Source organism: Pseudomonas lalkuanensis (assembly GCF_008807375.1).
In the GTDB taxonomy this organism is placed as follows: domain Bacteria; phylum Pseudomonadota; class Gammaproteobacteria; order Pseudomonadales; family Pseudomonadaceae; genus Metapseudomonas; species Metapseudomonas lalkuanensis.
In genome coordinates this window covers 2,181,339-2,237,087 of the sequence record NZ_CP043311.1, presented here as the reverse complement: position 1 = coordinate 2,237,087, position 55,749 = coordinate 2,181,339, and the positions used below count along the sequence as shown (strand labels likewise).

Genomic DNA, 55,749 nt, shown 5'->3' with positions numbered 1-55,749 from the left:
CGCCCACTGGATCGCCATGCAGCAGCCCTACCCCATGGGCGACGATGAGCTGCGCGAGCTGATCACCCGTTCGCACCAGCTGGTGGTGGCGCGCTTGCCGAAGATCCGGCAGGTTGGCCTGCTGCTGGACTGACCCGGGGGAACCGCCGCCCGACCAGTTGCTACCTTTTATCCATCGACCTGCGCCAACCAAACGCCAAGAGACCTGAATCGATGAGAACCACCGCCCTCTGGACCCATCTCTGGAACAACCGGGCGCCCGCCCAGGGCCTGGAAGACTTCCGCCTTGAGGGGCGCCGGGCAGACGGCGGGATACTGGCCTTCGACGACGACGGCAAGTCCTATCGCCTGAATTACACCCTGGAGTACGAGAAAGGCTGGGAGCCCCGGGCGTTCAATGCCACGGTGCGCGACGGACGTGGCAGCCGCAGCCTGACCCTGCGCCGCGACGGCCTGCACTGGCTCGATGGCAACGGCCAGAAGCTGCCGGAACTGTCCGGCAGCCTCGACCTGGACCTCTGGCCTACGCCCTTCACCAACAGCCCGAGCATCTGGCGGCTGTTCCTCAACCCCGGCGAGCGGCGGGAGATCGAGACGGTCTTCGTCGCAGCCCCGCAACTGACCGTGCGGCGCATGCGCCAGGCCTATACCCGCCTCGACCAGTCCCGTTACCTCTACCAGAACCTCGACGGCAGCGGCTTCGAGGCGGTGCTGACGCTGGATGAGGACGGGCTGGTGAATCGCTATCCGATGTTCTTTCAGCGGTTGTAGTTGATCTGCAGAGGGCTAGGTTTGTGTAGGAGCGAATTCATTCGCGAATGGCTGCTCGGCAGCCCCACCCACCGAATCGCGAATGAATTCGCTCCCGCAGGCCTCAAGCAGGCGCGGTTTCCAGCCTGTGGATCGGCTTCCAGCGGCGCAGCTGCTGGTAGAGGGTCGGCACCACGAAGAGGGTGAAGAAGGTACCCACCAGCAGGCCGCCGACGATCACCATGCCGATCTGCTGCCGGCTTTCCGCGCCGGCGCCAGTGGCGATGGCCAGGGGCACGGAACCCAGCACCATCGCGCCAGTGGTCATCAGGATAGGCCGCAGTCGCTTCACCGAGGCTTCCATCACCGCTTCGTGCAGATCCATGCCCTGGCGCAGGAGCTGGTTGGCGAACTCGACGATGAGGATGCCGTGCTTGGTGATCAGGCCGATGAGGGTGACCATCCCCACCTGGGAGTAGATGTTCAGGGTGCCGCCGAAAATGGTCAGCGCGAGCAGCGCACCGGCCATGGAGAGCGGCACGCTGAAGAGGATGATCAGCGGGTCGATGAAGCTCTCGAACTGCGCGGCCAACACCAGGTAGATGAACACCAGGGCCAGGGCGAAGATCAGCGCCACGCCGCTGCTGGAGTCCTTGAAGTCCCGTGAGGTGCCGGTGTAGTCGAACTGGGTCTCTGGCGGGAACACCGCGCGCGCCGCGTCCTCCAGGTGATCCAGGGCCTCACCCAGGGTGTAGCTGGAGCCGACGTTGGCGGTGACGGTCACCGCACGCAACTGGTTGAAGTGGTTGAGCTCGCGAGGCGCGACGGTTTCCCGCACGTCGATCAGGTTGGCCAGCTGCACCATGCTGTCGTTGCGGCCACGCACATAGACGCGGTTGAGGTCGTCGGGGTTGCTACGGTCGACGTTGGCCAGTTGCACCAACACGTCGTACTGCTCACCGTTCTGCTTGAAGCGGGTGACCTGGCGGCTGCCGAACAGGCTTTCCAGGCTGCGTCCGATGGCGGCCACGTCGGTGCCCACGGCCACGGCCTGCTCGCGGTTGACCGTGACCTTGAGTTGCGGCGAGTTGAGCTTGAGGTCGCTGTCCAGGCTCTCCAGCCCCGGATAGTCGCGCACCCGCTCCATCAGTTGGTCGACGTAGGTCTGCAGCTCGCTGTACTCCAGCGAGGAGCGGATCACGAAGTTCACCGGCTGGTTGCGGGCGCTCTGCCCCAGGGGCGGCCGGTTGATGGGGAAGGCACGCACGCCGGGGATATCACGCAGTTTGGGCAACAGCTCGTCGCGAATCTCGAACTGACTGCGCCCGCGGGCGTCCCAGTCCTCCAGCTTGAGGAATGACAACCCCTGGGCCACTGTCGGGAACCCCACCACCACCATGTAGCGGTTGGCTTCGGGGATCGACTGGTAGGCCTCCTCCAGCATCTTCGCGTAACGGCTGGTGTATTCGATGGTGGCGCCGTCGGGGCCGTTGATGGAGCCGACGATGGTGCCGGTGTCTTCGGTGGGCGCCAGCTCGCTGCGCAGGCCGCTGAACAGCACCAGGCAGAGAACGAGGATGCCTGCCAGCAGCAGGACGATCAGCATCCAGGCCCGCAGCACCCGCTCCAGCAGGTGGCGGTAGCTGTAGGTCAGCGCGTGGAGGAAGGCTTCCACCAGGTTGTAGAAGCGCCCGTGCTGCTGCGCCGCGTGGGGCTTGAGCAGGCGGCCACACATCATCGGCGACAGGGTCAGGGCGACGAAGCCGGACACCAGCACCGCGCCGGCGAGCGTCCAGGAGAACTCCGTGAAGAGCTTGCCCGAGGTCCCCTGCATGAAGCCGATGGGGGCATAGACCGCCGCCAGGGTGAGGGTCATGGCGATCACCGCGAAGGCGATCTCGCGGCTGCCCTTGTAGGCCGCCTGGATCGGCGACATGCCCTCTTCGATGTGCCGGTGGATGTTCTCCAGCACCACGATGGCGTCGTCCACCACCAGGCCGATGGCGAGCACCATGGCCAGCAGCGTCAGGGTGTTGATGGAGAAGCCCAGCAGCACCATGAGGCTGAAGGCACCGATCAGCGAGACCGGGATGGTGACCAGGGGAATCAGGGTGGCGCGCAGGGAGCGCAGGAACAGGAAGATGATCAGGATGACCAGCACCACCGCTTCCCAGATGGTGGTGTAGACGTTGTCGATGGACTCGCGGATGAACAGCGAGCTGTCGTTGGCGATGGTCATCTTCATGCCGTCGGGCAGCAGGGCGCGGACTTCCGGCAGCGCGGCATCGAGCCCGTCGGAAATCTCCAGCGGGTTGGCCGTGGCCTGCTTGACCAGCCCCAGGGACACCGCCGCGCGCCCGTTGAAGCGCACGATGCTGCGCTCGTCCGCCGCGCCCACCTCGGCGTGGCCGACATCGGCCAGGCGCAGCAGGTAGCCGCGCTGGTCGTTGAGGATCAGGTCGTTGAATTCCTCCGGGGTACGCAGGTCGGTTTCCGAGAGCACGCTGAACTCGCGCTGCACCGACTCGATGCGGCCGGCGGGAATCTCCACGTTCTGCCGGCGCAGGGCATCTTCCACGTCCTGCACGGTGAGGTCGTGGGCGGCGAGCTTTTCCGGGTCCAGCCAGATGCGCATGGCGAAACGCCGGGCACCCCGGATCTGCACCTCCGAGACACCCGGAATGGTCTGCAGGCGGTCCCGTATCACCCGCTCCAGCACATCGGTAATCTCCATCGCCGAGTGCTGCTCGCTGTAGAAGGCGATCCAGATCACCGGCTGGGCGTCGGCCTCGACCTTCTGCACGATGGGTTCGTTGATCTCGTCCGGCAACAGGCCACGCACGCGGCCCAGGCGGTCGCGCACATCGTTGGCCGCTTCGTCGGCGTTGGTGCCGAGGCGGAACTGGGCGGTGATCTGGGTGTTTTCCGAACGGCTGATGGAGGCGACGAAGTCCAGGCCCTCGATGCCGGACAGCACGTCCTCGATGGGCTGGGCCACCTGGGACTCCATGATCTCCGGGCTGGCGCCGGGGTAGATCACGTTGACGGTGACGATGGGCACGTCGATGTTGGGGTATTCCCGTACTGCCAGCCGCTGGTAGGCCAGCAGCCCGAGCAGGACCAGGATCAGCGACAGGACGGTGGCGAATACCGGCCTGCGGATACACACGTCCGAGAGGGTCATACACCACCCCGCGCTACGGTGCGGACCTCCAGCCCTGGGCTGACTTTCTGCCAGCCCGCGGTAATGACCTGCTCGTTGCCCTGCAGGCCCTCCCGGACCTCGGCCTTGCCGCGCAGGCGCTGGCCGATCTTGATGGGACGCCGCTCCACCTTGCCGTCCACCACCAGGTTGACGAACAGCTGTTGCCCCAGGGGCATCACCGCTTCCTCGGGGATCAGCAGGGCCTCCGGGCGCTCGGCGAGGATCACCGACACCTTCACGAACTGGCCGGGCTTGAGGCGGTGGTCCTGGTTGGGAATCTGAGCGCGGATCGCCTGGCTGCGGCCGACTTCGTCCAGGCGCGGGTTGAGGGCGATGATCGCACCCCGGAAGCGTTCGCCCGGATAGGCGTCCAGGCTCAGCTCCACCGTCTGGCCGATGCTCACCTGGCTGACGGCTTTTTGCGGCACGCGGAAATCCACCTTCAGCGGGTCCAGCACTTCGAGGTTGACCATGTCCTGGCCGGCACTGAGGTAGTCGCCCACGCTTACCAGACGCAGGCCGAGGGTGCCGTCGTAGGGGGCGCGGATCTGGGTCTTGTCGAGGCGCGCCTGGGCCAGCGCCAGGCTGGCGCGGGCGGCCTGTTCCTGGGACAGGGATTCATCCTGGGCCTGGGCATTGCTGGCACCGCGGGAGAACAGCATCTTCGCCCGCTGGTAGCTCTTTTCCGCCAGGTCCAGGTTGGCCTGGGCCTGGGCCAGCTCGGCGCGGGCGATGGCGTCATCCAGGCTGATGAGCAGGTCGCCGCCCTTGACCGCCTGGCCTTCCTGGAAATGCAGGTTGGCCACCCTGCCCTCCACTTCCGGGCGGATCATCACCGACTCGTCCGAACGCAGGGAGCCGAAGGTCACCAGTTCGTCCCGCACCAGCGCCCGTTGCGGTTCGGCCACTTCCACCAGCGGCGCCTCCTGGGCCATGGCGGACAACGAGGCAAGCGCCCCGATCAACAGCCAAACACTGCGACGGACCTTCATCTGGAGCCTCTGGGACGATTCGGAAGGAAAGGAGCCTGCCGAGTGTATCGGCAGGCTCGCCGGTGGCATTACAGAAATAATGCCACTCTGTGTCGCCTTGTTTCGCCTTACTGACGCATGCCCCGTCCGCTCACCAATAGACGGATGCAAGCGGTGTAGAGGATGACCATGGTCAGCAGCATCAGGGCGATGGCGACACCGATGTTGATGTCGGAAACGCCGAGGATGCCGTAACGGAAGGCGTTGACCATGTGCAGGATCGGGTTGCCCAGGGACACCGTCTGCCAGAACGGCGGCAGCAGGTTGATCGAGTAGAACACGCCGCCCAGGTAGGTCAGCGGGGTCAGCACGAAGGTCGGGATGATCGAGATATCGTCGAAATTGCGCGCATAGACGGCGTTGATGAAGCCACCCAGGGAGAAGATGGTGGCGGTCAGCAGCACCACCAGCGCGGTCACCCCGATGTGGTGCACCTGGAGCTTGGTGAAGAACAGCGACAGGAAGGTCACGATCACCCCCACCGCCAACCCGCGCAGCACCCCGCCGATGGTGTAGCCGAGGAGGATGGTGTGCGCCGACACCGGCGACACCAGGAGTTCCTCCACCGAGCGCTGGAACTTGCTGCCGAAGAAACTCGACACCACGTTGCTGTACGAGTTGGTGATCACCGACATCATGATCAGGCCGGGGACGATGTAGTCCATGTAGCTGAAGCCGCCCATGTCGCCGATCTGCCGGCCGATCAGGTTGCCGAAGATGACGAAGTACAGGGCCATGGTGATGGCCGGGGGCAGCAGGGTCTGCGGCCAGATCCGCATGAAACGGCGGACTTCGCGATAAACGATGGTATTGAGGGCGACCAGGTTGGCGGAGACTTCCGAACTCATACGGCCACCTTCGCCAGGTTTTTCTCCACCAGGGACACGAACAGCTCCTCGAGGCGATTGGACTTGTTGCGCATGCTCAGCACGTCGATGTTCAGGGCGGCGAGCTGGCGGAACAGCTCGGTCAGGCCCTGGCTCTTCTCCACTTGCACTTCCAGCGTGTGGCCATCCACCAGCTCGGCCGGGTAGCCGTTGAGCTGCGGCACCACTTCCAGGGGCTCCTTGAGGTCGAGCAGGAAGGTTTCCTTGTGCAGCTTCTTCAGCAGCTCCTTCATGCTGGTGTTCTCGACGATCCGGCCGTGGTCGATGATGCCGATGTTGCGGCAGAGCTGCTCGGCCTCTTCCAGGTAGTGGGTGGTCAGGATGATGGTGATGCCCTGCTCGTTGAGCTCGGTGAGGAAGCTCCACATGGAACGGCGCAGCTCGATGTCCACGCCAGCAGTGGGTTCGTCGAGGATCAGCAGGCGCGGCTGGTGGATCAGTGCACGGGCGATCATCAGGCGGCGCTTCATGCCACCGGACAGCTCGCGGGAAGCCGAATTGCGCTTCTCCCACAGGCCGAGCTGGTTCAGGTACTGCTCGGCGCGCTCCTTGGCGACCTTCGCCGGAATGCCGTAGTAGCCCGCCTGGGTCACGACAATGTCGAAGACCTTCTCGAACTGGTTGAAGTTGAACTCCTGGGGCACCACGCCCAGGCAGCGCTTGAGCGCGTAGGGCGATGTATCCAGGTCGTTGCCGAAGACACTGACGCTGCCGCTGGTCTTGTTCACCAGGGTAGACAGGATGCCGATGGTGGTGGACTTGCCCGCGCCGTTGGGGCCGAGCAAGGCGAAGAAATCACCTTCGGCCACTTCCAGATCGATGCCCTTGAGGGCCTGGAAGCCATTGCTGTAGGTCTTGGTCAACTGCCGGATGGACAGGGCGGAACTCATGATGGATTCGTCTGCTTCAAGGGGAAATGGCTAGATAAGGCTAAATGCCAGCAAATTCAACCGCGCATCGCTGCACATCAGCCTAGGTTCCAATGGCCGGGTCGGCGAGCCGGCGACTCAGGTGAGCGCCGTCATCACCGCCTTGCGATACGCAGGCCGCGCCGTCAGGCGCTCGTACCAGGCCTGGAGGTGGGGCAGCTCCGGACGCAGGATGGGCATCTCGAACCAGGCATAGGCAAAGCAGCCCAGGGGGATGTCGCCCATGGCGAAGGCGTCGCCGGACAGGTACGGACGCTGGGCCAGCACCTGGTCGGGAATGCTCAGAAGCTCGCCGCAACGGGTCAGCGCGGCGTCGATCAGCGCCTGGTTGCGCTCTGCCGGCGGCGTGCGCAGAGTGCCCCAGAACAGGTCACGGAAAGGTGTGGCGAAGCTGGAAGTGGCCCAGTCCATCCACTTGTCACCCTCGGCTCGCGCCACCGGGGATTCCGGGTACAAGGTGCCTGCGGCATAGCGCGCGGCCAGGTAGCGGACGATGGCGTTGGACTCCCAGAGCACCAGGTCGCCATCCTCGATCATCGGCACCAGGCCGTTGGGATTGCGCGCACGGTAGGCCGGCTCGTTGACCAACCCGAAAGCGCCACCGGCATCCCGCTGTTCGTAGGCGACACCCACTTCCTCCGCCGCCCAGAGCGCCTTGCGCACGTTGGTGGAATTGATTCGCCCCCAGATCTTCAGCATTGCGACACTCCAGGCCGATTGGACAGGGGCACCATTCTAGGGCGACGTGCCAGGCGACGGAATGCCGAATCCTCCAGATCTTTTCGTTCGCAGCGGACTTCCGGGACAGCGGCCGGGTCTGTTCGAAAAATCGTCGAGCGAAGGTCAGGCAACAATCGGTGAGGAAGTGCAGTTAACGAGCTGTTAGTGAGCATTCCGAACCGGTTTTTAACGATGCATCACCGAGCGCAGGCACTTTTCGTGCAAGACCTAGAGTCTGAAATTCCCCGCCATGCCTTGCAACTCCTGGCCCAGGCGGGCCAGCTGCACGCTGGATGTCGCGGTTTCATCCATGGCTTCGGCGGACTGGTCGGCAATGTCGCGGATGCTGGTGACGCTGCGATTGATCTCCTCGGCCACCGCGCTCTGCTGCTCCGCCGCTGCGGCGATCTGCTGGTTCATCTGATGGATCAGGGTCACGGCTTCGGCGATGCCGGCCAGGGCTTCCTCGGTCAGGTTGGCGTCGCGCACGGTCAGGCCCACCAGACTTTCGCTCTGCTGCATGTGCTCCACCGAGTTGCGTACGCCTTCCCGCAGGGTGGCGATCAGCCGTTCGATCTCGGCGGTGGACTGCTGGGTACGCCGCGCCAGCGCCCGCACCTCGTCCGCCACCACGGCAAAACCACGGCCCTGCTCGCCGGCGCGGGCTGCCTCGATGGCGGCGTTGAGCGCCAGCAGGTTGGTCTGCTCGGCGACGCTCTTGATCACGTCCAGCACGGTGCCGATGCTCTGGGTGTCCTGGCTCAGGCGCTGGATGCTGGAAGTGGCTTCCTCCATCGCATGGGCCAGCTGGTTGACCCGTTCCAGGGTCTGGCGCACCACCTGGCTGCCCGTGCTGACGCGGTTGTCAGCCGCCTCGGTGGAACTGGCGGCGGCCTCTGCGTTGCGCGCCACCTCCTGCACGGTGGCGGCCATCTCGCTCATGGCGGTGGCCACCTGGTCGGTTTCTTCCTTCTGGCCGTTAACGCCGACGCGGGTCTGCTCGGTGACGCTGGACAGCGCCTGGGCCGAGGCGGAAATCTGCGCCACCCCGCCCTGCAGGCGGCCGACCATGTCCCGCAGGTTGGCGGACATACCCCGCATGGCTTCCATCAATTGGCCGATCTCGTCGCGGCGCTGCACCTCGATGCTGGCACTGAGATCGCCCTCGGCGATCTGCCGTGCCAGGCCGATGACTCGCCGCAGCGGCCGGACGATCAGCAGGCTGATCAGCACCGTGGCGGCCAGCCCGATCACCAGCGCCAGCGCCGCCGCCAAGAGAATCAGCAGCGAGCTGGAGTCCTGTTGGGCGCGCATTTCGGCCTTCTGCAGTTCATAGGCACGGTCCACCGCCTGCACCACGCGATCAGCCCCGGCGGCCAGGTTCGCATACTCCTGGCGCTGCTGGGCCAGGGTGGCGGTGTAATCCTTGAGGCGCTCGTTGAAGGAGTCGACGTTGCCGATCACTTCGGTGAGCACGGCGGCGTAGCCGGGGTCCTGCATGGCGTCGCGCAGTTCGGCGGCGAGCTTCTGGGCGTCCAGGGCTTCCTGGATCTGCGGTGTACCGGCGTCCTCGCTGCCGCGGCTCTGCTCCAGCCGCAGACGGGCCTGGTTGAGCGCCTGCAGGAGCAACTGATAGACGCGACCGATCTGCCCACCCTGGGTCACCAGGTCGGCACCTTCGGCACCCTGCGAGCTTTTCAGCAGGTCGACACCATCCTCGTTAAGGCCGCTCTGCAGCACATCGAGGCTGTTGGAGGCGCTGACCACCAACCAGTTGGCCGCTTCCAGGGCCAGACGCTGGCTATCGGTGAGCTCCACGTAGCGTTCGAAGGCGCCACGGTATTCGGCCATGGCCTGGGTGACTTCGCCCAGGGCGTCGCGCCCCGGTCGGCTCAGTTGCGCGGCCAGCGCCTCGCTGTGGGCGACGATTGCCTCGGCCTGCTGGCGCAGCGCGTCGGCGTGCTTGGCGTCGGAGGTGAGGGCGTAGTCCTTTTCCGTGCGGCGGATCACCAGCACATCGCCGCTGATGGCACGCATCTCTTCCAACAGACGGGCCCTGTCGTCCACGGCACGCAGGGCAGTGAAGCCGGTGGCGGCCACCACCAGGGTCAGCACCAGCACGATGCCGAATCCCAGCATCAGCTTGCTGGCAGTACTCAGGCTGGCCAGCCGGTGTTGCAAGACAGTCCACATGCTCCTACCTCCCCACAAGGCGACAACTGCATGGACGCGATCTGCCATCCGCTTCCCCGAAAGGACGAACATAGGAGCAGCCGGATGCTGGCGACAAGCCACAATCCCGCCAGCTGGATTGACCTGCTGTTTTTGGCTAAATGGAGGTCGTTTCTGGATCAGTTTCTATGCTTCCTACGGAAAACCGAGAACTGACCCAGGCCAATAAAGGAACTCGGCTTGAGAACTAGGCTTGACTCAGGACTCGCCAAGGAGGACGTCATGACCGCGCCATCACCCACCCATTGGCATGCCCAGACAGTCGAAGACAGCCTGCAGCGACTGGATAGCGGGCCAACCGGGCTGGACACGGCGGAAGCCGAGCGCCGCCTGGCCAGCTTCGGGCCCAACCGCCTGCCCGAACGTGCCGGGGCCGGGCCGCTCAAGCGTTTCCTGCTGCAGTTCCACAACCTGCTCATCTATGTATTGCTGGCCTCGACCCTGGTCACCCTGGCCCTGGGCGAATGGCTCGATAGCGCCGTGATCTTCGGCGTGGTGCTGATCAACGCCGTGGTCGGTTTCATCCAGGAAGGCAAGGCGGAGTCAGCCATGCGCGCCATCCAGAAGCTGCTGACCCTGGACAGCCGGGTCAAACGCAGCGGCGAAGTGCGCCAGGTGCCTGCCGAGGACCTGGTACCGGGCGATCTGGTACTGCTGGAAGCCGGCGACCGCGTACCAGCGGACCTGCGCCTGGTGGAAACCCGCGACCTGCGCATCGAGGAAGCCGCGCTTACCGGCGAGTCCCTTCCCGCCGACAAGACCAGCCGTCCCGTCACCGCCGACGCCAGCCTGGGCGACCGTCACAGCATGGCCTACTCCGGCACCCTGGTCAGCGCCGGGAGCGGCGTGGGCCTGGTGGTGGCGACCGCCGGCGAGACCGAGCTGGGGCGCATCAGCCACCTCTTGGGCTCCGTGGAGCAGCTGCAGACCCCGCTTCTGGCGGACATGGCCCGCTTCGCCCGCCAACTCACCCTGATCATCCTGGTGCTGGCGGCGGCCACCTTCGTTTTCGGCATCCTGCTGCGTGGCTACAGCGCCGACGACATGCTGATGGCCGCCGTGGGCCTGGCCGTGGCCGCCATTCCCGAGGGCCTGCCGGCGGTGCTGACCATCATCCTCGCCCTGGGCGTGCAACGCATGGCGCGCCGCAGCTCGATCATCCGTCGCCTGCCAGCCGTGGAGAGCCTGGGCGCGGTGACGGTGGTGTGTTCCGACAAGACCGGCACCCTGACCCGCAATGAGATGACGGTGCAGCGTGTCTACACCGCCGCCCGCCGCTACGAGATATCCGGCGTGGGCTATGCGCCCGAAGGCGATGTCAGCCCCGGCGGCGATCTGGCCCACGACCTTCACGAACTGGCCCGCGCCGGGTTACTGGCCAACAGTGCCAGCCTCTGCGAGGTGGACAACCAGTGGTGCATCACCGGCGACCCCACCGAAGCCGCCCTGCTTACCCTGGCCGGCAAACTGCAGCTCGACTCCAGCGACGAAGCCTTGCGCCAGCCCCGGGTGGACGCCATTCCCTTCAGCTCCGAACGCCGCTACCTGGCGAGCCTGCACCGCGATGAAAAGGGCCAGGGCGTGATTTACCTGGTGGGTGCGCCGGAACGCTTGCTGGAAGTCTGCGACCAGCAATGGCGCGATGCCGCCGCCGAGCCGCTGGACCCGCGCATCTGGGACGACGTACTGGAAGAAGGCGCGGCCGCCGGCCTGCGCATGATCGGCCTGGCCCGTCGCGCCGTCGGCGGCGGCCAGCACGAGCTGGACCATGCCGACCTGGACAATGGCTTCGTGCTGCTGGGCCTGGTGGGGATGATGGATCCGCCGCGAGAAGAGGCCATCCTCGCCATCGAGGACTGCCACAGCGCCGGTATCCACGTGAAGATGATCACCGGCGACCACGCCGCCACTGCCGCCGCCATCGCCGAACGTCTGGGCCTGCCGTCCGGCACCCCGCTGACCGGCGCCGACCTGGACGACCTGACCGACGCCGAACTGGATGCCCTGCTCCGCGAGACCAGCGTGTTCGCCCGCACCAGCCCGAGCCACAAGCTACGCCTGGTGGAGCGCCTGCAGGCGATCGGCGAGCGGGTGGCCATGACCGGCGACGGCGTCAATGACTCCCCCGCCCTCAAGCGCGCCGACATCGGCATCGCCATGGGCATCAAGGGCACCGAGGCTGCCAAGGAAGCGGCGCAGATGGTGCTGGCGGACGACAACTTCGCCACCATCGCCCACGCAGTGGAGGAAGGCCGCACCGTCTACGACAACCTGAAGAAGTCCATCCTCTTCATCCTGCCCACCAACGGCGCCCAGGCCTTCGTCCTGCTGACCGCCATCCTGCTCGGCCTGACGCTGCCGATCACGCCGCTGCAGATCCTCTGGGTGAACATGATCACCGCGGTCACCCTGGCCCTGGCGCTGGCCTTCGAACCCGCCGAAGACGACCTCATGGCGCGGCCACCGAGGGACCCGAAGGCTCCGCTGCTCTCAGGCGAATTGCTCTGGCTGATCCTGCTGGTGTCGGTGCTGCTGACCCTGGCCAGCCTGGGGCTGTTCATTCACGCCCAGCAGCTCGGCTGGAGCATGGAAGCCAGCCGCACCCTGGCGGTGAACGCGCTGGTGTTCGGCGAAATCGGCTACCTGTTCAGCAGCCGGCGCCTGAATGGCCCGGCGCGCTTCGGCATCCGGGACAACCCGATGGTCTGGGCCATGGTGGGTCTGATGGTGCTGCTGCAACTGGGCTTCACCTACGTGCCCGCGCTGCAATCGCTGTTCGGCACCCGTGGGCTGAGCCTGGAAGGCTGGGGCTGGTGCCTCGCCACGGCGGTCGCCACCTGTGCGGTGGCCGAGGCCGACAAGTGGCTGCGCCACTACATCGCCCGCAAAGGGCGCCCGTCCCTGACCTGATGCCGATCGACCAACGTGACGATGCGAACGACGGCCGCGCCCCTTGGTGACGATCTACAGATAAGTCAGGTGGTGCGGCTCAGGTCGGCCGCACCATGTTGAAGGTGTCACGGGTGCGGGTGTAAGCGCTGCCGCCCAGACGCCCTACCAGGTCCAGGCGCTGCGGGTCCACCCTGCCCGCCTCGGTCAGCACTGCATCATCGATGTGCGCCAGCAGCACCTCGGCGAACACCAGGTGGCAATTGGGATTGGCGCGCGGATAGGGCTGGATTTCCGCCAGCTTGCACTCGAAGGCCACCGACGCGCCCTGCACGCGCGGTGGCCGCACGCGCAGCGAAGGTTCCGTGGCGATGCCGCAGGCCTCGAACTCGCTCTCGCCATGGGGCAGCAGGGCCGCGCTGGCATTCATGTCCTCCGCCTGCTCGAAGGAAACCAGATGGATCACCAGCTCGCCGGTGTCCTGCACGTTGCGCAGGGTGTCCTTGAGCTGCCCGTCGCCACGGGTATTGATGTTCACCAGCAGCGTCGCCGGATTGTCGCTGATGATCTGGAAGAAACTGAACGGCGCCAGGTTGCTGACCCCATCCGTCGACAAGGTGGAAACCCAGGCAATCGGACGCGGAGTGATGGTGGAAGCCAGCCAGCGATAGGCATCCAGCGGCGCCAGCCGGGAGAAGTCGAGCTGCATGGAAAAGCTCCAGCGGGGAGAAAACGGCGATTATGCCTTGCCACCGACGGCACGACATAGACACCTCAAGTCCGCGCGCCCCACGGAAGGGTCAATAGGACTCAACCCCACCAGCGGAGACGCCCGCCGCATGACGAGCCGGCACGTACTGGTCCAGACCGACTCGGACCTCGGCCTGCTCATCCACCTCCACTTCCGCCTCCGAGCCGCCCGCCACCCCTGGCCCCATGGCCTGCCGGGCCGACTGGATCAGCTGAAGATTGCGACTGCGCAGATCGGCGTCGTTGCGTGTTCGCGCATTGGACCGCATCGCCAGTGCCACGGCCTGCGCATACTGCCCTTGCTGGAATCGCACCTGACCCAGCTGATGCAGGATGGCGGGATTGTTCGGCTCGATGCGCAGGGCGCGTTCCAGGGTGTCTCCCGCCAGCTCCACCTCGCCGTACTCCAGCTGCAGCGCCGCTGCTTCCAGAAAAGCGCCTGACGCACCATTGTTCGGCGAACCTGAAGCGTAAGCGGGTAACGCGGCGGCCGCGCAGAAGGCGAGAAACAGAGTCGGGAAGAAATTCCTGTGGCGCATCGGCGGTGTTCTCAGCTGACTTCAAAGCATGGCGGAATGGGAAAATCTCGGCGATCTCCGACTCTCGCCAATGCCTGAAGTTCCCGCTGGCCCCGGTGTTTGGCTGGTCAGGGCGCGAGGGACCGGCAAACGGTCGAAGGCCCGGCTTTCCTGATAAACTTCCCGGCCATCACGCATGATCCGAATCTGCCAAACGTCCCGTCCTTGCGTTCTCACCTTCCGATTGTCGCCCGTTCGAATTGCTACAACAGCTCGAAAGCCACCGGAAGTACCAGGAAAACGCAGCAATCCAGAAGCCCCCGAATGACCGCCGTACAAATCTCCACATCAGCATCCACGCGCCCTGCCCTGTCCCGCCGCTTCTCCGTGGCGCCGATGATGGATTGGACTGATAGGCATTGTCGTTTTTTCCTGCGCCAGCTGTCGAAGCACGCCCTGCTCTACACAGAGATGGTGACCACCGGGGCGTTGCTGCATGGCGACCATGAGCGTTTCCTGCGTCACGACGAGGCGGAACACCCGCTTGCATTGCAACTGGGCGGCAGCGTGCCGGCGGACCTGGCGACCTGCGCGAAGATGGCGCAGGAGGCGGGTTATGACGAGGTGAACCTGAACGTCGGCTGCCCCAGCGACCGGGTGCAGAACAACATGATCGGCGCCTGCCTGATGGGTCATCCCGCGCTGGTGGCCGATTGCGTCAAAGCGATGCTGGATGCGGTGGAGATTCCAGTCACGGTCAAGCACCGGATCGGCATCAATGGGCGCGACAGCTACGAGGAACTCTGCGACTTCGTCGGTCAGGTGCGCGAGGCCGGGTGCCGCAGCTTCACCGTCCATGCGCGCATCGCCATTCTCGAAGGTCTTTCGCCCAAGGAAAACCGCGAGATCCCGCCGCTGCGCTATGAGGTGGCGGCCCAGCTGAAGCAGGACTTCCCGGATCTGGAGATCATCCTCAACGGCGGTATCAAGACCCTTGACGAGTGCCGCGAGCACCTCGAGACCTTCGACGGTGTAATGCTGGGCCGCGAGGCGTACCACAACCCCTACCTGCTGGCCGAAGTGGATGCAGGGCTGTTTGGCGGCAATGGTCCGCAGATCAGCCGTGCCGAGGCCCTGGAGGCCATGCGGCCCTATATCGAGCGCCACATCCAGGAAGGCGGCGTGATGCATCACATCACCCGCCACGTCCTCGGCCTGGCACAGGGGTTCCCCGGCGCCCGGCGCTTCCGTCAGTTGCTGTCGGTCGACGTGCACAAGACTGAAGACCCGCTGGCGCTCCTGGATCAGGCTGCCGAGCTGCTGCGCGGCCGCTGAGCGGAGATCGTCGCTTCCCAGGCCGGCGCCAGGCCGTAACGGCTACCGCCCAGGGCGCCCACCAGTCCGCTGCCCACCATCCGGCCTAGCACCTGGCGCACGCTGACCAGCGACAGTGGCTCGCCCGCTTCCACCAGACGCTCGTGGAGTACGCGGCTGGGAATGTTGCCACCTTCCAGCGAGGCCAGGCAGAGGATCTCCAGCACCTTGAGGCGCGGCATGCTGGTCTTCAGCCCCGATTGCTGCAGCATCTGCCGCAGTAAGCGCTGGTCCAGGTGCGGGAGGCTCCGTTCGACCTTCAGATCGAGGGACTCCATGACGACCCGCCTTACCCGGGGCAATGCATGTACTCGCATCAATATCTCCTTTTTGATCAATGGCTTGCTGACGCAATGCCTCGGGCCGGCGCTCCTGCCAGCCTGTTTCCCGAAAAATACGGGCTCTCATGGAAGTAGACGGACGAGCGCGAAAAAACCGCAATGAAAATGCGAAATCTATTTCCGTGCGGAACCCGGATGCCCCTTTTCCGGGTCTGTTGAGATGGGCAGGCCGATGGCCTGTAAAAAAGCCCTTACGCCCCCGTTGAGCAGCCCATGCGGCTCGGGTAAGGTCAGATCATCCGCCACGACAAGGTTTTGCCATGACCTCCAAGCTGGACCAACTCAAGCAATACACCACCGTCGTTGCCGACACCGGCGACCTGGACGCTATCGCCCGCCTGAAGCCGGTCGACGCCACCACCAACCCCTCCCTGCTGCTGAAAGCCGCTGCCATGCCCCGCTATTCCGAGTTGCTCGACAGCGCGGTAGCAGGCGCCAGCAGCGACCTTGGCCTGGCTTGCGACCGTTTCGGCGTGGCCGTGGGCCAGGAGATTCTCAAGGTGATTCCGGGGCGCATCTCCACCGAGGTGGATGCCCGCCTGTCCTTCGACACCGACGCTACCCTGCGCCGCGCCGAGCGCCTGATCGGTCTCTACGAGGAAGCCGGCATCGGCCGCGAGCGCGTGCTGATCAAGATCGCCTCCACCTGGGAAGGCATCCGTGCGGCCGAACAGTTGGAGCGGATGGGCGTCCAGACCAACCTGACCCTGCTGTTCAACTTCGCCCAGGCCGCTGCCTGCGCCGATGCCGGGGTGTTCCTGATCTCCCCCTTCGTCGGCCGCATCTACGACTGGTACAAGAAAGCCGAAGGCCGCGATTTCGTCGGCACAGAAGACCCGGGTGTACAGTCCGTCGCGCGCATCTACCGCTACTACAAGGCCAATGGCTATCGGACGGTGGTGATGGGTGCGAGCTTCCGCAACCTGGGCCAGATCGAAGCGCTTGCCGGCTGCGACCGGCTGACCATCAGCCCCGAACTGCTGCAGAAGCTGGCGGACGACCAGGGCGCGCTGGAACGCAACCTGGCCCCTGGCAGCGATGCCGAAGCCCGCGTCGTGCTGGACGAAGCCGCGTTCCGCTGGCAGCTGAACGAAGACGCCATGGGCACAGAGAAGCTGGCCGAAGGCATCCGTCTCTTCGCTCGCGACCAGGAAAAACTGGAAGCCCTGCTCGCCTCGCGCCGCTGAAACACGAACGCGCGCAGCCCTTGCGGGCTGCGCTCGTTTTCATGCATCGGGGAAAATCGACGAATCAGCTGCGCTCGAGGGCGCTGACCAGGTCGTGGAAGGCTTCGCGGTTGGACTCGTTGAGCCCCATGAGGATGCGGTGGGCCTCCAGCACCTTGGTGCGGACGACATCCTCTGTCTGGTCCTGCGGCGGCAGGTCCTCCAGGCTTTCAGGGCACGGAACCGGCCTCCCGACGATATTGAACACCTGATCGAACCCCATCGACTGCAGCAGCCGGGTGATATCGGGGTGGGTGGTCACTACCGTGGGCAACAGGCCTACCTTCTGCCGCGAAAGGATCGACAGCTTGGCCAGCAGGCCAAGGGTGGTGCTGTCGATACTCTGGGTTTCGGTGAGGTCGATAACGATTGCCGAAAAATTCAGCGCCGAGAAGATCTTTTCAATGGTCGCATCCAGGGCCGAACACAGGGTCAGGCGGATTTCTCCGACGAACTTCAGGACAAAGGTCCCATCCTGCTCGGCAAACTGGATTTTACCGGTACTCATGCAAGGTTCCTGCTCAACACCAGCAAGGCGATATCATCCGGCATCTCGCCCAGGCTGGCCAGTCCAAATACTTGTCGCAGGCCATCCAGACTGCCACCTGCCTCACAAACCATCTCTGGCAGTGCGGCCTCCTTATCTTTGAGGGTCTCGCCGGGCAAAAGGTCCAGGATCCCATCAGAGAGCAAGGTCAGGCTGAAGGACGACGGCAGATCGATGATCTGGTCATCATAGCTCGCCTCCTCGAACAGCCCCACCGGCAGCCCTTTACCGGTCAGGTAGGAGGCCTTGCCCTCGCTATAGAGCACCGGCAGGGGCAGATGCCCGCCGATGCTGTACGTCAGCTTGCCGCTTTCCTCGTCAATCACGCCGCCGAGCATGGTCACGTGCTTGCCCAGCTTGGTGTTGATCAGGCCACGGTTGATATGCCCCAACACCTCGGAAGGCTTGAACTCGGGCAGCATGCCGTTGCGCCGGGACTCGTAGAGCAGGCGCGTGGTCATGAACTTGAGCAGCACGGTCACGAAGGCCGACGACGCACCATGGCCGGAAACATCCGCCAGGTAGAACGCCACCCGGCGCTCATCCACACGGAAGTAGTCGACGAAGTCGCCGGACAGGTACAGGGACGGGATGATCTGGTGGGCGAAACGCAGGCCGGCCACTTCCCACGGGGTCACCGGCAGCATGTTCATCTGTACCTGGCGCCCGGCGTTCTGGTCCTCCTGCAGCAGGTGCAGGCTGGCTTGCAGTTCGCGGTTGGCGGCTTCGAGCTTTTCCCGGTAGCGGCGGTTCTCAAGGCGCAGGGCTGAGCGGTCGAGCGCGCGACGCACCGAGTGTTCGAGAACAGCGAGGTCTTCCAGGGGCTTGATCAGGTAGTCGGCTGCACCCAGACGCAGGGCTTCGACGGCGTCGCTCATGACACCAGCGCCGGAGACCACGATCACCGGGGTTTCTGCTTCCAGTTCGGAAATGCGACGGATCAGTTCCAGGCCATCGACCTGAGGCATGCGCAGGTCGCAGATCACCAGATCCGGGCGCTCCTGCTCGAAAACCTGCAGCCCTTGCAGGCCGTTGCTGGCCTGCCGAACGCTGAATCCACTGTCTTCCAGGTAGGCCGCGAGGCTTGCGCGCACTACCTCGTCGTCATCAATAATCAGCAGCTTGGCACTGGGATTGTGCATGGATTATCCAGGCAAACGGCGCCAGGGATGGGTTGTTGTAGCACCCGACCTAAGGCCCGAGCACGAGTACGGGGGTTCGCTTTACGGCGCAGACGGTACTCCCATCCGCAGGGCGATTCAAGCTTGCGCCGCGCGCCGAACTCTGCCTTTACACCCTAAATCGCCGGAAGTTATAAGAAGTTCGACTACCCCCATGACGACAAGAGGATCAGCGCGTGAGTCTGGACGACCGCAACTACAGCGAGAAGCGCGATTTCATCAGGATGCAGGTGCAGACCAAGGCCATCCTGGAACACGCTGGCCAGCAGTACCCCGCCCTTTGTCTGGACCTCTCCAGCAGCGGCATGCAGCTCGAAGTGGATATCGCGCTGGCAGTGGGTGACCGGATTCGCGTGTTCATTCCTTCCGAGCACAGCGCTCTCAAGGGGCTGGAAGCCGATGCCGAAGTGGTGCGGATCAGCGCGGGCAGAAACGGCCGCCATACGCTCGGGCTGGCCATCCTAGACATGCGCTAGCGGTAATGACCGGAAACGAAAAAGGCGGCCCTGGGGTCGCCTTTTTCATGTCGCAGCAAAGAGTGCCGGACTTAGAAGTCGTCTTCCACTTCGCCATCCTTCACCTTGAACTCGCGGTTCTGCAGGTAGGCGTTGCGAATGAAGATGTACTTGTCGCCAGTGATCAGCTTCTCCGCCGACAGCAGGCTGGCGCGGGTGTCCACCACGTCGACGGCGCGGGTCACGTTGCGGGTCGGCACATGGTCGATGTAGGGATAAGGCTCGAGGAAGGAATCCGGGATCTTGCCGCCGGCGTCACGCACGGTGCTCGGGCCGAGGAACGGAATCACCAGGTAGGGACCGCTGCCCATGCCCCAGTAGCCCAGGGTCTGGCCGAAATCTTCGTCGTTGCGCTGCAGCCCCATGCGGGTGGCCACGTCGAAAAAGCCCAGCAGGCCGAAGGTGGTGTTGAACACCAGGCGGCTGGTGTCCACGCCGGCATTATGGAACTTGGCCTGGAACAGGTCGTTGGCCAGGTTACCCACATCGCCGATGTTGCTGAAGACATTGTGGACGCCGTCTTCGAGGAACTGCGGGGTTACCGCCTGGTAGCCCTGGGCGACGGGTTTCAGCGCATAGGTGTCGAGGGTGTCGTTGAAGCGGAACATCGCACGGTTGAAGCCCTCCCAGGGGTCCTCCTCCGCGGCGTTCGCTGCGACGGGCAGAACCGCCAGGGTGACGCAGGCCAGGACTCGGCCCAGACGCTCGAGCCACCGAGCACCGATCAATTGCATTGCAGACTCTCCTTGAGAAAAGTAGTGTGGCGGCCCGCCGCCCCATCAAAGGCGCGCAGTATAAGGCCATCGCACACTCTGGGTAGCATAGCGGACTGCCAGCATGCCGGAAAAAACCTTACTTCATGTTGCCCACATCCCCGTTCGCTGGGGTGATATGGACAGCTACGGTCACGTCAACAACACCCTCTACATCCAGTATCTGGAAGAAGCCCGGGTCGCCTGGTTCGAGAGCCTCGGCATCGCCATGAACAATGTGCCCCAGGGCCCCGTGGTACTGCAGACCCTGCACACTTACCTCAAACCCGTGGTACACCCCGCCACCGTGGTCATCGAGCTCCGTGCGGGCCCGGTGGGCAATAGCAGCCTTGTGGTGGAACACCGTCTGAGCACCCTGGAAGACCCCGCGACACTTTATGGCGAAGGCCACTGCAAGCTGGTTTGGATCGACCACGCCACCGACAGATCCGTACCGGTACCGGAAGATCTGCGCCTGGTCATGGGCGCCGGCATGCGCCAGTAACTTCTCTGTCATCCAGGCCGGTTAGCCTGCGCCAGACCTCGTCAGGACGACGCAGATGCCCCGCAGCCAACCGCCCGCCTTCACCGCCATCCTCTTCGGCCTCTCCGGCTGCCTGGTGGACTTCGGTGCCCGAACCCTGCCGCTGGCCCTGAGCCGATTGCTGCCGGACCTCTCGGCGACCCGACTGGCCGAAGCCGCCGCCCTGCCCCCTCGCGCCGCCCTCGACTACGCCCTTGGCAGCCCCGCCGGCGAAGAAATGCTCCAGGCCTTTCAGCAGCAACTGCTGGACGCCGCCGGAGAACACGCCGAAGCCGTCACTGACCTCGAAGAGCTGGGCAACCTGATGGGCGGCGCCCAGGTGCCCTGCGCCTGGCTCGACGAACTCCCCGCATCGGCCAGCTGGCGCCTCGCCACTCCCCTGCCCGCCTGGCTTGGCGGTAGCGAGATCAACGGCGCACGCCCCTGGCCGGCGCCGGACAGCTGCTGGCAGGCCCTGGCCGGCCTGGGTGTTTCGCGCCTGGAAGGCTGCGTGCTGATCAGCGCCAACCCGCGACTGCTGCAGGCTGGTCTGAACGCGGGCCTCTGGACCATTGGCCTGGCCGCCAGCGGCCCCCTGTGCGGCCTGGCACCGGCGGACTGGCGCGCCCTGGAAGGCAGCGAACGCGATCGCCTGCGCGCCGCCGCTACCCTGAAGCTCTACCGCCTGGGCGCCCATTCGGTAATCGACCATCTGGGCGAGCTGGCGCCCTGCCTGGCGGACCTCGCCTACCGCTGCGAAAAGGGCGAAAGACCCTGAGCGGTACATTTGTTTCAGGCTTGATCCGAATCAGGCAGGCCCGGCAAGGCTGGATTAATCTCTAAGGCATGAGGGACCTTTGAATGCTTCAATGGGTCCACTCCTGAGACATTCGCAAAGGGAGAAAGACATGCCTGAACGCCTGCAGCAGCAACTGCAACAACTGCGCGACCAGCTGGCCCAGGAACCGCCGCTGGATGCGGAGGAACGCGCATCGCTGATCGAGTTGATGCAGGAAATCGAACTGCGCCTGGCCCAGGATGCCGCCATGGCGCCGGACGCCACCCTGGTGGATGGGGTCAACCTGGCCGTCGAGCGCTTCGAAACCCGTCACCCGACCCTGGCCGGGACCTTGCGGAACATCATGCAGAGCCTTGCCAATATGGGCATCTGAGGCCGAGTGCAAGAAAAAACCCCGACTTCGAGTCGGGGTTTTCGTTACTGCCGTACCAGACGGCAATTGTCCGGCTGGACGTGGTGGGTGCTGCGGTAGGGATTGATGTCCAGACCGCCGCGGCGTACGTAGCGGGCGTGAACCGTGAGCAGCTCCGGCTCCAGCAGGCGCTTGAGGTCTAGGAAAATGCGCTCCACGCACTGCTCATGGAAGTCGGCATGCTGACGGAAGCTGATCAGGTAGGCCAGGAAGCTGGCGTGATCCAGGCGCTTCGCACCGCGGTACTCCACCGCCACCGTGCCCCAGTCCGGCTGACCGGTAACCGGGCAGTTGGACTTCAGCAGATGGCTATGCAGCGCTTCTTCCGCCTGGCCGTTTTCGGCGCGCAGCAACTCGGGCTGCGGATGCTCATAACGGTCGATAGCCACGTCAAGCTCATCGATGCAGATGCCCGGGGACGTGGCGACGCCTTCGGCCTCCACCTCCGCCAGGCTGCGCACCCGCACCGCGACCGGCGCGCCAGCCGCCCCACTCAGGTCCCGCGCCAGCACCTGCTCCAGCTCGGCGGCACTGGTGTAGACGGACTGGTTCAGCGAGTTGAGGTAGAGCTTGAACGACTTGGACTCGATGATGTTCGGCGAATCGGCCGGAATGGCGAACTCGCCAATCGCCACCACCGGCTTACCGGACGGCGTCAGCCAGGACAGCTCGTAGCAGTTCCAGAAGTCCACGCCCTGATACGGCAAGGTCGCAGCGGTCAGCCCCAGTTCGTTCCACTTGGTCACGCGGGAAATGGGGAACAGCAGCTCCGGGCTGTAGGTGCTGACGTACTCGCTGGACTTGCCCAGCGGCGAATGTTCGGCGGGATGGTGCATGGGGGGGTGGACCTGAAAATGCGGAAATCGGGCAATTGTATACAGCCGGGCGGTTGCTGAAAAATCCACGGCACCAACGGTGCTGCTGCATTACAACTTTGTCAGCTTGCCCAGCCCATCCTTTCGGCGCGATATAAAGCAGCAATTCGAGCGATGAGCACTCCATGAAGCTACTGATAGTCGAAGACGAACCCAAGACCGGCCAGTTCCTGCGCCAGGGCATGACCGAAGCCGGCCTGGCCGCGGACCTCGCCACCAACGGCCTCGACGGCCGGGACCTGGCCCTTGCCGGCGGATACGACCTGATCATCCTCGACGTGATGCTCCCCGGCCTCGACGGCTGGCAGGTACTGCGCAGCCTGCGCCAGGCCGGTCTGCAGGTTCCGGTGCTGTTCCTGACCGCGCGGGACGCCGTGGAAGAACGCGTCCACGGCCTGGAACTGGGCGCCGACGACTACCTGATCAAGCCCTTCGCCTTCGCCGAACTCCTCGCCCGCGTACGCACCCTGCTCCGCCGTGGCGCCAGCGCCCCACAGGAGACCAGCCTGGACCTGGGCGACCTGCACCTCGACCTGCTGAGTCGTCGGGTCGAACGCGGCGGCCGGCGCATCGACCTCACAACCAAGGAGTTCGCCCTGCTGGAATTCCTCCTGCGGCGCCAGGGCGAAGTGCTGCCCAAGACACTGATCGCCGCCGAGGTCTGGGACATGCACTTCGACAGCGAAACCAATGTCATCGAAGTGGCCGTCCGCCGGCTGCGGGCGAAGCTGGACGACGATTTCCCCACCAAGCTGATCCATACCGTGCGCGGCATGGGCTACGTGCTGGAGGCGCGCGAAGGCTGATGCACGGACTCTCCCTCACCGCCCGCCTGGGCCTGCTGTTCGCCGCCTGCACCGCCGCCGTCTCGCTGATCGCCGGGGTGCTGTTCAGCCGCGCCAGCGAAGCGCACTTCATCGAACTCGACCAGCAACTGCTGGAAACCCGCCTGGATGCCTTCCGCGCCCTGGTCAGCGGCGTCGACAGCCCCGCCACCCTGGCGCCTCGGCTGGAAGCCCTGCAAGCCGAACTGCGCCTGCACCCGGATCTCACCCTGCGACTGGAAGGCCGCAATGGCAGTTACTGGTTCAACAGTGCTGACGGCCTTCGCGCACCGGCTCGCGAAGGGCTCCATGACTGGCAGCAAGATGGCATCGACTACCGGGTGCTGAGCGCGCCACTGCGACCCGAAGACCCGGATTCGCCACGACTGGCACTGGCCCTGGACATCACCCATCACCAGCACTTTCTCGAACGCATGCAGCGGCTGATCTGGCTTACCGTGGGGCTCTCCGCCCTGGCCACCGCCCTGCTCGGCGCCTGGGCCGCACGTAGCGGCCTGCGCCCCCTGCACCGCATGGCCGAGGTGGCCGCCGGGGTTTCCGCCAGCTCCCTGACCACCCGCCTGGCCGACGATCAGGTCCCTCAGGAGCTGGTGGAACTGGTACGCGCCTTCAACGCGATGCTGGGCAGGCTGGACGATGCCTTCCAGCGGCTTTCCGCCTTCTCCGCCGACATCGCCCACGAGTTGCGCACGCCGCTGTCGAACCTGCTGACCCAGACCCAGGTGATCCTCAGCCAGGATCGCGGCAAGGACGAATATCGCGAAGCCCTCCACTCCAACCTGGAAGAGCTCCAGCGACTGGCCCAGATGGTCGGCGACATGCTGTTCCTGGCCAAGGCAGAGCACGGCCTGCTGGCGACCCGTCGCGAGCCCCTGGCGCTGGGAGCCGAACTGGACACCCTGCTGGACTACTTCAGCCCCCTGGCCGAGGACCGCCAGGTGACCATGAGCCGCAGTGGCGATGCCCGGCTCAGGGCCGACCGGAACATGCTGCGCCGTGCGCTTTCCAATCTGCTGGACAATGCCCTGCGCTTCACCCCGGAAGGCGGGCGCATCGAACTGAACCTGGCCAGCGATGCCCACGGCCTCAGCCTCACCGTGGCCAACAGCGGTCCGGAAGTACCCGCGGAACTGCTGCCGCGACTCTTCGACCGCTTCTACCGTGCCGACCCCGCGCGCCGCGAGGGTCGCGAGCATGCCGGCCTGGGCCTGGCCATCACCCGCTCCATCGTGCGCGCCCATGGCGGAGAAATCCGCTGCGAATCCGCCAACGGCTGGACGCGCTTCATCCTCGAATTCCCCACCCCCTGAAACGCAGAAGGCGCACCACCTGGTGCGCCTTCTCGACTCTACGAACGACTCAACCCTGTGCGGTGGACCAGTCGATCATGCCGAACTGCCAGGTGGCCAGGATCAGCAGGCCGAAGCCGATGCGATACCAGGCGAAGGCCGCGTAGCTGTGGCTGCCGATGAACTTCAGCAGGCTGCGGACAGCGATCATGGCGAACAGGAACGACACTACGGAGCCCAGGGCGAACACCGGCAGGTCGCTCGGCTGGAACAGGTCGCGGTACTTGTAGCCCGAGTAGACCGCGGCACCGACCATGGTGGGCATGGCGAGGAAGAAGGAAAACTCGGTGGCGGCCTTGCGCGAGAGGCCGAACAGCAGGCCGCCGATGATGGTGGCGCCGGAGCGCGAAGTACCCGGCACCAGCGCCAGGCATTGGGCACAGCCAACTTTCAGAGCGTGCTTCCAGGTCATTTCGTCGACGGTTTCGGCCTGCACCTGGTGCTGGCGCTGTTCCGCCCAGAGGATGACCACACCGCCAACCACCAGGGCGGACGCCACGGTGATGGGGTTGAACAGGTAGTGGTGGATCAGGTCGGAGAAGGCCACACCGAGGATCACCGCCGGGAAGAACGCCACCATCAGGTTGACAGTGAAACGCCGGGCACTGCGCTGGGTCGGCAGGCCGATGACGACATCGAGGATCTTGCGCCGGTATTCCCAGACCACCGCGAGGATGGCCGCCAGCTGGATGATGATGTTGAAGGCAATCGCCCGCTCACCGGTGAAGCCCAGCAGGTCCGCGACCACGATCTGGTGGCCGGTGCTGGAGATCGGCAGGAACTCCGTCAGGCCCTCGACAACCCCCAGAATGATGGCCTGCAAGGCCGTCCACAAATCCATCGAAACTCTCCCCCGAGGCGCACTCTTCTGGCGGCCTTTTCGTTACGAATATGCAGGTAACTGGCGCCGTGAGCGTGCCGTTCGGCGATGAGACCGGGCACCGGCGGCCAGGTTCCGGGGACGAACGAGCCTTCAGCTTTGCCCCGAAGCGCCGAAATGCTAACAGAGAGCCATCTGGAAATCGCGGCTAAAGGCTGATTGAAAACGTCCGGCCGGCCTGCTCTGCTTCCGGCACGTGGTCAATAACAAGAAACCAGGAGTTCCCGCCCCATGCACAGCTTGCGCAACCTGCCGATCAGCCGCCGTCTCTGGCTGATCCTGATAGTCGCGGTATTCATGCTGGTCACCCTCGGCGTACTGATGCTGCAGCAGATCTACAACGACCTCTACACGGGCAAGGAGCAAAAGACGCGCCACGTGGTCGAGACCGCTGCCGGCGTGCTGCAGTACTACCAGGCCCAGGAATCCGCAGGCACCCTGACCCGCGAAGAGGCGCAGAAGCAGGCCATGCAGGCCGTGCGTGCGCTGCGCTACGACAAGGGCGACTACTTCTGGATCAACGACCTGACCCCACGCATGGTCATGCATCCGACCAACGCCAAGCTGGAGGGACAGGACCTCTCCGGCTACAAGGACCCTGACGGCAAAGCGCTGTTCAACGAGATGGTGCGCGTGGCCAAGACCAACGGCGCGGGCCTGGTCGCCTACCGCTGGCCCAAGCCGGGCGCCAGCGACCCGGTACCCAAGGTGTCCTACGTCCAGCTGTTCGCCCCCTGGGGCTGGGTGATCGGCTCGGGCATCTACATCGACGACATGCAGGCCGAGTTCCGCGCCCAGGCCATTCGCGCGTCAGCAGTCGGATTGGCCATCGCCATCGTCATGGCCTTGCTGGTCATCCTCATCGCCCGCAGCATCACCCGGCCGCTGGACGAGGTGGTGTCCGCGATGGCCAGCATCGCCAGCGGCGAAGGCGACCTCACCAGCAACCTGGACACCCAAGGTCGCGATGAGATCACTGCCCTGGGCAGCCATTTCAATGCCTTCACCGGCAAGCTGCGCGGCGTGATCCGCCAGTCCCTGGATGCCGCCAATGCCCTCGACCAGGCCGCCAGCAACCTGGACGGCATCGCCAGCCAGGGTCTGCGCCAGAGCGAGCAGCAATCCCTGCAGATGGAGCAGGTGGCCACCGCCATCAACGAGGTCACCTACGGCGTGCAGGATGTGGCGAAGAACGCCGAGCATGCCGCCAGCGAAGTGCGCCACGCCGAAGAGCAGGCACGCCAGGGCCACGACAACATCGACAGCAGCCTGCGGCAGATCGACCAGCTCTCCGCCACCATCACCAAGGCGGTGGAAGTGATCCAGACGCTGGCCCAGGAAAGTGCCCAGATCGGCAGCGTGCTGGAGGTGATCCGCTCCATCGCTGAGCAGACCAATCTGCTGGCACTCAACGCTGCCATCGAAGCCGCCCGGGCCGGCGAACAGGGGCGCGGCTTTGCGGTGGTGGCCGATGAAGTCCGCCTGCTGGCCCAGCGCACGCAGAAGTCCACGGCGGAAATCCAGACGATGATCGAGCGCCTGCAGCAGAACTCCGAGGCGGCGGTCCAGGTCATCGACGAAAGCAGCCGGGCGTCCCGCGCCACGGTGGACCAGGCCAGCCAGGCCGGTGAGAGCCTGGCGCAGATCGCCCAGGCGCTGCGTAACCTCACCAGCCTCAACGCTTCCATCGCCAGCGCCACCCTGCAGCAATCCCACGTGGTGGAAGACATCAACCAGAACGTCACCCAGGCCGCCGGTCTGGCCCACAACAGCGCCAGTGCCGCGGAACAGACCACCGGGGCCAGCCAGCGCCTCGGGCAATTGGCCGAGCAGTTGAATCACTTGCTGGGCCAGTTCCGCGTGTAGCCACAACCCAGCCGAAACCGGAGGGAGCCGCTACAATCGGCGGCTTTCATCTTTGGAATCGGCAAGGTGTCCCCTCTAGAACTCGTCGCCGCCAGCCTGGGCGTGCTGGCCGTCTGGCTCACCGTCAGGCAGAACGCCTGGTGCTGGCCCATCGGCCTGGTAATGGTGCTGATGTATAGCTGGATCTTCCTCGAAGTGAAGCTGTACTCGGACATGCTCCTGCAACTGGTCTTTGCCGGCCTGCAGCTGTACGGCTGGCGACAATGGACCCGGGGCGGCGCCCGGCACGACGGCCGCCAGATCAGCCGCCTGGGCGTGCAACCGCTGGGACTTGGCCTGCTGGCGGGCGCCCTCGGCAGCCTTGGACTGGGCTACGCCATGGCGACCTGGACCGATGCCGCCGCGCCCTGGTGGGACGCCGCGCTCACCGCCTTCAGCCTGGTGGCCCAGTTCTGGATGGCGCACAAGCGCCTGGAATGCTGGCTGCTCTGGATAGTGGTGGACGTGCTGTTCGTGGCGCTGTTCCTCAGCAAGGGGCTGTATCTCACTGCCGCGCTCTACGGGCTCTTCACCCTGCTGGCCGTGCAGGGCTGGCGCAGCTGGCGGCGTGAACTGGAGCCCGTCACGGCATGAAGGTACTGGTGCTGACAGGGCCGGAATCCAGCGGCAAGAGCTGGCTGGCGGCCGCGATCCAGGCCGAGTTCGGCGGTCTGCTGGTGGGCGAGTACGTCCGTCACTTCATCGATCGCGAACAGCGCGACACCTGCTACGCCGACATCCCGGCCATCGCCCGTGGCCAGCTCGAATGGGAAGACAAGGCCCGTTCCGAAGCGCCTCCCCTGCTGATTCTCGATACACACCCGCTCAGTAACATTCTCTGGAGCCGCAAGCTGTTCAACGACTGCCCAGACTGGCTGGAGCGCGAACTGCTGGCGCGGCGCTACGACCTGCATCTGCTGCTGAGTCCGCAACAGGTGGAATGGGTGGACGATGGCCAGCGCTGCCAGCCCGAGCTGACGGAGCGCATGGCCTTCTTCGAGGATTGTCGCAGCTGGCTGGAGAGTACCGGCCAGCGATATGAAGTGGTCGGGGGCGACTGGGAGACGCGGCGCCGATACGTACTGCAGCGCATCGCCATCTGGCTCACCTCATCCTCGCAAACTGCTGGATCGGCCGATCACTGAACAGCTTCGCCACTTGATGGAGAACACTTGGCTGAGCACTGCGCGCACCAATTCCGGGATCGGCTCCGGCACCACGTCTAACCGCCGGTGCACACGGCGCACCCTACCGGATCGGCTTCACCCTGCTGGCCTGGGCTTCAGGACGTCAATTACCAAATTCAAGCGAATTCGCCCCTGCAGGAAGGCGACGGCAAAGCGCCCCTGCCCCCTTCCTTGTCAGCCCCAAAGCCCCGAACTACGCTGCTCAATGCGAGCAGCGGCCATGTTTTTCGGCTCGCTTTCAGCGCACCGCCAACGGCATGCAGTTCCGCCGAACAGGCTCCGCACGTCATGTACAACAGGAGTCGATAATGCCTTCGCTCAACCCCCTATTCCTTTCCTTCGCCGTCAGCTGTGCCTGCCTCACCGCTTCAGCCCAGGCCGCCGAACCGTTGAAACAGGTCGGCCAGGGCGAAGGCCAGCTCGACATCATTGCCTGGCCCGGCTACATCGAGCGCGGCGAGTCGGACAAGAACTACGACTGGGTCACCCAGTTCGAAAAAGACAGCGGCTGCAAGGTCAACGTGAAGACCGCCGCCACCTCCGACGAGATGGTCAGCCTGATGGCCAAGGGCGGTTACGACCTGGTCACCGCCTCCGGCGACGCCTCCCTGCGCCTGGTGTTCGGCAAGCGCGTGCAGCCGATCAACATCGCGCTGATTCCCAACTGGAAAACCCTCGACGAGCGTCTCCAGGACGCCCCCTGGCACACGGTCGACGGTGTGCACTACGGCACGCCCTACCAGTGGGGGCCGAACCTGCTGATGTACAACACCAAACTGTTCAAGACAGCGCCGGACAGTTGGGCGGTGGTCTTCGAACCCCAGCAACTGGCCGACGGCAAGTCGAACAAGGGTCGCGTACAGGCCTACGACGGCCCCATCTACATCGCCGACGCCGCTCTCTACCTGAGGAGCGCCAGGCCGGAGCTGGGCATCAAGGACCCGTACCAGCTCACCGAGGACCAGTACGCGGCGGTCCTCGAACTGCTGCGCAAACAGCACAGCCTGGTGCACCGCTACTGGCACGACGCGACCGTGCAGATGAGCGACTTCAAGAATGAAGGCGTGGCCGCCTCCAGTACCTGGGGCTACATGGCCAACACCCTGAAAGCCGAGAAGCAGCCGGTTGAAACCGTGTTCCCGAAAGAAGGGGTAACCGGCTGGGCCGACACCACCATGCTGCACGTCGACGCCAAGCACCCGAACTGCGCCTACAAGTGGATGGACTGGTCCCTGCAGCCCAAGGTCCAGGGTGACCTGGCCGCCTGGTTCGGCTCCCTGCCCGTGGTTGCCAAGGGCTGCACCAGCAGCGAACTCCTCGGCCCCGGCGGTTGCGCCACCAATGGGTACGACCAGTTCGACCAGATCGCCTTCTGGAAAACCCCGGAAGCCCAGGGCGGGAAGTTCGTTCCCTATAGCCGCTGGACCCAGGACTACATCGCGATCATGGGCGGCCGCTGAACTGGCTGCGCGACCTGATGGCTGCGTTGCGTTCTCGCTCGGCGCTTCGCCTACCAGAAGGCATGTCTCGCGCCTCGCTGCGGGGCGCCTTGCCCTCAGGCCGCTCGCTCAGGCAAGCCCGTAGCACGATGAAACCTCCCCTCTCCCTCCGGGAGAGGGGCCACTTCGAGGTACCCTGATACGCCGAGCGACTACTGCCCTCACCCCAGCCCTCTCCCGGAGGGAGAGGGAGCAAAGCCCTCCGGAGTCTTGTCCATGACCACAGCCGTCCAGTTCACCGATGTCTGCCGCCATTACGGGGATGTGAAGGCAGTCGACCGGGTATCCATCGAGATTCGCGACGGCGAATTCTTCTCCATGCTCGGCCCATCCGGCTCGGGCAAGACCACCTGCCTGCGCCTGATCGCCGGCTTCGAGCAGCCCACTTCGGGGTCCATCCGCATCCACGGTGAAGAGGCGGCCGGCCTGCCGCCCTACGAGCGCGACGTGAACACCGTGTTCCAGGACTACGCCCTGTTCCCGCACATGAACGTGCGCGACAACGTCGCCTACGGCCTCAAGGTGAAGGGTGTGGCCAAGGCCGAGCGCCTGGCGCGTGCCGAGGAAGCCCTCGGCATGGTCGCCCTGCCCGGCTACGGCGACCGCAAGCCGGCGCAGCTTTCCGGCGGCCAGCGCCAGCGCGTGGCCCTGGCCCGCGCGCTGATCAACCGTCCCCGCGTACTGCTGCTGGACGAACCCCTGGGCGCCCTGGACCTGAAGCTGCGCGAACAGATGCAGGTGGAACTGAAGAAGCTCCAGCGCCAGCTTGGCATCACTTTCATCTTCGTCACCCATGACCAGGGCGAGGCGCTGTCCATGTCCGACCGCGTGGCCGTGTTCAACAAGGGCCGCATCGAACAGGTGGACAGTCCGCAGAACCTCTACCGCAAGCCGAACACCCGTTTCGTCGCCGAGTTCGTCGGCACCGCCAACGTGCTCCATGGCGACCTCGCCCAGCGCCTCACCGGCACCGCCGGGGCCTTTTCCCTGCGCCCGGAGCATGTACGCTTCGGCAGCGCCAGCAACGGCGAGCTGCAAGTCAATGGCACGGTGCACGACGTGCAATACCTGGGTGCCAGCAGCCGCTACGAACTCAACCTGGAGGGTGGCGGACGCCTGGCGGTGAGCCTGCCCAATGGCCAAGAGTCGGACGTCGCCCGCCCGCAGCCCGGCCAGCAGGTGCAGGCCTGCTGGGCCCGCAGCGCGATGGTCGCGCTCAGCGAGTAGGCCATGAGCGCCGTCATCGCCAACCATCAGAGCGGTCCGTTGCGGGGGCTCTCGAACCTGCTCTACCGGCGCTCGACGCTCTACCTGCTGCTGCTCCTGACCCCGCCGCTGATCTGGTTCGGCGTCGTCTACATCGGCTCGCTGTTCGCCCTGCTCTGGCAGAGCTTCTACACCTTCGACGACTTCACCATGGCGGTGACGCCGGACCTGACCCTGGCCAACTACGGCGCCCTGTTCAATCCGGCCAACTACGACATCATCCTGCGCACCCTGACCATGGCCATTGCCGTGAGCCTGGCCAGCGCGGTGCTGGCCTTCCCCATCGCCTACTACATGGCGCGCTTCGCCTCGCCGAAGGAGAAGGCCTTCTTCTATATCGCCGTGATGCTGCCGATGTGGGCCAGCTACATCGTCAAGGCTTACGCCTGGACGGTGATCCTGGCCAAGGGCGGCATCTTCTACTGGATGATCCAGCAGCTGCACCTGGAGGGCTTGCTGGGCAGCCTGCTCACCGTGCCGGGCCTGGGCGGCAATACCCTGTCCACCTCGCACCTCGGGCGCTTCCTGGTGTTCACCTACATCTGGCTGCCGTTCATGATCCTGCCGATCCAGGCGTCACTTGAGCGCCTGCCGCCGTCGCTGCTGCAGGCCTCGGCGGACCTCGGCGCCAGGCCCCGGCAGACCTTCATCCAGGTGATCCTGCCGCTGGCCTTCCCCGGCGTTGTGGCCGGTTCGATCTTCACCTTCAGCCTGACCCTGGGCGACTTCATCATCCCGCAGCTGGTGGGCCCCAGCGGCCTGTTCATCGGCACCATGGTCTACGTGCAACAGGGCTCGGTGGGCAATATCCCGCTGGCGGCGGCCTTCACCCTGGTGCCCATCGTGCTGATCGCCATCTACCTGTCCATTGCCAAGCGGCTGGGGGCCTTCGATGCACTCTGAACGCGCTTCGTGGGGCCTGCGCCTGGCAGCCTGGGGCGGGCTGGTGTTCCTGCATTTTCCGATCCTGGTGATCCTGCTCTACGCCTTCAACACCGAGGAGTCGTCCTACAGTTTCCCGTTGCAGGGCTTCACCCTGGAGTGGTTTTCCGTGGTGGGCGGCCGCGAGGATGTGCTGCAGGCCATCGTCCTGTCCCTGAAGGTCGCGTGCCTGGCCACCACACTGGCCATGGTGCTCGGCACCCTGGCCGCCGCCGCGCTGTACCGCCGCGACTTCTTCGGCAAGGAGAGCATTACCCTGATGCTGATCCTGCCCATCGCCCTGCCCGGCATCATCACCGGTATCGCCCTGCTCTCGGCCTTCAAGACCCTCGGCATCGAACCGGGCATTTTCACCATCGTCGTCGGCCATGCCACCTTCTGCGTAGTGATCGTCTACAACAACGTGATCGCGCGCTTCCGCCGGACCTCCCACAGCCTCATCGAAGCCTCGATGGACCTGGGTGCCGACGGCTGGCAGACCTTCCGCTACATCATCCTGCCGAACATCGCCACCGCGCTGTTGGCAGGCGGCATGCTGGCGTTCGCCCTGTCCTTCGACGAGATCATCGTCACCACCTTCACCGCCGGCCACGAACAGACCCTGCCGCTCTGGCTGCTCAGCCAGCTCAGCCGCCCACGTGATGTCCCGGTCACCAATGTGGTCGCCCTGCTGGTGATGCTCGCCACCATGCTGCCCATCCTCGGCGCCTACTACCTGACGCGGGGCACCGAGTCGGTGGCTGGGGGCGGGAAGTAAGCGTTCCAGGCCTGCACCCCCGGCCCCTCTCCCAGACGCAGAGGGGCTAGACCGAACGAGGACTTAGCTCATGCAAACCAAACTCCTGATCAATGGCCAGTTCGCCGCTGGCGAAGGCGAGGCCCTGGACGTGCTCAACCCTGCCACCGGCGCCGTGATGGTGAAAATCCCCGAGGCCAGCGAAGCCCAGGTGGACGCCGCCGTGCGCGGCGCCGATGCAGCCTTCGAGGGCTGGGCGCGGACCTCGCCCCGCGATCGCGCCACCCTGCTGCTGAAACTGGCCGACAAGATCGAAGGCCACGCCGAAGAACTGGCGAAACTGGAGTCCGACAACTGCGGCAAGCCCTACGCTGCCGCACTGAATGACGAGATCCCGGCCATCGCCGACGTGTTCCGCTTCTTCGCCGGCGCCAGCCGCTGCCTGACCGGCTCCGCCGCCGGGGAATACCTGCCGGGCTTCACCTCCATGATCCGTCGCGACCCGATAGGCGTGATCGCCTCCATCGCGCCCTGGAACTACCCGCTGATGATGGCCGCCTGGAAGCTCGGCCCTGCCCTGGCCGCCGGCAATACCGTGGTGCTCAAGCCCTCGGAGCAGACACCGCTGACCGCCCTGCGCCTGGCCGAGTTCATCGCTGAACTCCTTCCCCCGGGCGTAGTGAACATCGTCCTCGGCCGTGGCCCCAGCGTGGGCAGCCCGCTGGTATCGCACCCGCTGGTGCGCATGGTGTCGCTGACGGGCTCGGTGGGCACCGGCAAGGCCATCATCAAGAGCGCCGCGGAAAGCGTGAAACGCACCCACATGGAGCTGGGCGGCAAGGCACCGGTGATCGTCTTCGATGACGCCGACCTCGCCGACGTGGTGGCGGGTATCCGCACCTTCGGCTTCTACAACGCAGGCCAGGACTGCACCGCGGCCTGCCGTATCTACGCCGGGAAGAAGATCTACGACAACTTCGTGGCCGACCTCGCCAGCGCGGTGTCCAGCCTCAAGACCGGCCTGCAGAACGATCCGGCCACCGAGCTCGGCCCGCTGATCACCCAGAGCCAGCGCGAACGCGTAGCCGGCTTCGTCGAGCGCGCTGGCGCCCTGCCCCATATCCAGATCGCCACTGGCGGCAAGCCGGTGGCCGGCAGCGGATTCTTCTACGAGCCCACGGTGGTGGCCCATGCCAGCCAGGACGACGAGATCGTGCGCCGTGAGGTGTTCGGACCAGTGGTGACGGTCACGCCTTTCAGCGATGCGGACGAGGCAGTGCGCTGGGCCAACGACTCCGACTACGGCCTGGCCTCATCGGTCTGGACCCGCGACGTGGGCCGCGCCGCCGCCGTGGCGTCGCGCCTGCAATACGGCTGCACCTGGATCAACACCCACTTCATGCTCACCAACGAAATGCCCCACGGCGGCTTCAAGCAGTCAGGCTATGGCAAGGACCTGTCCATGTACGGGCTGGAGGATTACACCGTGGTGCGGCATGTGATGATTCGGCACTGAGCGAATTCAGGAGCAGCCTGTGGGAGCGAATTCATTCGCGAAAGGCAGCGAAGCTGCCCCTATCAGATTCGAGCCGACGGCTCGGATCGCGAATGAATTCGCTCCTACAAAAGCAAGGACAGCGCCTTAGCAAAACGCCAGGTCCAGCCAGCGACGATAGAACCCTTCCGCCACCTGGTTCAGCGCCTTCACCTTGGCTGGCAGGTCTTCGAGCATGCGTGCCCTGGCCTGCTGACTGGGCTGGGTTTCGTCCAGCAGGTGCGCCCAATCGGTCAGCCAGCCCTGCACCAGGTCCTCGGTCATCTCCGGGTGGCCCTGCAGGGCAAGGACCTTGTCGCCCCAGGAGAAGCCCTGGTTGGGACACCAGGGGCTGTCCATCAGCCACTGGGCGCCCTCGGGCAGGTCGAAGGTATCGCTGTGCCACTGGTAGATCGAGAACTCCTGCGGCAGGTGCGCCATCCAGGGGTTGTCCGTGGCCTGGGCACGCTTTTCCAGCGGCTGCCAGCCGATCTCGGTGTAGGGCATGCGATGCACCGAAGCGTTCAGGGCACGGGCCAGCAACTGGCCGCCCAGGCAGTGGCCGATCATGGGCACGTCGCGCGCGATGAAGTGACGCAATGCGTCGATTTCCGCTCCGATCCAGGGCAGCGGGTCATTGACGCTCATGGGCCCGCCCATGATGGCCACGGCCCTGGGCCGATCGAGGTCGTAGCCATCCAGTTCGCCCAGGTCCGTGCGCAATACGGTGAAGTCGCGCTGCTCACGATCCAGGACGTCGGCCAGGTGGCCGGGTGGGCAGAAATCCGCGTGGGTAAGAATCAGGATGTCGGTCATGGGGTCCCCTCCATGATCGGAGTCTGAGGCAAAGGCCATGCCGAGGTCGAGTAAGGGAAGTGTATGTTTTTGCAGGGAATACGCGTGGCAGAGGGGAGGAGGAAAACCAGCCGGATCATTGTCCGGAATGCCCGGTTCGCAGCAGGCGGGCCGCCGCGAACCGGGATGACCTCAGGGTTGCTTGACGCCGACTTCCTGGGTCACGCCCCAGCCGTCGAGTACACCACCGAGCGGGACCACCAGGGCCTCCAGGTCGTGCTCGAAATCACCAATTCCCGCATGGGTGGCGTACATCACCTTGCTCACCTGCAGATGCCAGGCCCCATCGGCGCGAACCGACACCTGGGCATTCAAGGACTCGCCACGAAAATTCTTCGCCGCCAGCCGTGCCCGGTCCTCGTCGGGGAAGATGGCGTAAAACTCGATCGGATGAACTCGGGCAAAATCGAAACCGCCCTCTTTCATGCGGCGCAACAGATTGCTGCTGACATCATCGTGGAAGGCTGTGCTCATGAAACGACCTCCTCTTAGCGATGGATGAGAGTTCCGCTTTTCCGCTGTTTCCGAGAAGCCGGTGAACTCGGCTTCGCGACACCATGCGGTGCCGCCCCCGGGCCGACGTTGCAGACACAACGTCAGACCTTGACCGGGCCCCGCGCGGACCCGGCCACTGATTCACTCGTCGAGTGATCTTTCCGCTTTCATTTTGCAGGGTAGCGCCACCACGCCGGGTCTGCCGGAAAGCTGGACAAATTGTCACAAAAGTGGCGACAGGCGGCGCTCAGGCATCTTGCGCCATTAAATTGGCCTTTCGCTCGGCCAGACCTCCCAGCGCAATGGCCGCCAGCACCAGCGCCATGCCCAATGCCTGACCGGAACCGAAGCGCTCGCCAAGCAGCAGGACGCCCACCAGCGCGGCCCCCACCGGCATCAGGCCGGTGAAGAGACCGGCGACGTTCGCCGGCACCTGGCCGATGCCGCGGTACCAGAGCAGGAAGGACAGCACGCTGGCGCTGATGGCATAGAACAGCAGCCAGCCCCAGGTGGTCGCGGACGGCGCGCTCCAGTCGAACGCCAGGCCCTGGGGCAGTGCCAACGGAAGGAACAGCAGCAGCCCGGCCAGGTTGACGCCGAATGCCATGGCCCAGGGATGCAGCGACAACGACAGGCGCCGCGAGAAGATGGCGAAGATCGCCTCGGCCATCACCGCGCCGAGCACCAGCGTATTGCCCAGCAGGCTACCAGTGCCCTGCTCCCGGCTGTCCAGCAGGTTGAGCACGGCAATGCCGCCCACCGCCAGGGCGATGGCCAGCAGGCTGCGACCACCGATGCGCTCGCGCAGCCAGAGCCACGCCAGCAGCGCAATCAAACTGGGAGTGGCACTGGTGATGATTCCCGCGCTGGCGGCGCTGGTGTGCACCACGCCATAGAGCATGAACAGGCTGAACAGGAAGCAGCCGAAGAAGGCCTGGAGGAACAGTCCCTTGCCCGCCGAACGATCCAGGCCGCGACGGACTTGCGGCAGTAGCATGCCCGGCGCCAGCACCAGCATGGCGATCAGGAAACGCAGAAGGGCAAAGAGAAAGACCGGTACCTCGGCCAGCACCAGCTTGCCGACGGCGATATTGCCGCCGACCAGCAACATGGACAGGCCCAGGCAGGAATAGGCGAAGAACGGGGTCATGACGAGCATCCTTGCTTCGAAGTGACCGCCGAGGCTACTCCTGGAAAATGGCTGACAGCAATGTCAGGTTGAAACCATCGATTTCGCCAGCCACAGGGCCATCGCCCGGTCATGCACCACTCAGCAGCTTCATGATCCCCCGGTTCACCCAGGCCGGCGAAACCTGTCCCGCGCCATACATCAGCCGGAACAACCAGCTCACCGGCCGATGCACCGCGGCGCCGTGGGCCTGTTGCCAGGCGGCTTCGGCGATGTCCTCGGCCTTGAGTTTCACCCCGAGACGACGCAGCACGGGCGGTTCGAAGTGCTGGCTGCTGACCATGGGCGTGCGCACGAAGGGCGGCATCAGGTCGCCGACACGGATGCCGTGGCGGCGCCATTCCAGTTCCAGCGCCTCGGTGAAACCGCGCACTGCGAACTTCGAGGCCGAGTAGCTGGCCATGTGCGGCGTGCCGTAAACGCCCGAAGCGGAGCCCATGTTGATCACCTGGGCGTCACGGGTGGCCTTGAGGTAGGGGAAGGCCACGTGAGTCACCTGCACCAGCCCCAGTACGTTGATGGTGAGGATGCGCGCGTGCTCGGCCATGTCGATTTCCTCGAACTGGCCGAAGCGCAACACGCCTGCGCAGTTGAACAGCAGGCGCAACTGACCGTCGTGGCGGGCGCAGAAGTCCGCCAGGGCGGCTTCGACGGCGGCGAGGTCAGTCACATCCAGCGCCCGATGCCAGACGCCCCCCAGGGCGGCGGCCTGGGTGGCCAGGGCCTCGGCGTCCCGATCCACCAGCCCTACCAGCCAGCCACGGTCATGGAACAGGCGGGCCGTCGCGGCGCCGATACCGGAAGCGGCGCCAGTGATCAGGATATTGTGCATCTCACGCCTCCGTTTCCACGTGCCGGCAGATGAAATCCGCGGCGCTGGCCAATGCCTCGTCGGCCCGGCGCAGCACGCCAGTGTGCGCCTGAAACACGTGCCAGAGCCCAGGATAGCGCTCCAGCCGCACCCAGCCGCCAGCCGCTCTCACCCGCTCGGCAAGTCGCAGGCTGTCGTCGCGAAGGACTTCGTCCTCGGCCACTTGCACCAGCATGGGCGAGAGCCCCGACAGATCGGCGAACAGCGGCGACAGCGCCGGATCACGTCGGTCCAGCCCCGGCGGGCAATAGAGGTCCATGGCCTGTTCCACCCAGGCCGGATGGATCAGCGGATCGCCCGCCGGCGGATTGTGCTGTGCGGTGCCGCTGAGATCGGTCGCCGGCGAGAAGCAGACCAGCCCCGCCGGTTGCGGCAGGCCCCGGTGGCGGATCTCCAGCGCCGTGAGCAGGGTCAGGTTGCCACCGGCCGAATCGCCGCCGATGACGATGCGCGACGCCGGGTAGCCGGCCTCCAGCAGCTCGCGGTAGGCGGCCACGGCATCGTCGCGGGCGGCCGGAAAGCGATGTTCCGGTGCCAGGCGATAGTCCAGGGCGCACACGGCAACGCCCGCGCGCCTGGCCAGGCTGGCGGTGATGGCGCGGTGGGTGGCCGGCGAGCCGGTGATGAAGGCGCCACCGTGGAGGTAGAGCAGCACCACATGGCTGCCGCCGCGGGGCCGATGCCACTCGCAGGGACGGTCGCCCAACTGGCCGGCTTCCCGCTCCACACCCCGGGTCGCCAGGGTGCTGGCGGTGAGCGAGCGCAATACCAGCCGCTGCAGCGACACCGGCAACGGGGGGCGCATCAGGCCACGGAACAGCAGGCGCAGAGCTGCGCGCAGGGTCGCGCGCAATAGCGGCTGGCCGGGGTCGGAGGCGGTGAATTCAACGGGTGCATTCATAGAGGTCCAGGTCCAGGCGACGGGTCTGTTGACGGTAGCTGAAGGTGAATCCCGGCCAGTTGTTGGTGTTGCGGCCGTCAGCGGTCTTGTACCAACTGTTGCAGCCCTGCTCCCAGACGGTCCGACGCACATCCCGTTGTAGCCGCTGGTTGAAGCGCTGCTGCACCTCGGGCTTGAGGTCGAGGTAGCGTAGCCCCTGCAATGCCCGGATGCCGTCGAGTACGTAGCGGAACTGGCTTTCCAGCATGTAGATGATGGAGTTGTGCCCGAGGTTGGTATTGGGCCCGTAGAGGATGAACAGGTTCGGGAAGCCGCTGACGCTGACCCCGAGATAGGCCTCGGCGCCGTCTCGCCAGGCCTGGTTCAGGTCACGCCCGCCCAGCCCGCGAATGCTCATGGGGGCCAGGAAGTCCGTGGCGGCGAAGCCGGTTCCGAGGATGATGGCGTCCACCTCGTGGCGCTGCCCGTCGCGGGTCACCACCGCGTTTTCGGTGACTTCGCCTATGCCGCCATCGATCACCTCCACATTGGGTCGCGCCAGCGCTGGGTAGAAGTCGTTGGAGATCAGGATGCGCTTGCAGCCCAGCGGGTAGTCCGGCACCAGGCGCTGGCGCAACGCCGGGTCGGCGATGCCGCGCGCCAGGTGCTGGCGGAAGCGGAACTGCATCAGTTTCATCAGCGGCGGGATCACCGTGAACGCCAACACCCGAGACTCGTGCTGGATGTACTTGAGCACCCGGTCCACCTTCTGCAGCCAGGGCAGGCGCCGCATCACGGCGCGCTCCCAGGAGCGGTAGGCACGGTCCGGCTTGGGGATCACATAGGCCGCCGAGCGCTGGAACAGGCTCAGCTTGGCGACCTTCGGGGCGATCTGCGGGACGAACTGGATGGCACTGGCCCCAGTGCCGATCACCGCCACCCGCTTCCCGTCCAGCGGGTAGTCATGGTTCCAGCCTGCCGAATGGAACAGCTCACCCTTGAAAGCATCCAGACCGGGGATGCGTGGCCAGGCGGGGCGATTCAACTGCCCACAGGCACTGACCAGCGCCCTGGCGCGAAAACGCTCGCCGTTGCGGGTCCGCACCTGCCAGGTGCCGCTGGGTGCATCGAACTCGGCACCTTCCACCTCGCAGCCGAAGCGGATGTGCCGACGCAGGCCGTATTTGTCGGCGCAGTGGCGCTGGTAGGCGAAGATCTCCGCCTGCGGCGCGAATTTGCGTGACCAGTCGGCCTTGGGCTCGAAGGAGAAGGAATAGAGGTGCGAGGGCACATCGCAGGCCGCACCGGGGTAACTGTTGTCGCGCCAGGTGCCGCCGACATCGCTGCCCTTCTCCAGGATGAGGAAGTCGTGGATGCCCGCCTTCTGCAATTGGATGGCCAGGCCCAGGCCGCCGAAACCAGCGCCGATGATCAGCACGTGTACGGACGCGCCAGGCTGGGAACTGTTGGTCATTGTTGTCTCCCATGGATGGTCCCGCGCGGGCACGACGGCCGGCGCAGTGGGGAGAATCCTAGTTCGGCCGATGGCCGTGCGTTATGGCATAGTCGGACAGCAAATTGTGAGTTTCGGACAACCCACAGAGATTACCGATGCCCCTCCCCCGATCGCCCCGGCGCAGTGCCATGAGCGTGCAATTGATGACCCAGTTCGGCCTCGACCAGGGCCTCACCCTGGAACAGTGCCTGGCCGGCACCGGGCTGGACTGGCGCCTGCTCGGCGACCCCGGCGCCGAGGTGGAGGCCAGCCAGGAACTGGAACTGCTGCGCAATCTCGCCCGCGTCCTCGGCCCGCGCACCGGCATGGGCCTGCTCGCCGGACGGCGCTATCGCCTCAGCACCTACGGCATCTGGGGCTTCGCCCTGCTGAGCAGCGCCACCTACCGCAGCGCGGTGCAACTGGGCCTGCGCTACCTGGACCTGACCTACGCCTTCCACAGTATGCGGTTGGAAGAACAAGGCGATGAGGCATGGCTGACCCTGGAGGAGCAGGCGTCACCCGAAGACCTGCGCAGCTTCCTGTTGGAGCGCGACGTTGCCGGCGCTCTCAGCGTGCACCGCGACCTGGTCAATACCGAGATGCCCGTAATCCGTGCCCGTTTCCGCATTCCTCCGCCCGACGACATCGGGCCCTGGCACGAACTGCTGGGAGTGACGCCCCTCTTCGGCGCGGACGACAACTGCATCGTGTTCTCCCGTTCACTGCTCGACCTTCCCCTGCCCGGCGCCAACCCGCAGGTGGCCGGGCATTGCGAAGAACAGTGCAGGATCATCCTGGCCCGCCGCCGGGAGCGAGCGGGCCTGGCCGGACGTGTCCGCGACCTGCTGCTGGCCCGGCCGGGGCAACTGCCGGACATGGAGCGCCTGGCGCAGGCGCTGCACATGACGTCACGCACCTTGCGGCGCAGGCTGGCAGCGGAAGGGACCAGTTTCCGGCAATTGCAGGAGGAAGTGCTGGGCGCGCTGGCCGAAGAACTGCTGGGCTCCACGGCCCTGCGTCTGGAAGAAATCGCCGAGCGCCTGGGCTACAGCGAAGTGTCGAACTTCATGCATGCCTTCAGGCGCTGGAAAGGGATCACGCCCCGTCAGTACAGGGCATCCACCCGCGAAGTCTGAAACCCCGCGGGCGAGAGCGATCAGCGGCCGGCGCGCGACTCACGGATGTAGAAGCGGGCCTTCTCGGCCTTGTTGGAGCAGCCCTCGAAGGCCTCGAACTGCTGCTGGGTCTTGGCGGCGGTGAGCAGGCTCAGTGCCTTGGAGTAGCTCACGGTGCCGGAGAAACCTTCGGCCTTGGCCAGGTCCAGTTCCTTCCAGGCGGCGTCGAGCTGGTCCGCGCAACTGTCGCGATAGGCCGTCTTGCCGGCGCATCCAGCTATCACAAGGGCGATCAGGGGCAGGCTGATCCAGGCTTTCATCGATATAACTCCGTTGTTGAAGATCGACAGAGTCTAGTTCCTCGGTAGACGGTTCGATACCGGGAAGATTCAACTCCGTCTACTGATCGACAGACACCGACGACCGGCCCCCGCCGAGGCACGGTGTACCTTGGCGGGGGCCCTGGCGCGGGCGTATCGTCAACGCCATAGACAGGGGATTTGCGCATGAGAAAACGCGTGGCACTGGTGTTGGGATCGGGGGGCGCGCGGGGCTATGCGCACATCGGCGTGATCGAGGAAATCGAAGCGCGCGGCTATGAAATAGCCTGCATCGCCGGCTGCTCCATGGGGGCCGTGGTAGGCGGCATCTACGCCGCCGGCAAGCTGCACAATTATCGCGACTGGACCGAAAGCCTCGACTACCTCGATGTGCTGCGCCTGCTCGATGTGAGCTTCCGCCTGGGCGCCATTCGCGGTGAAAAGGTGTTCGGGCGCATTCGCGAGATCGTCGGCGAGATCAACATCGAAGACCTCTCCATCCCCTATACGGCGGTGGCCACCGACCTCACCAACCAGCAGGAAATCTGGTTCCAGGAAGGCTGCCTGCATCAGGCCATGCGGGCTTCGGCGGCCATTCCCAGCCTCTTCACCCCGGTGGTCCAGGGCAGCCGCATGCTGGTGGACGGCGGCCTGCTCAACCCCTTGCCGATCGTCCCGGTGGTCTCCAGCCACTGCGACCTGATCATCGCTGTCAACCTCAACGCCACCACCCAGCGCGAGTACCAGCTGCCGGTGATCGAGCGTCCCCCGGCGATCAAGGGCCGCATCGACACGCTGATGGCCTCCCTCGGCTCGCGCCTGCCATTTCTCAAGCGCGGCCCGGAGGCCCACGATATTCTCGACCCGGAGAGCCTGCCCGGCGGCAACCCCTGGCTGGAGGACGTGGCACCGCAGATGCAGCAGCCGGTCGCTGCCCCGGAAACCGACGGCGCTCCCAAGTCCGCCAGCGGCTCGCATGTCGTGGCCAACATCGGCCCCGCGTCCCTGCTGGACCTGGTGAACCAGAGTTTCGAGGTGATGCAGACGTCGCTGGCCCAGTACAAGATCGCCGGCTATCCGCCGGACATCCTGATCAACGTGCCCAAGCGCGTGTGCCGCTTCTTCGAGTTCTACAAGGCGCCGGAGCTCATCCAGTTGGGCCGGCAGATCGCCCGCGAGACATTGGAGCGATACGAGCAGGGGAATTGATCGGGAGGCTCGATCTGCTCTTCTGCAGGAGCGAATTCATTCGCGAAGGGCAGTGAATCTGCCCGTTCTACCAGGCCGTGCAGGACCATCCCGTGATTGTTTCGCGAATGAATTCGCTCCCACAGGTTGGTCCCGTCACGCGCTCAGAAAATCGACCAGCCAATCCGCTGCGACAGCTTCTCCAGGGCCGCCATGCCAGCCAGGGAGTTGCCGGCTTCGTTGAGCTCCGGCGACCAGACACAGACGGTGAAGCGCCCCGGCACCACCGCGACGATGCCGCCCCCTACCCCGCTCTTGCCGGGCAGGCCGACGCGGTAGGCAAAGTTGCCGGCTTCGTCGTAGAGGCCGCTGGTGGCCATGATGGCGTTCACCTGCTTGGCCTGGCGCGGCGTGAGGACCCGTTCGCCGCTGTGGGGGCTGACGCCGTTGTTGGCGAGGAAGCTGAATGCCAGGGCCAGGTCGGCGCAGCTCATGCGGATGGCGCAATGGTGGAAGTAGCTGTGCAGCACCGCCTCCACGTCGTTGTGGAAGTTGCCGAAGGATTGCATCAGGTAAGCCATGGCGGCATTGCGCGCGCGGTGCTGATACTCCGAACGCGCCACCACTTCGTCGGACACCACATGGCTGTTGCCGGACAAACGCCGGGCGAAGTCGCGCATGGACAGCGAAGGCGCGGCGAAGCGCGACTGATTGATATCGCAGATCACCAGGGCGCCAGCATTGATGAAGGGATTGCGCGGCACGCCGCGCTCGAACTCCAGCTGCACCAGCGAGTTGAACGGCTGGCCCGAAGGCTCGTGCCCGAGGCGCTGCCAGATGTCCTCGCCCGAATGCTGGATGGCCTGCACCAGGCTGAAGACCTTGGAAATGCTCTGGATGGAAAACGGCGTCAGGCCGTCGCCGGCGTAGTACATCTCGCCGTCGTTGCTGTAAACGGCGATGCCGAGTTGGTCCGCACTGACACAGGAAAGCGCGGGAATGTAACTGGCGACCTTGCCCTGCCCGATCAAGGGGCGGACTTCGTCGAGGATTTCGTTCAACAATTGCTGCATGCCGGTCCTTCCAATGGGGGAGCGCCTTCGCGCCCATGCAGCACTGGACGCGCGCCGCGCGCCCGACGGCACAGGGCGAATGGCCTGTTCAGGCCTCCTTCAGCCGATAGCCGACGCCCGCCTCGGTGATGATGAAACGCGGATTGGCCGGATCATCGCCGAGCTTCTGCCGCAAGTGCCCCACCACCACCCGCAGGTAGTGGGTGTCCTCGACATGGGTGGGGCCCCAGATGTCCTTGAGCAACTGCTGCTGGGTGACCACGCGCCCCAGGTGACGGGCCAGTTGCGCGAGCACCGCGTACTCCTTGCGGGTCAGCGCCACCTCCTCGCCATCGAGGGTGACCCGGCGATAGGCGAAGTCCAGCAACAGCGGGCCGCTGGTGATGCTCGCCTGCTGCTGTTCGCCAGGGCCGCCCTGGCGAAGCGCCACGCGCACGCGGGCAAGGAATTCCTGGATGCCGAAGGGCTTGGTCACGTAGTCGTTGGCGCCGCCGTCCAGGGCCAGCACCTTTTCGCCTTCACCGGCGCGCACCGAAAGCACCAGCACCGGGACCTGGGACCATTCGCGCAACTCGCGCAGCACGTCCTGGCCGTCCATGTCCGGCAGGCCGAGGTCGAGCACGACCATGTCGGGCCTGGCCAGCGCCGCCTGCTCCAGCCCTTCGCGGCCATTGGCGCCCTCCAGCACCCGGTAGCCCTGGGCGGCCAGGCTGATGCGCAGGAACTTGCGGATCTGCGCTTCGTCATCGATGACCAGAATGGTCGGTTGGTTGGTTGTCATGCCTGTTTCGTCGAATCCATTACAAATGCAGACGGTTTTCTTGTGGGAGCGAATTCATTCGCGAAGGACAGCACCACTGTCCGTGTCTTCCGACCCTGCAAGACGGTCCTGCGGCCCGTTTCGCGAATGAATTCGCTCCTACAGGTTGGGTATTGCGCAGCATTCATTCTTCTTCCAACTGCGGCTGCGGATGCAGCGGCAGGTGCAGGGTCAGGGTGGCGCCGCGACCGTCCAGGCCATCGCCCACCGTCACACGGCCGCCGTGGGCACCGACCATGCCCTGGCAGATGGCCAGGCCGAGGCCCGTGCCCTGCCCGCCCCGATCCCCCCGCGCAGCGGTATAGAACATGTCGAAGATCCTGTCGCGCTCATTCTGCGGAATACCCGGCCCCTGGTCGCTGACGGAGAAGCGCAGCTCGGCTTCGTCCGCGTCCACGGCAACACGCAGCCGCCCCTGGCTGGGCGAGAAGCGCGCGGCGTTCTCCAGCACGTTGACCAGCGCCTGCTCGATCAGTGCCGCGTGCACATAGAGCAGCGGCAATTGCTCCGGCACCTGGGTTTCCACCTGCAATGGCACCAGCACCGGACGCAGGCGCTGCAGTGCGCTGGCGACTATGTCCACCGGCGCCACCCAGTCGCGCGCCAGCTTGAGGCCGCCGTGGCCGAGGCGGGTCATGTCCAGCAGGTTCTGGATGTAGCGGTCGAGGCGCTCGGCCTCGTCGCGGGTGCCTTCCAGCAGTTCGCGGCGATCGGCCATGGGGATGGCTTCGCCGAGGGCGAGCAGGCTGTCGATGGAACCGCGCATGGCGGTGAGCGGCGTGCGCAGGTCGTGGGACACCGAAGCCAGCAACGCGCTGCGCAGCTGCTCGGTTTCTCCGTGCAGGCGCGCCGCCTCCAGCTCTTCGGCCAGCTGCGCACGGGCCATGGCCTGGGCCAGGGGCTGGCCCAGGGCCGCGAGCAGGCGCCGGCGTTCGGCCGGCAACGGCACCTCGTCACGCGGGCTCACGCCCAGCAGCACCAGCGGCCCTTCTTCGCCCGATAGCGGCAGCCACCACCAACGGCCGCCGGGCAAGGTGTCGGTGCCCAGACCCGCAGGCTGGTCATGCTGCCATGACCACTCCGCCGCCGCGCGCTCCTGGTCGGCCAGCAGGCGCTGGGCGCCGGCCTCCACCTTCCATACGCCGTCACGGCCACGGGACAGCAGGCAGACTTCCACGTCCGGCCAGGCGCCGAACTGCTGCACGGCGACGTTGAGCACGGCCTGGCGGTCGGTGGCGGCAGTGAGCTTGCGTGAGAGGTCGAGCAGCGCGGTGGTTTCCGCCTGGGTGTCGCGCAGCGCATTCAGTTGGCGGCGCTGGCGTGAAGCCAGGTTGCCAGTGAGCCCGGCCATCAGCAGGAAGAACAGCAGGGTCAGCACGTCTTCCTGGCGGGCGATGGTCAGGGAGAAGGTCGGTGGGATGAACAGGAAGTCATAGGCGAGGAACGACAGCCCGGCACACAGCAGCGCCGGCCCCAGGCTGCTGCGCACCGCCACCAGTAGCACCGCGGCGAGGAACACCAGGGAGATGTTGGGCAGTTCCAGGGTATGGGACACCGCCCAGGCCAGCGCGCTTGCGGCAATGGCCGCGAGCACCGCCAGGCCATGGTCCACCAGGCGGGTCGGATGGCTGGCGCGCGGACTGACCGGGCGACGGTCCGCCTCGGTGTCGAGCACGCTGACCTCCAGCCCTTCGGCCAGGTACAGCAGGCGCTCCGCCAGCCCGCGGCCGAGCAATCGGCGACGCAGGCGCTGGCGGCTGCGGCCCACCAGCAGCAGGCTGGCGCGGCGCTCTTCGGCGTGTTCCACCAGCGCCTTCGCCACGGACTCCGCACGCAGGGTCACCACTTCGCCACCCAGGCGCTCGGCCAGTTGCTGGGCACCCTGCAGGCGCGCCAGCACCTCTTCGGAACGGGCACCGCCAGTGTCCACGTACACCACCGACCAGGGCAGGTGGCGTCGCTCGGCTACCCGGCTGGCGTGGCGCACCAGGCGCTCGGCCTGGTGGTCGCCGTCGATCCCGACCAGTAGTCGTCCGCGCACGGCGGGCGCTTCCAGGCCGCGCTGGCGATAACGACGGTTGAGGTCGGCATCCACCCGCGCGGCGGCGGTCTGCATGGCCAGCTCGCGCAAGGCGGTGAGGTTGGTCTGGGAGAAGAAGGCATCGATGGCCGCCCGCGCCTGCTCGGGCACGTAGACCTTGCCCTCGCGCAGACGCTCCAGCAGCTCGCGGGGCGGAAGGTCGATCAGCAGGATCTCGTCGGCTTCCTGGAGGACCCAGTCCGGCAAGGTCTCGCGCACCTGCACACCCGTGATGTCGCGGACCTGGTCGTTCAGCGCTTCGAGGTGCTGGACGTTGACCGTGGTGTAGACGTCGATTCCCGCGTCGAGCAGTTCCTCCACGTCCTGCCAGCGCTTGGAATGGCGGCTACCGGGAGCATTGGTGTGGGCCAGCTCGTCCACCAGCACCAGGCGCGGCGGATGGGCGAGGATGCCGTCCAGGTCCATCTCGGTGAGCGCCATGCCGCGATACTCGACGCGCCGCAGCGGTTGCTGCGGCAGCCCCGCCAGCATGGCTTCGGTTTCCGCACGCCCGTGGGTTTCCACCACGCCGGCGCGCAGGTCGACACCCTGGCGCAACTGCGCCTGGGCGGCCTGGAGCATGGCGTAGGTCTTGCCTACACCAGGCGCCGCGCCGAGGAACACCTTCAGACGACCACGCCCACCCTGGGGCATATCGGCCAGCAGCGCATCGGCGCGCAGGGCATCACTCATCGAGTCATCTCGTTCAACGCTGTATTAAGGGCCAGCACGTTGACCACCGCCGGCCCCACCAGCGGCCGTTCGGTGTTCAGTTCCACCAGGCGCTCCAGGGTATCGACCGGCAGACCACGCTCGGCGGCGATGCGCGGAATCTGGAAGCGCGCGGCACTCGGCGGCAGGTGCGGGTCGAGGCCGCTGCCGGAGGTGGTGACCAGGGCCATGGGCACCTTGCCGTGACCTTCGGTGGCCAGGCGATGCGCTTCCTTGTCGATACGTTCGGCCAGGGCCGGGTTGCTCGGCGCCAGGTTGCTGGCGCCACTGGCCACCGTGGCGAAGCCCGCCGCCGAGGGGCGCGGCTGGAACCACTCGGGCCCTTCGAAATTCTGCGCCAGCAGGCTGCTGCCGCGCACCTCGCCCCTGGCGTCCCGCACCAGGCTGCCATTGGCCTGCTCGGGGAAGGCCAGTTGGGCGATGCCGGTGACGGTAAGCGGATAGGCGACGCCGGTGATCAGGGTCATCAGGGCCAGGAGGCTCATGGCTGGGCGGAGTTGGCTAAGCATATTCAGTTCCTCGCGGGAAATCTAAGTTGGGGAGAGGTTTCTGCCCCTCCCCCAGCCCCCTCTCCCTGGAGGGAAAGGGGTGGGTTTCAGACCAGGCCGACGGCATTGAGCAGGACGTCGATCACCTTGATGCCGACAAAGGGCGCGACGATGCCGCCGAGGCCATAGATCAGCAGGTTGCGGCGTAGCAGGTGCGCGGCATCGGTGGCCTGCACCCGGACCCCGCGCAGGGCCAGCGGGATCAGCCCGATGATGATCAGCGCGTTGAACACGATGGCCGAGAGGATGGCGCTCTGCGGACTGGCCAGCTGCATCACGTTGAGCACGCCCAGCTGCGGGTGAATGCCGGCGAACAGCGCCGGGAGGATGGCGAAGTACTTGGCCACGTCGTTGGCCACCGAAAAGGTGGTCAGCGCGCCGCGGGTCACCAGCAGCTCCTTGCCCACCTGCACCACGTCCAGCAGCTTGGTCGGGTCGGAGTCCAGGTCCACCAGATTGGCGGCCTCGCGGGCGGCCTGGGTGCCGTCGTTCATGGCCAGGCCCACGTCGGCCTGGGCCAGCGCCGGGGCGTCGTTGGCGCCGTCGCCGCACATGGCGACCATCTTGCCCTCGCCCTGTTCCTGGCGAATGCGCGCCAGCTTCTTCTCCGGGGTGGCTTCTGCGATCACGTCGTCCACGCCGGCCTCGGCGGCGATCGCAGCGGCGGTCAGCGGGTTGTCGCCGGTCACCATCACGGTACGGATGCCCATCTGCCGCAGCTCGGCAAAACGGTCACGGATACCGGGCTTGACCACGTCCTTCAGATGAATGGCGCCCAGCAGCTTGCCGTCGGCGGCCACCAGCAGCGGCGTACCGCCGCTCTGGGCGATCTTCTCGATCTCGCGGGCCAGCGGTGCCGGCACTTCCTGGCGAGTGATGCCAACCCAGGCCAGCACCGCGTCCACCGCCCCCTTGCGGTAGCTGCGCCCGGCCCAGTCGGTGCCGGAGAGCCGGGTCTCGGCGGTGAAGGGAATCGAGGTGATCTCGTCGCGGGCGGGCTCCTGCATGGCATGCAGGGCGCGCAGGTAGTCGACGATGGACTTGCCTTCCGGTGTCTCGTCGGCCAGGGAGGCCAGCAGCGCGGCGTCGGAGAGTTCCTTGCCGGCCACGCCGGGCGCCTTGATCATCGCGCTGCAACGGCGGTTGCCGAAGGTGATGGTACCGGTCTTGTCCAGCAGCAGCACATGCACGTCACCGGCAGCCTCTACCGCGCGACCCGACTTGGCGATGACGTTCAGTCGCACCAGGCGGTCCATGCCGGCGATGCCGATGGCCGAGAGCAGGCCACCGATGGTGGTGGGGATCAGGGTCACCAGCAGCGCCACCAGGTACACCAGCGGCAGGTCGCCACCGGCAAAGCGGGCGAAGGGCTGCAGGGTGGCCACCACCAACAGGAAGATCAGGGTCAGGCCAATCAGCAGGATGTCCAGCGCCACTTCGTTGGGAGTCTTCTGGCGCTTGGCCCCTTCCACCAGGGCGATCATCCGGTCCAGGGTGGATTCGCCCGGATTAGCGGTGATTCTCACCAGCAACCAGTCGGAGACGATTCGCGTGTTACCGGTCACGGCGCAACGGTCGCCGCCGGACTCGCGGATCACCGGCGCCGATTCACCGGTAATGGCCGCTTCGTTGACGGCGGCGATCCCTTCGATCACCTCGCCGTCGCCGGGGATCAGCTCCCCGGCCTCGACCCGCACCACGTCACCGCGGCGCAGGCCGGCGGCAGGCACGGTCTCGAACTGGCCACTGGCCGTGCGGCGGCGGGCTGTCAGGCCCTGACTGCCGGCGCGCAGGCTGTCGGCGCGGGCCTTGCCACGGCCTTCAGCCAGGGCTTCGGCGAAGTTGGCGAAGAGCACGGTGAACCACAGCCAGAGGGCGATCTGCACGGCAAGGCCGGTGCTCACCGCCGGGTTGGGGATCCAGCAGAGGACAGTGGTCAGCACCGCAGTCAGCTCGACCACCAGTATCACCGGCGAACGCACCAGCTGCCGTGGATCGAGCTTGACGAAGGCCTGGCGCAGCGCCGGTTTCCACAGTGCGGCGAAGGAGGTCTTGGGTTGCTGCTTGGCGCTGCCTTTGAGCGCCTGCATGGGGGCATTCATCATCAATCTCCCTTAGAAGCCCTGGATCAGCGCGAGGTGTTCGGCGATCGGCCCGAGGGCCAGCGCCGGAAGGAAGGTCAGGCCGCCCACCAGCAGGATGGTGAGGGTCAGCAGGGTGACGAACAGCGGACCATGGGTGGGGAAGCTGTTGGCGCCGAGCGGCGCGCGCTTCTTCATCGCCAGGCTGCCAGCGATGGCCAGTACCGGGAGGATGTAACCGAAGCGGCCGAGGATCATCGCCAGGCCGATCATCACGTTGTGGAACGGCGTGTTGGCGCCGAAGCCGGCAAAGGCCGAGCCGTTGTTGGCGGTACCCGAGGTGTAGGCATAGAGCGCCTGGCTGAAGCCGTGGGCACCGGGGTTGGTGATGGACGCCGCCGGGCCATCGAGGCTGATGGCCACGCCGCAGAACACCAGCACGCCCACTGGCATCACCAGCAGAGTGGCCACCAGCAGGCGCACTTCACGGGCTTCCAGTTTCTTGCCGAGGTATTCGGGCGTGCGGCCGATCATCAAGCCGGCAAGGAACACGGCGATCAGCACGAACAGCAGCATCCCGTAGAGGCCGGCGCCGACACCGCCGAAGATGATCTCGCCCAGCATCATGTTGAACATCGGGATCATCCCGCCCAGCGCGCTGAAGCTGTCATGCATGGCATTCACCGAACCGTTCGACGCAGCCGTGGTGGTGACCGCCCAGAGCGCCGAGGCGGTGATGCCGAAGCGGCTTTCCTTGCCTTCCAGGGAGCCGGTCGGCTCGATGGGCAGTGCGGCCAGTGCCGGGTTCGGCTGGTACTCGCTGTAGAGGGTCACGCCAAGGCCAATGACGAACAGCACCAGCATGCAGGCCAGCAGCGCGCGGCTCTGGCGCAGATCCTTGACGTAGTGGCCGAAGGTGAACACCAGGGCCGCCGGGATCAGGATGATGGAGGCCACTTCCAGCAGGTTGCTCCAGGCGGTGGGGTTCTCGAACGGATGCGCGGAGTTGACGCCGAAGAAGCCGCCACCATTGGTACCCAGCTGCTTGATAGCGATCTGGCTGGCTGCCGGGCCAAGGGGGATGCTCTGGTCGGCGCCCTGCAGGGTCACGGCGTGGGCATAGTCGAGGAAGGTCTGCGGAACGCCCTGCCAGACCAGCAACAGCGCCAGCAGCAGGCACAGAGGGACCAGGCCGTAGAGGGTGCCACGGGTCAGGTCGACCCAGAAGTTGCCCAGGCGGTCGGTGCCGCGGCGGCTGATGCCACGGGCGAAGGCAACCAGCACGCAGAGGCCCACGGCGGCACTGACGAAGTTCTGCACGCCCAGGCCGACCATCTGGCTGAAGTAGCTCAGCGCCGCTTCGCCGCTGTAGGCCTGCCAGTTGGTGTTGGTGACGAAGCTGACCGCGGTGTTGAACGCCAGGCTCCATTCCAGGCCGGGCAGTTTCTGCGGGTTCAGCGGCAGCACACCCTGCAGCATGAGGATGGCGAACAGCAGCCCGAAGCCCGCCAGGTTGAAGGCCAACAGGGCTGCGCAGTAGCCCTTCCAGTCCTGTTCACGCTCGGCGTCGACGCCAGAGAGGCGATAGCAGAAACGCTCCACGGGCGCGAGTACCGGGGTCAGGAAGGTGCGTTGCCCCTCCATCGCCCGGTAATAGAAACGCCCAAGGAAGGGTGCCGGCGCCAGCACCAGAACGAAGAAGGCCAGGATGAGGCCGATGTCCTGAAGTTGCATGTGGCCTCCTAGCCGCGCTCGGCGCGCAGCAGCGCGACCAGCAGATAAATGAAAAGCCCCATGGCCAGTACCAGGGACACCCCGTCGAGAATGCTCATTGCTTGTGCTCCTAGATGCGGTCTGTGCCGCCGTGGAGCCATTGTCGGAACGGGGGGCGTAAAGGAACGAGACTCGGAGGAGCCGGGGGGCATCAAGAATGCGTAAAGTTGAACACTGCGCTCGGGATGGCTGCCCTCACCCACGCGGCGTACAGGTCAGCATCTCGGTCCTTGTATCCACCCCGATACAAAGCACACACAGCCTGGACAGGCGCCCCGTCGAGACGGCCAGCACCGGAAAACCCCTTCCGGTTCCGCCAACCTGCACAGGAGTGCCCCCGTGATCAGTGGTGTCGGCAGTTACTCGAGCCATGGCAGTTACAGCCATGCCAGCAGCTCGACCTCATCTTCGGCACGCCCGCGAGTCTGCGGCGCCTCGGGACAGAACAAGGCCCAGGAAAAACTCTTCAGCGTGCTGGATGCCGACGGTGACGGCAGCCTCAGCCAGGACGAAACCACCGCTTCCGCCACCAGTCCGGGGACCGGAGGCATGCCATTGGATCAGTCGGACGAATCGTCGGGAAGCAGCGACGACCGAGGCTATGGCCGCCTGGTGACTGCCGTGCTCAAGCGATGCGAAGCGGGTGCCGCCGGCTGCGGCAGCAGCCGTGTCGGCAGCCAGCTGAGCCTGTCGGCCTGAGGGATGCCGGCCACCCTCGGGGTGGCCGGCACGACGGCTTGTCGTCGATCCACGACAAGCGCTCGGCCGAAATCGCCACACCCTTCCCGGGGAAACGACGATGGTGACGACTCGATCGAATCCGCATAGTTGAGCTCCCCACGGCTTTCATCCCTCGTGGGGCCAGAGAAAGTCGAACCGTACGTGCCGGGCACAGAGGCATTTCACCGCCCCATTGCCCGGCCAAGCCCCCTGCCAAACGACTTTCACGGCTCATCGAAAGTAACCAGGTAGCCACTGATTCGCTTGGCATTCCCATGCCAGGCCGAGGCGCTCTGCTGTCTGTGGAATAGCCCCGCGAACAGCTGCTCCGACTGTCCACTCAGCCCAATCCGTGCGAGAGAAATACCATGAAGCCGGAAACCGCCATCGTCGACATTCACAGGAAGTACAAGATCTATACGGAGCGTTACTGCAATCCCACCGCCAGGAAGACCATCATTCTGGTCAACGGCGCGTTCGCAACCACGGCATCGTTCGCCCAGACGGTGCGTTACCTGCACCCACGGTTCAATGTGGTGCTCTACGACCAGCCCTATGCCGGCCAATCGAAACCGCACAACTACCCGGGTCGGCTGATCAGTGAGGAAGACGAGGCAGACATTCTGCTGGAACTGATCGAAAGGGTCGCCGCCGACCATGTGCTGTCCTTCTCCTGGGGTGGCGCGGCCACCCTGCTGGCGCTGGCCCAACGGCCGCACAGGATCGAAAAGGCGGTGATCGGTTCCTTCGCCGCGCGGATCAATCAGCCCATGCGCGACTACCTGGAGAGCGGCCTGGGCATGCTGCAGACCTGCGACCGCATAAAGGTGGGCCGCCTGATCAACAGCACCATCGGCAAGCACCTGCCCCCGCTGTTCAAACGCTTCAATTTCCGCCACATCAGTAGCCTGGCCGAGCACGAGTACCGGCAGATGCACGCTCATTTCAATGAGGTGCTCAAGCAAGACTCCGAGCGCTATCTCGCCTGTGCCGCCGCCATCGATATTCCGCTGCTGTTCATCAATGGCCAATGGGACGAGTACACCTCGGCCGGAGACGCCCAATTGTTCGCCCGCCATTCCCCTCAGTGCCAATTCCGCACCATCCGCAACACTGGGCACTTCCTCGATATGGAGCACAAGGCGGCCTTGCACGCCACCCGGCAAGCCTTGCTCGGCTTTCTGCAGCCCGATTCCGGCTTGATCAAGCCGGCCAGTGTGCGGCCGTCGGACGGGTTATACCGTTATGCCAACAGCAGCCACGTACTCACCATGCGGCGCGCAACGCCCTGACCCCTTGGCGCAGCCGTGTCGCCGGGGCGATGTTTCCCCCGGCAGATCGATGCACCTGCGCAACGCCCTGGTTCAACCCTTTTCTGTTCGTTTCCCTGATGGGAGCAAGACGGAGTGTGATCCATGCGAGATAAACCAGCGGCGGGCACCTTGCCCGAACCCGCGAACCTTGTGACAGCAGAAGAAGGCTCCAACCCCGGCCTGCGCGGCCGGGATATGTTGTCCACCCTGCGCGCCCTGGCGCTGCAGGGCCTCAAGCAACCGGTGCACAGTACCCGACATGCCCTGGCCCTGGGCGGCCAACTGGGTCGCGTGCTGCTTGGCGACGCGCCGTACCAGCACTCTGCCCAGGATGCGCGTTTCCAGGACCCGACGTGGCGCCTCAATCCGCTCTACCGCCGTGGCTTGCAGAGCTATCTGGCCTGGCAGAAGCAGCTCACCGCCTGGATCGACGAGAGCGACCTTGCGGCCGACGACCAGGCCCGGGCCCGATTCATCGTGACACTGCTCGGTGATGCGCTGTCACCCTCCAACGGCCTGATCAACCCGCTGGCGCTCAAGGAGATGTTCAACACCGGAGGACTCAGCCTGATCCACGGCCTGCGTCACCTGGCGGGAGACCTGCTGCACAACGGTGGCATGCCCAGCCAGGTCAGCAAGGCGGCCTTCGAAGTCGGCCGGAACATCGCCACCACGCCCGGAGCCGTGGTATTCCGCACCGAGCTGCTGGAGTTGATCCAGTACAAGCCCATGAGCGAGCAGCAATACCAGCAGCCGCTTCTGATCGTCCCGCCGCAGATAAACAAGTACTACATCTTCGACCTCAGCCCGGAAAAGAGCTTCGTGCAGTACGCGCTGAAGAACGGTCTGCAGGTGTTCATGGTCAGCTGGCGCAATCCCGACATACGCCATCGTGAGTGTGGTCTTTCGCACTATGTGGAGGCGCTAAAGGAAGCGCTCGATGCCTGCCGCGCCATCACCGGCAGCAAGGCGGTCAACCTGGCGGGCGCCTGCGCTGGCGGCCTGACCATCGCCGCCCTGCAGGGCCACCTTCAGGCCAAGCGGCAGCTGCGCAAGGTAGCCAGCGCCAGCTATCTGGTGAGTATGCTGGACAGTCGGGTGGAGAGTCCGGCGGCCCTGTTCGTCACCGAGCAGACCCTGGAGGCGGCCAAACTCCGCTCCTATCGCAATGGCGTGCTGGACGGCCGCGACCTGGCCAAGGTGTTCGCCTGGATGCGCTCCAACGACCTGGTGTGGACCTACTGGGTCAACAACTACCTGCTCGGCAGGCAGCCACCGGCCTTCGACATCCTCTACTGGAACAGCGACAACACCCGTTTGCCGGCAGCACTGCACGGCGACTTTCTCGACCTCTTCAAGCACAACCCGCTGATCCGCAGCGGCGGCCTGGAGATCTGCGGCACCCCGATCGACCTGCGCAAGGTCACGGTGGACAGCTTCAGCGTCGCGGGCTCCAACGACCACATCACCCCCTGGGACACGGTCTACCGCTCGACCCTGCTGCTCGGTGGCAACCGACGCTTCCTGCTATCCAACAGCGGGCATATCCAGAGCATTCTCAACCCGCCTGGCAACCCCAAGGCCAACTACCTGGAGAAC

The 55,749-nt window shown here is 65.4% G+C and carries 52 protein-coding genes (2 of these 52 running past the window's edge); 24 read left to right on the top strand and 28 right to left on the bottom strand.

Features of this window, described 5'->3' with window-relative positions:
• Positions 1-133, top strand: the 3' portion of a protein-coding gene (locus FXN65_RS10520; protein WP_151133142.1) for an MmcQ/YjbR family DNA-binding protein. The gene continues 215 nt to the left of window position 1, outside the view; the window shows 133 of its 348 coding nt (coding positions 216-348); the start codon falls outside the window, past its left edge; the stop codon is at positions 131-133.
• An 80-nt stretch (positions 134-213) separates the two neighbouring features.
• Complete coding sequence (locus FXN65_RS10515) at positions 214-771, top strand: putative glycolipid-binding domain-containing protein (protein ID WP_151133141.1); 558 nt, start codon at positions 214-216, stop codon at positions 769-771.
• A gap of 103 nt (positions 772-874) precedes the next feature.
• Here FXN65_RS10515 and FXN65_RS10510 read toward each other — a convergent pair whose 3' ends face one another.
• From FXN65_RS10510 to FXN65_RS10485, 6 genes are all read right to left on the bottom strand, one after another.
• The gene (locus tag FXN65_RS10510; protein ID WP_151133140.1) at positions 875-3,934 is read right to left on the bottom strand and encodes an efflux RND transporter permease subunit; all 3,060 of its coding nucleotides are present in this window, start codon (positions 3,932-3,934) and stop codon (positions 875-877) included.
• Positions 3,931-4,947: an efflux RND transporter periplasmic adaptor subunit gene (locus tag FXN65_RS10505; protein WP_151133139.1), complete on the bottom strand. Its 1,017-nt coding sequence runs from the start codon at positions 4,945-4,947 to the stop codon at positions 3,931-3,933. Before FXN65_RS10505 ends, FXN65_RS10510 begins: the two co-directional genes overlap by 4 nt.
• Before the next feature lie 107 nt (positions 4,948-5,054).
• On the bottom strand, positions 5,055-5,834 hold the full coding sequence (locus tag FXN65_RS10500) for an ABC transporter permease (RefSeq protein ID WP_151133138.1): 780 nt from the start codon (positions 5,832-5,834) through the stop codon (positions 5,055-5,057).
• Positions 5,831-6,763: an ABC transporter ATP-binding protein gene (locus FXN65_RS10495; protein ID WP_151133137.1), complete on the bottom strand. Its 933-nt coding sequence runs from the start codon at positions 6,761-6,763 to the stop codon at positions 5,831-5,833. The genes FXN65_RS10500 and FXN65_RS10495 overlap by 4 nt, the downstream gene beginning before the upstream one ends.
• 117 nt (positions 6,764-6,880) lie before the next feature.
• Positions 6,881-7,501: a glutathione S-transferase family protein gene (locus tag FXN65_RS10490; RefSeq protein ID WP_151133136.1), complete on the bottom strand. Its 621-nt coding sequence runs from the start codon at positions 7,499-7,501 to the stop codon at positions 6,881-6,883.
• Positions 7,502-7,750: 249 nt separating this feature from the next.
• Positions 7,751-9,715 carry a HAMP domain-containing methyl-accepting chemotaxis protein gene (locus tag FXN65_RS10485; RefSeq protein WP_151133135.1) on the bottom strand — a complete coding sequence of 655 codons (1,965 nt, stop codon included), beginning with the start codon at positions 9,713-9,715 and terminating at the stop codon, positions 7,751-7,753.
• 261 nt (positions 9,716-9,976) lie between these two features.
• On the opposite strand from FXN65_RS10485, the gene FXN65_RS10475 reads away from it, so the two are divergent.
• Positions 9,977-12,664 carry a cation-transporting P-type ATPase gene (locus tag FXN65_RS10475; protein WP_151133133.1) on the top strand — a complete coding sequence of 896 codons (2,688 nt, stop codon included), beginning with the start codon at positions 9,977-9,979 and terminating at the stop codon, positions 12,662-12,664.
• A 79-nt stretch (positions 12,665-12,743) separates the two neighbouring features.
• Here the strand turns inward: FXN65_RS10475 and FXN65_RS10470 are convergent, their stop codons facing one another.
• Positions 12,744-13,352 carry a flavin reductase family protein gene (locus FXN65_RS10470; RefSeq protein WP_151133132.1) on the bottom strand — a complete coding sequence of 203 codons (609 nt, stop codon included), beginning with the start codon at positions 13,350-13,352 and terminating at the stop codon, positions 12,744-12,746.
• A gap of 91 nt (positions 13,353-13,443) precedes the next feature.
• Positions 13,444-13,932 (bottom strand): tetratricopeptide repeat protein, encoded by a 489-nt coding sequence (locus FXN65_RS10465; protein WP_151133131.1) that lies wholly within the window; start codon positions 13,930-13,932, stop codon positions 13,444-13,446.
• A gap of 303 nt (positions 13,933-14,235) precedes the next feature.
• Between FXN65_RS10465 and dusA the strand changes: the two genes are divergently transcribed.
• Entirely contained in the window at positions 14,236-15,246 is a 1,011-nt protein-coding gene (dusA, locus tag FXN65_RS10460) for a tRNA dihydrouridine(20/20a) synthase DusA (RefSeq protein ID WP_151133130.1), read from the top strand.
• On the opposite strand, the gene FXN65_RS10455 is transcribed toward dusA, so the two are convergent.
• Complete coding sequence (locus FXN65_RS10455; protein WP_151133129.1) at positions 15,216-15,563, bottom strand: hypothetical protein; 348 nt, start codon at positions 15,561-15,563, stop codon at positions 15,216-15,218. The genes dusA and FXN65_RS10455 overlap by 31 nt on opposite strands.
• A 323-nt stretch (positions 15,564-15,886) precedes the next feature.
• Here FXN65_RS10455 and tal point away from each other — a divergent pair, with 323 nt between their 5' ends.
• Positions 15,887-16,813 carry a transaldolase gene (gene tal / locus FXN65_RS10450; protein WP_151133128.1) on the top strand — a complete coding sequence of 309 codons (927 nt, stop codon included), beginning with the start codon at positions 15,887-15,889 and terminating at the stop codon, positions 16,811-16,813.
• 64 nt (positions 16,814-16,877) lie between these two features.
• On the opposite strand, the gene rssC is transcribed toward tal, so the two are convergent.
• The gene (gene rssC, locus FXN65_RS10445) at positions 16,878-17,360 is read right to left on the bottom strand and encodes an anti-sigma factor antagonist RssC (protein ID WP_151133127.1); all 483 of its coding nucleotides are present in this window, start codon (positions 17,358-17,360) and stop codon (positions 16,878-16,880) included.
• Positions 17,357-18,541: a two-component system response regulator RssB gene (gene rssB, locus FXN65_RS10440; RefSeq protein ID WP_151133126.1), complete on the bottom strand. Its 1,185-nt coding sequence runs from the start codon at positions 18,539-18,541 to the stop codon at positions 17,357-17,359. Before rssB ends, rssC begins: the two co-directional genes overlap by 4 nt.
• 215 nt (positions 18,542-18,756) lie before the next feature.
• On the opposite strand from rssB, the gene FXN65_RS10435 reads away from it, so the two are divergent.
• Complete coding sequence (locus FXN65_RS10435) at positions 18,757-19,056, top strand: PilZ domain-containing protein (protein ID WP_151133125.1); 300 nt, start codon at positions 18,757-18,759, stop codon at positions 19,054-19,056.
• Positions 19,057-19,127: 71 nt separating this feature from the next.
• Here the strand turns inward: FXN65_RS10435 and FXN65_RS10430 are convergent, their stop codons facing one another.
• Entirely contained in the window at positions 19,128-19,829 is a 702-nt protein-coding gene (locus tag FXN65_RS10430) for an MlaA family lipoprotein (RefSeq protein ID WP_151133124.1), read from the bottom strand.
• A gap of 103 nt (positions 19,830-19,932) precedes the next feature.
• On the opposite strand from FXN65_RS10430, the gene FXN65_RS10425 reads away from it, so the two are divergent.
• The 3 genes from FXN65_RS10425 to FXN65_RS10415 all read left to right on the top strand — a co-directional run bounded on the left by FXN65_RS10425 (position 19,933) and on the right by FXN65_RS10415 (position 21,542).
• A complete protein-coding gene (locus tag FXN65_RS10425; RefSeq protein ID WP_151133123.1) occupies positions 19,933-20,352 on the top strand; it encodes an acyl-CoA thioesterase in 420 nt (139 codons plus the stop codon).
• Positions 20,353-20,407: 55 nt separating this feature from the next.
• Positions 20,408-21,148, top strand: a complete 741-nt coding sequence (locus tag FXN65_RS10420; RefSeq protein WP_151133122.1) for an HAD family phosphatase — start codon at positions 20,408-20,410, stop codon at positions 21,146-21,148.
• Positions 21,149-21,278: 130 nt separating this feature from the next.
• Positions 21,279-21,542 carry a DUF4404 family protein gene (locus FXN65_RS10415; protein WP_151133121.1) on the top strand — a complete coding sequence of 88 codons (264 nt, stop codon included), beginning with the start codon at positions 21,279-21,281 and terminating at the stop codon, positions 21,540-21,542.
• Positions 21,543-21,586: 44 nt separating this feature from the next.
• On the opposite strand, the gene queF is transcribed toward FXN65_RS10415, so the two are convergent.
• Positions 21,587-22,417: an NADPH-dependent 7-cyano-7-deazaguanine reductase QueF gene (gene queF, locus FXN65_RS10410; protein ID WP_151133120.1), complete on the bottom strand. Its 831-nt coding sequence runs from the start codon at positions 22,415-22,417 to the stop codon at positions 21,587-21,589.
• A gap of 164 nt (positions 22,418-22,581) precedes the next feature.
• On the opposite strand from queF, the gene FXN65_RS10405 reads away from it, so the two are divergent.
• Together FXN65_RS10405 and FXN65_RS10400 are read left to right on the top strand one after the other, a co-directional pair.
• Entirely contained in the window at positions 22,582-23,262 is a 681-nt protein-coding gene (locus FXN65_RS10405) for a heavy metal response regulator transcription factor (RefSeq protein WP_151133119.1), read from the top strand.
• The gene (locus FXN65_RS10400; protein ID WP_151133118.1) at positions 23,262-24,611 is read left to right on the top strand and encodes a heavy metal sensor histidine kinase; all 1,350 of its coding nucleotides are present in this window, start codon (positions 23,262-23,264) and stop codon (positions 24,609-24,611) included. The genes FXN65_RS10405 and FXN65_RS10400 overlap by 1 nt, the downstream gene beginning before the upstream one ends.
• Before the next feature lie 49 nt (positions 24,612-24,660).
• Here FXN65_RS10400 and FXN65_RS10395 read toward each other — a convergent pair whose 3' ends face one another.
• A complete protein-coding gene (locus FXN65_RS10395; RefSeq protein ID WP_151133117.1) occupies positions 24,661-25,491 on the bottom strand; it encodes an undecaprenyl-diphosphate phosphatase in 831 nt (276 codons plus the stop codon).
• 270 nt (positions 25,492-25,761) lie between these two features.
• On the opposite strand from FXN65_RS10395, the gene FXN65_RS10390 reads away from it, so the two are divergent.
• The 8 genes from FXN65_RS10390 (at position 25,762) to FXN65_RS10355 (ending at position 34,581) form a co-directional block, all read left to right on the top strand.
• Complete coding sequence (locus tag FXN65_RS10390) at positions 25,762-27,396, top strand: methyl-accepting chemotaxis protein (protein WP_151133116.1); 1,635 nt, start codon at positions 25,762-25,764, stop codon at positions 27,394-27,396.
• Positions 27,397-27,462: 66 nt separating this feature from the next.
• The gene (pnuC, locus tag FXN65_RS10385) at positions 27,463-28,029 is read left to right on the top strand and encodes a nicotinamide riboside transporter PnuC (protein ID WP_151133115.1); all 567 of its coding nucleotides are present in this window, start codon (positions 27,463-27,465) and stop codon (positions 28,027-28,029) included.
• Complete coding sequence (locus FXN65_RS10380) at positions 28,026-28,580, top strand: AAA family ATPase (RefSeq protein WP_151133114.1); 555 nt, start codon at positions 28,026-28,028, stop codon at positions 28,578-28,580. Before pnuC ends, FXN65_RS10380 begins: the two co-directional genes overlap by 4 nt.
• 350 nt (positions 28,581-28,930) lie before the next feature.
• Positions 28,931-30,082, top strand: a complete 1,152-nt coding sequence (gene ydcS / locus FXN65_RS10375; protein WP_151133113.1) for a putative ABC transporter substrate-binding protein YdcS — start codon at positions 28,931-28,933, stop codon at positions 30,080-30,082.
• Positions 30,083-30,337: 255 nt separating this feature from the next.
• The gene (locus tag FXN65_RS10370) at positions 30,338-31,348 is read left to right on the top strand and encodes an ABC transporter ATP-binding protein (RefSeq protein WP_151133112.1); all 1,011 of its coding nucleotides are present in this window, start codon (positions 30,338-30,340) and stop codon (positions 31,346-31,348) included.
• Between the two features lie 3 nt (positions 31,349-31,351).
• Positions 31,352-32,290, top strand: a complete 939-nt coding sequence (locus tag FXN65_RS10365) for an ABC transporter permease (RefSeq protein WP_151133111.1) — start codon at positions 31,352-31,354, stop codon at positions 32,288-32,290.
• Entirely contained in the window at positions 32,280-33,086 is an 807-nt protein-coding gene (locus tag FXN65_RS10360; RefSeq protein ID WP_151133110.1) for an ABC transporter permease, read from the top strand. Before FXN65_RS10365 ends, FXN65_RS10360 begins: the two co-directional genes overlap by 11 nt.
• Before the next feature lie 70 nt (positions 33,087-33,156).
• Entirely contained in the window at positions 33,157-34,581 is a 1,425-nt protein-coding gene (locus tag FXN65_RS10355; RefSeq protein ID WP_151133109.1) for a gamma-aminobutyraldehyde dehydrogenase, read from the top strand.
• 126 nt (positions 34,582-34,707) lie between these two features.
• Here the strand turns inward: FXN65_RS10355 and FXN65_RS10350 are convergent, their stop codons facing one another.
• The 6 genes from FXN65_RS10350 to FXN65_RS10325 all read right to left on the bottom strand — a co-directional run bounded on the left by FXN65_RS10350 (position 34,708) and on the right by FXN65_RS10325 (position 40,363).
• Positions 34,708-35,415 (bottom strand): type 1 glutamine amidotransferase, encoded by a 708-nt coding sequence (locus tag FXN65_RS10350; RefSeq protein ID WP_151133108.1) that lies wholly within the window; start codon positions 35,413-35,415, stop codon positions 34,708-34,710.
• Positions 35,416-35,586: 171 nt separating this feature from the next.
• Entirely contained in the window at positions 35,587-35,928 is a 342-nt protein-coding gene (locus FXN65_RS10345) for a ribonuclease E inhibitor RraB (protein ID WP_151133107.1), read from the bottom strand.
• A gap of 268 nt (positions 35,929-36,196) precedes the next feature.
• Complete coding sequence (locus FXN65_RS10340; protein ID WP_151133106.1) at positions 36,197-37,099, bottom strand: DMT family transporter; 903 nt, start codon at positions 37,097-37,099, stop codon at positions 36,197-36,199.
• A 109-nt stretch (positions 37,100-37,208) separates the two neighbouring features.
• Positions 37,209-37,970, bottom strand: a complete 762-nt coding sequence (locus tag FXN65_RS10335; protein ID WP_151133105.1) for an SDR family oxidoreductase — start codon at positions 37,968-37,970, stop codon at positions 37,209-37,211.
• 1 nt (position 37,971) lies between these two features.
• Entirely contained in the window at positions 37,972-38,910 is a 939-nt protein-coding gene (locus tag FXN65_RS10330; RefSeq protein ID WP_151133104.1) for an alpha/beta hydrolase, read from the bottom strand.
• On the bottom strand, positions 38,894-40,363 hold the full coding sequence (locus FXN65_RS10325) for a flavin-containing monooxygenase (RefSeq protein WP_151133103.1): 1,470 nt from the start codon (positions 40,361-40,363) through the stop codon (positions 38,894-38,896). The genes FXN65_RS10330 and FXN65_RS10325 overlap by 17 nt, the downstream gene beginning before the upstream one ends.
• Before the next feature lie 170 nt (positions 40,364-40,533).
• On the opposite strand from FXN65_RS10325, the gene FXN65_RS10320 reads away from it, so the two are divergent.
• Entirely contained in the window at positions 40,534-41,523 is a 990-nt protein-coding gene (locus FXN65_RS10320) for an AraC family transcriptional regulator (RefSeq protein WP_244620718.1), read from the top strand.
• 20 nt (positions 41,524-41,543) lie between these two features.
• Here FXN65_RS10320 and FXN65_RS10315 read toward each other — a convergent pair whose 3' ends face one another.
• Positions 41,544-41,822 carry a hypothetical protein gene (locus FXN65_RS10315; RefSeq protein WP_151133102.1) on the bottom strand — a complete coding sequence of 93 codons (279 nt, stop codon included), beginning with the start codon at positions 41,820-41,822 and terminating at the stop codon, positions 41,544-41,546.
• Between the two features lie 186 nt (positions 41,823-42,008).
• Here FXN65_RS10315 and FXN65_RS10310 point away from each other — a divergent pair, with 186 nt between their 5' ends.
• Entirely contained in the window at positions 42,009-43,031 is a 1,023-nt protein-coding gene (locus FXN65_RS10310) for a patatin-like phospholipase family protein (RefSeq protein ID WP_151133101.1), read from the top strand.
• Between the two features lie 143 nt (positions 43,032-43,174).
• On the opposite strand, the gene glsB is transcribed toward FXN65_RS10310, so the two are convergent.
• From glsB to kdpF, 7 genes are all read right to left on the bottom strand, one after another.
• Positions 43,175-44,083 (bottom strand): glutaminase B, encoded by a 909-nt coding sequence (gene glsB, locus FXN65_RS10305; RefSeq protein ID WP_151133100.1) that lies wholly within the window; start codon positions 44,081-44,083, stop codon positions 43,175-43,177.
• An 88-nt stretch (positions 44,084-44,171) separates the two neighbouring features.
• Positions 44,172-44,864 carry a response regulator gene (locus FXN65_RS10300; RefSeq protein ID WP_151133099.1) on the bottom strand — a complete coding sequence of 231 codons (693 nt, stop codon included), beginning with the start codon at positions 44,862-44,864 and terminating at the stop codon, positions 44,172-44,174.
• Between the two features lie 163 nt (positions 44,865-45,027).
• Positions 45,028-47,676, bottom strand: coding sequence for a sensor histidine kinase (locus tag FXN65_RS10295; protein ID WP_151133098.1), 2,649 nt, complete (start codon positions 47,674-47,676; stop codon positions 45,028-45,030).
• Positions 47,673-48,224, bottom strand: coding sequence for a potassium-transporting ATPase subunit KdpC (gene kdpC / locus FXN65_RS10290; RefSeq protein ID WP_151133097.1), 552 nt, complete (start codon positions 48,222-48,224; stop codon positions 47,673-47,675). The genes FXN65_RS10295 and kdpC overlap by 4 nt, the downstream gene beginning before the upstream one ends.
• A gap of 86 nt (positions 48,225-48,310) precedes the next feature.
• Entirely contained in the window at positions 48,311-50,365 is a 2,055-nt protein-coding gene (gene kdpB, locus FXN65_RS10285) for a potassium-transporting ATPase subunit KdpB (protein WP_151133096.1), read from the bottom strand.
• A 12-nt stretch (positions 50,366-50,377) separates the two neighbouring features.
• Complete coding sequence (gene kdpA, locus FXN65_RS10280) at positions 50,378-52,078, bottom strand: potassium-transporting ATPase subunit KdpA (protein WP_151133095.1); 1,701 nt, start codon at positions 52,076-52,078, stop codon at positions 50,378-50,380.
• Between the two features lie 8 nt (positions 52,079-52,086).
• Positions 52,087-52,176: a K(+)-transporting ATPase subunit F gene (gene kdpF, locus FXN65_RS10275; RefSeq protein WP_036996920.1), complete on the bottom strand. Its 90-nt coding sequence runs from the start codon at positions 52,174-52,176 to the stop codon at positions 52,087-52,089.
• A 280-nt stretch (positions 52,177-52,456) separates the two neighbouring features.
• On the opposite strand from kdpF, the gene FXN65_RS10270 reads away from it, so the two are divergent.
• The 3 genes from FXN65_RS10270 to phaC all read left to right on the top strand — a co-directional run.
• Positions 52,457-52,816, top strand: a complete 360-nt coding sequence (locus FXN65_RS10270; RefSeq protein WP_151133094.1) for a hypothetical protein — start codon at positions 52,457-52,459, stop codon at positions 52,814-52,816.
• Between the two features lie 389 nt (positions 52,817-53,205).
• A complete protein-coding gene (locus FXN65_RS10265) occupies positions 53,206-54,129 on the top strand; it encodes an alpha/beta fold hydrolase (protein ID WP_151133093.1) in 924 nt (307 codons plus the stop codon).
• Between the two features lie 123 nt (positions 54,130-54,252).
• Positions 54,253-55,749 carry the 5' portion of a class II poly(R)-hydroxyalkanoic acid synthase gene (gene phaC / locus FXN65_RS10260; protein ID WP_151133092.1) on the top strand. Its footprint extends 189 nt past the window's final position, so the window shows 1,497 of its 1,686 coding nt (coding positions 1-1,497); its start codon is at positions 54,253-54,255; its stop codon lies off the right edge, out of view.

What these genes read in the sequence shown, in the direction of transcription:
- FXN65_RS10310 (WP_151133101.1), top strand. Translation starts at nt 42,009, where the DNA reads ATGAGAAAACGCGTGGCACTGGTGTTGGGATCGGGGGGCGCGCGGGGC.
- FXN65_RS10515 (WP_151133141.1), top strand. Translation starts at nt 214, where the DNA reads ATGAGAACCACCGCCCTCTGGACCCATCTCTGGAACAACCGGGCGCCC.
- FXN65_RS10380 (WP_151133114.1), top strand. Translation starts at nt 28,026, where the DNA reads ATGAAGGTACTGGTGCTGACAGGGCCGGAATCCAGCGGCAAGAGCTGG.
- FXN65_RS10415 (WP_151133121.1), top strand. Translation starts at nt 21,279, where the DNA reads ATGCCTGAACGCCTGCAGCAGCAACTGCAACAACTGCGCGACCAGCTG.
- dusA (WP_151133130.1), top strand. Translation starts at nt 14,236, where the DNA reads ATGACCGCCGTACAAATCTCCACATCAGCATCCACGCGCCCTGCCCTG.
- FXN65_RS10505 (WP_151133139.1), bottom strand. Translation starts at nt 4,947, where the DNA reads ATGAAGGTCCGTCGCAGTGTTTGGCTGTTGATCGGGGCGCTTGCCTCG.
- FXN65_RS10350 (WP_151133108.1), bottom strand. Translation starts at nt 35,415, where the DNA reads ATGACCGACATCCTGATTCTTACCCACGCGGATTTCTGCCCACCCGGC.
- FXN65_RS10295 (WP_151133098.1), bottom strand. Translation starts at nt 47,676, where the DNA reads ATGAGTGATGCCCTGCGCGCCGATGCGCTGCTGGCCGATATGCCCCAG.
- FXN65_RS10510 (WP_151133140.1), bottom strand. Translation starts at nt 3,934, where the DNA reads ATGACCCTCTCGGACGTGTGTATCCGCAGGCCGGTATTCGCCACCGTC.
- kdpF (WP_036996920.1), bottom strand. Translation starts at nt 52,176, where the DNA reads ATGAGCATTCTCGACGGGGTGTCCCTGGTACTGGCCATGGGGCTTTTC.
- FXN65_RS10340 (WP_151133106.1), bottom strand. Translation starts at nt 37,099, where the DNA reads ATGACCCCGTTCTTCGCCTATTCCTGCCTGGGCCTGTCCATGTTGCTG.
- FXN65_RS10325 (WP_151133103.1), bottom strand. Translation starts at nt 40,363, where the DNA reads ATGACCAACAGTTCCCAGCCTGGCGCGTCCGTACACGTGCTGATCATC.
- FXN65_RS10300 (WP_151133099.1), bottom strand. Translation starts at nt 44,864, where the DNA reads ATGACAACCAACCAACCGACCATTCTGGTCATCGATGACGAAGCGCAG.
- FXN65_RS10315 (WP_151133102.1), bottom strand. Translation starts at nt 41,822, where the DNA reads ATGAAAGCCTGGATCAGCCTGCCCCTGATCGCCCTTGTGATAGCTGGA.
- FXN65_RS10500 (WP_151133138.1), bottom strand. Translation starts at nt 5,834, where the DNA reads ATGAGTTCGGAAGTCTCCGCCAACCTGGTCGCCCTCAATACCATCGTT.
- FXN65_RS10430 (WP_151133124.1), bottom strand. Translation starts at nt 19,829, where the DNA reads ATGCAATTGATCGGTGCTCGGTGGCTCGAGCGTCTGGGCCGAGTCCTG.
- FXN65_RS10390 (WP_151133116.1), top strand. Translation starts at nt 25,762, where the DNA reads ATGCACAGCTTGCGCAACCTGCCGATCAGCCGCCGTCTCTGGCTGATC.
- FXN65_RS10335 (WP_151133105.1), bottom strand. Translation starts at nt 37,970, where the DNA reads ATGCACAATATCCTGATCACTGGCGCCGCTTCCGGTATCGGCGCCGCG.
- FXN65_RS10495 (WP_151133137.1), bottom strand. Translation starts at nt 6,763, where the DNA reads ATGAGTTCCGCCCTGTCCATCCGGCAGTTGACCAAGACCTACAGCAAT.
- FXN65_RS10320 (WP_244620718.1), top strand. Translation starts at nt 40,534, where the DNA reads ATGAGCGTGCAATTGATGACCCAGTTCGGCCTCGACCAGGGCCTCACC.
- FXN65_RS10360 (WP_151133110.1), top strand. Translation starts at nt 32,280, where the DNA reads ATGCACTCTGAACGCGCTTCGTGGGGCCTGCGCCTGGCAGCCTGGGGC.
- FXN65_RS10355 (WP_151133109.1), top strand. Translation starts at nt 33,157, where the DNA reads ATGCAAACCAAACTCCTGATCAATGGCCAGTTCGCCGCTGGCGAAGGC.
- FXN65_RS10405 (WP_151133119.1), top strand. Translation starts at nt 22,582, where the DNA reads ATGAAGCTACTGATAGTCGAAGACGAACCCAAGACCGGCCAGTTCCTG.
- glsB (WP_151133100.1), bottom strand. Translation starts at nt 44,083, where the DNA reads ATGCAGCAATTGTTGAACGAAATCCTCGACGAAGTCCGCCCCTTGATC.
- FXN65_RS10345 (WP_151133107.1), bottom strand. Translation starts at nt 35,928, where the DNA reads ATGAGCACAGCCTTCCACGATGATGTCAGCAGCAATCTGTTGCGCCGC.
- rssC (WP_151133127.1), bottom strand. Translation starts at nt 17,360, where the DNA reads ATGAGTACCGGTAAAATCCAGTTTGCCGAGCAGGATGGGACCTTTGTC.
- FXN65_RS10475 (WP_151133133.1), top strand. Translation starts at nt 9,977, where the DNA reads ATGACCGCGCCATCACCCACCCATTGGCATGCCCAGACAGTCGAAGAC.
- kdpB (WP_151133096.1), bottom strand. Translation starts at nt 50,365, where the DNA reads ATGAATGCCCCCATGCAGGCGCTCAAAGGCAGCGCCAAGCAGCAACCC.
- FXN65_RS10370 (WP_151133112.1), top strand. Translation starts at nt 30,338, where the DNA reads ATGACCACAGCCGTCCAGTTCACCGATGTCTGCCGCCATTACGGGGAT.
- kdpC (WP_151133097.1), bottom strand. Translation starts at nt 48,224, where the DNA reads ATGCTTAGCCAACTCCGCCCAGCCATGAGCCTCCTGGCCCTGATGACC.
- FXN65_RS10485 (WP_151133135.1), bottom strand. Translation starts at nt 9,715, where the DNA reads ATGTGGACTGTCTTGCAACACCGGCTGGCCAGCCTGAGTACTGCCAGC.
- kdpA (WP_151133095.1), bottom strand. Translation starts at nt 52,078, where the DNA reads ATGCAACTTCAGGACATCGGCCTCATCCTGGCCTTCTTCGTTCTGGTG.
- FXN65_RS10365 (WP_151133111.1), top strand. Translation starts at nt 31,352, where the DNA reads ATGAGCGCCGTCATCGCCAACCATCAGAGCGGTCCGTTGCGGGGGCTC.
- FXN65_RS10465 (WP_151133131.1), bottom strand. Translation starts at nt 13,932, where the DNA reads ATGCGCCACAGGAATTTCTTCCCGACTCTGTTTCTCGCCTTCTGCGCG.
- FXN65_RS10400 (WP_151133118.1), top strand. Translation starts at nt 23,262, where the DNA reads ATGCACGGACTCTCCCTCACCGCCCGCCTGGGCCTGCTGTTCGCCGCC.
- FXN65_RS10470 (WP_151133132.1), bottom strand. Translation starts at nt 13,352, where the DNA reads ATGCAGCTCGACTTCTCCCGGCTGGCGCCGCTGGATGCCTATCGCTGG.
- tal (WP_151133128.1), top strand. Translation starts at nt 15,887, where the DNA reads ATGACCTCCAAGCTGGACCAACTCAAGCAATACACCACCGTCGTTGCC.
- FXN65_RS10395 (WP_151133117.1), bottom strand. Translation starts at nt 25,491, where the DNA reads ATGGATTTGTGGACGGCCTTGCAGGCCATCATTCTGGGGGTTGTCGAG.
- ydcS (WP_151133113.1), top strand. Translation starts at nt 28,931, where the DNA reads ATGCCTTCGCTCAACCCCCTATTCCTTTCCTTCGCCGTCAGCTGTGCC.
- FXN65_RS10265 (WP_151133093.1), top strand. Translation starts at nt 53,206, where the DNA reads ATGAAGCCGGAAACCGCCATCGTCGACATTCACAGGAAGTACAAGATC.
- FXN65_RS10425 (WP_151133123.1), top strand. Translation starts at nt 19,933, where the DNA reads ATGCCGGAAAAAACCTTACTTCATGTTGCCCACATCCCCGTTCGCTGG.
- queF (WP_151133120.1), bottom strand. Translation starts at nt 22,417, where the DNA reads ATGCACCATCCCGCCGAACATTCGCCGCTGGGCAAGTCCAGCGAGTAC.
- FXN65_RS10490 (WP_151133136.1), bottom strand. Translation starts at nt 7,501, where the DNA reads ATGCTGAAGATCTGGGGGCGAATCAATTCCACCAACGTGCGCAAGGCG.
- rssB (WP_151133126.1), bottom strand. Translation starts at nt 18,541, where the DNA reads ATGCACAATCCCAGTGCCAAGCTGCTGATTATTGATGACGACGAGGTA.
- FXN65_RS10330 (WP_151133104.1), bottom strand. Translation starts at nt 38,910, where the DNA reads ATGAATGCACCCGTTGAATTCACCGCCTCCGACCCCGGCCAGCCGCTA.
- FXN65_RS10420 (WP_151133122.1), top strand. Translation starts at nt 20,408, where the DNA reads ATGCCCCGCAGCCAACCGCCCGCCTTCACCGCCATCCTCTTCGGCCTC.
- FXN65_RS10455 (WP_151133129.1), bottom strand. Translation starts at nt 15,563, where the DNA reads ATGGAGTCCCTCGATCTGAAGGTCGAACGGAGCCTCCCGCACCTGGAC.